General features: G+C 63.6%; 53 protein-coding genes (1 of these 53 cut by a window edge). 27 read left to right on the top strand and 26 right to left on the bottom strand.

Features of this window, described 5'->3' with window-relative positions; genetic code table 11:
• Positions 1 to 1028: the 5' portion of an HlyD family secretion protein gene (locus CQ12_RS38630; RefSeq protein WP_057840460.1), read on the bottom strand. Its footprint begins 136 nt before the window's first position; 1028 of the gene's 1164 nt are visible here — the first part of the coding sequence; its start codon is at positions 1026 to 1028; the stop codon falls past the left edge of the window.
• Positions 1021 to 1500, bottom strand: coding sequence for a MarR family winged helix-turn-helix transcriptional regulator (locus CQ12_RS38625; RefSeq protein ID WP_057840459.1), 480 nt, complete (start codon positions 1498 to 1500; stop codon positions 1021 to 1023). Before CQ12_RS38625 ends, CQ12_RS38630 begins: the two co-directional genes overlap by 8 nt.
• 156 nt (positions 1501 to 1656) lie before the next feature.
• Here CQ12_RS38625 and CQ12_RS38620 point away from each other — a divergent pair, with 156 nt between their 5' ends.
• Entirely contained in the window at positions 1657 to 2142 is a 486-nt protein-coding gene (locus tag CQ12_RS38620; RefSeq protein ID WP_057840458.1) for a Fur family transcriptional regulator, read from the top strand.
• Between the two features lie 172 nt (positions 2143 to 2314).
• The gene (locus tag CQ12_RS38615; RefSeq protein WP_057840457.1) at positions 2315 to 3253 is read left to right on the top strand and encodes a DMT family transporter; all 939 of its coding nucleotides are present in this window, start codon (positions 2315 to 2317) and stop codon (positions 3251 to 3253) included.
• A gap of 106 nt (positions 3254 to 3359) precedes the next feature.
• Here the strand turns inward: CQ12_RS38615 and CQ12_RS38610 are convergent, their stop codons facing one another.
• Positions 3360 to 4235, bottom strand: a complete 876-nt coding sequence (locus CQ12_RS38610) for a sulfurtransferase (RefSeq protein ID WP_057840456.1) — start codon at positions 4233 to 4235, stop codon at positions 3360 to 3362.
• A gap of 265 nt (positions 4236 to 4500) precedes the next feature.
• On the opposite strand from CQ12_RS38610, the gene ispG reads away from it, so the two are divergent.
• From ispG to CQ12_RS38595, 3 genes are all read left to right on the top strand, one after another.
• Positions 4501 to 5787 (top strand): flavodoxin-dependent (E)-4-hydroxy-3-methylbut-2-enyl-diphosphate synthase, encoded by a 1287-nt coding sequence (ispG, locus tag CQ12_RS38605; RefSeq protein WP_057840455.1) that lies wholly within the window; start codon positions 4501 to 4503, stop codon positions 5785 to 5787.
• Positions 5788 to 5915: 128 nt separating this feature from the next.
• The gene (locus CQ12_RS38600; RefSeq protein WP_057840454.1) at positions 5916 to 6809 is read left to right on the top strand and encodes a TauD/TfdA dioxygenase family protein; all 894 of its coding nucleotides are present in this window, start codon (positions 5916 to 5918) and stop codon (positions 6807 to 6809) included.
• Positions 6810 to 6974: 165 nt separating this feature from the next.
• Positions 6975 to 8315, top strand: a complete 1341-nt coding sequence (locus CQ12_RS38595; RefSeq protein ID WP_057840453.1) for a Rieske 2Fe-2S domain-containing protein — start codon at positions 6975 to 6977, stop codon at positions 8313 to 8315.
• A gap of 96 nt (positions 8316 to 8411) precedes the next feature.
• Here the strand turns inward: CQ12_RS38595 and CQ12_RS38590 are convergent, their stop codons facing one another.
• A complete protein-coding gene (locus CQ12_RS38590) occupies positions 8412 to 8786 on the bottom strand; it encodes a nuclear transport factor 2 family protein (RefSeq protein ID WP_057840452.1) in 375 nt (124 codons plus the stop codon).
• A gap of 323 nt (positions 8787 to 9109) precedes the next feature.
• Here CQ12_RS38590 and CQ12_RS38585 point away from each other — a divergent pair, with 323 nt between their 5' ends.
• Positions 9110 to 10858: a caspase family protein gene (locus CQ12_RS38585; protein ID WP_083519667.1), complete on the top strand. Its 1749-nt coding sequence runs from the start codon at positions 9110 to 9112 to the stop codon at positions 10856 to 10858.
• 91 nt (positions 10859 to 10949) lie between these two features.
• On the opposite strand, the gene CQ12_RS38580 is transcribed toward CQ12_RS38585, so the two are convergent.
• Both CQ12_RS38580 and CQ12_RS38575 read right to left on the bottom strand, forming a co-directional pair.
• A complete protein-coding gene (locus CQ12_RS38580) occupies positions 10950 to 11630 on the bottom strand; it encodes a DUF1345 domain-containing protein (protein WP_057840451.1) in 681 nt (226 codons plus the stop codon).
• A gap of 82 nt (positions 11631 to 11712) precedes the next feature.
• Complete coding sequence (locus CQ12_RS38575; protein ID WP_057840483.1) at positions 11713 to 12633, bottom strand: polyprenyl synthetase family protein; 921 nt, start codon at positions 12631 to 12633, stop codon at positions 11713 to 11715.
• Positions 12634 to 12811: 178 nt separating this feature from the next.
• On the opposite strand from CQ12_RS38575, the gene mtgA reads away from it, so the two are divergent.
• From mtgA to CQ12_RS38560, 3 genes are all read left to right on the top strand, one after another.
• Positions 12812 to 13489 (top strand): monofunctional biosynthetic peptidoglycan transglycosylase, encoded by a 678-nt coding sequence (mtgA, locus tag CQ12_RS38570; protein WP_057840482.1) that lies wholly within the window; start codon positions 12812 to 12814, stop codon positions 13487 to 13489.
• Between the two features lie 156 nt (positions 13490 to 13645).
• Positions 13646 to 13828, top strand: a complete 183-nt coding sequence (rpmF, locus tag CQ12_RS38565; protein WP_024509484.1) for a 50S ribosomal protein L32 — start codon at positions 13646 to 13648, stop codon at positions 13826 to 13828.
• 137 nt (positions 13829 to 13965) lie between these two features.
• The gene (locus CQ12_RS38560) at positions 13966 to 14694 is read left to right on the top strand and encodes a hypothetical protein (RefSeq protein WP_057840450.1); all 729 of its coding nucleotides are present in this window, start codon (positions 13966 to 13968) and stop codon (positions 14692 to 14694) included.
• Positions 14695 to 14801: 107 nt separating this feature from the next.
• On the opposite strand, the gene CQ12_RS38555 is transcribed toward CQ12_RS38560, so the two are convergent.
• A complete protein-coding gene (locus tag CQ12_RS38555) occupies positions 14802 to 15089 on the bottom strand; it encodes a hypothetical protein (RefSeq protein WP_057840449.1) in 288 nt (95 codons plus the stop codon).
• A gap of 230 nt (positions 15090 to 15319) precedes the next feature.
• On the opposite strand from CQ12_RS38555, the gene CQ12_RS38550 reads away from it, so the two are divergent.
• Complete coding sequence (locus tag CQ12_RS38550; protein ID WP_057840448.1) at positions 15320 to 17011, top strand: putative bifunctional diguanylate cyclase/phosphodiesterase; 1692 nt, start codon at positions 15320 to 15322, stop codon at positions 17009 to 17011.
• A 174-nt stretch (positions 17012 to 17185) separates the two neighbouring features.
• Entirely contained in the window at positions 17186 to 18160 is a 975-nt protein-coding gene (locus CQ12_RS38545; protein ID WP_198164387.1) for a Bug family tripartite tricarboxylate transporter substrate binding protein, read from the top strand.
• Between the two features lie 63 nt (positions 18161 to 18223).
• Here CQ12_RS38545 and phaR read toward each other — a convergent pair whose 3' ends face one another.
• Positions 18224 to 18823, bottom strand: a complete 600-nt coding sequence (gene phaR, locus CQ12_RS38540) for a polyhydroxyalkanoate synthesis repressor PhaR (protein ID WP_057840446.1) — start codon at positions 18821 to 18823, stop codon at positions 18224 to 18226.
• A 317-nt stretch (positions 18824 to 19140) separates the two neighbouring features.
• Between phaR and CQ12_RS38535 the strand changes: the two genes are divergently transcribed.
• The 3 genes from CQ12_RS38535 (at position 19141) to yddG (ending at position 22317) form a co-directional block, all read left to right on the top strand.
• A complete protein-coding gene (locus tag CQ12_RS38535; protein ID WP_057840445.1) occupies positions 19141 to 20319 on the top strand; it encodes an acetyl-CoA C-acetyltransferase in 1179 nt (392 codons plus the stop codon).
• Positions 20320 to 20523: 204 nt separating this feature from the next.
• Positions 20524 to 21249 carry an acetoacetyl-CoA reductase gene (gene phbB, locus CQ12_RS38530; RefSeq protein ID WP_057840444.1) on the top strand — a complete coding sequence of 242 codons (726 nt, stop codon included), beginning with the start codon at positions 20524 to 20526 and terminating at the stop codon, positions 21247 to 21249.
• 195 nt (positions 21250 to 21444) lie between these two features.
• On the top strand, positions 21445 to 22317 hold the full coding sequence (gene yddG / locus CQ12_RS38525; RefSeq protein WP_057840443.1) for an aromatic amino acid exporter YddG: 873 nt from the start codon (positions 21445 to 21447) through the stop codon (positions 22315 to 22317).
• A 91-nt stretch (positions 22318 to 22408) separates the two neighbouring features.
• Here the strand turns inward: yddG and CQ12_RS38520 are convergent, their stop codons facing one another.
• From CQ12_RS38520 to gloB, 3 genes are all read right to left on the bottom strand, one after another.
• Positions 22409 to 23089: a flavin reductase family protein gene (locus tag CQ12_RS38520; RefSeq protein WP_057840442.1), complete on the bottom strand. Its 681-nt coding sequence runs from the start codon at positions 23087 to 23089 to the stop codon at positions 22409 to 22411.
• 164 nt (positions 23090 to 23253) lie between these two features.
• Positions 23254 to 23688: a cupin domain-containing protein gene (locus tag CQ12_RS38515; protein ID WP_430642305.1), complete on the bottom strand. Its 435-nt coding sequence runs from the start codon at positions 23686 to 23688 to the stop codon at positions 23254 to 23256.
• Entirely contained in the window at positions 23688 to 24455 is a 768-nt protein-coding gene (gloB, locus tag CQ12_RS38510) for a hydroxyacylglutathione hydrolase (protein WP_057840441.1), read from the bottom strand. The genes CQ12_RS38515 and gloB overlap by 1 nt, the downstream gene beginning before the upstream one ends.
• Positions 24456 to 24574: 119 nt before the next feature.
• Between gloB and CQ12_RS38505 the strand changes: the two genes are divergently transcribed.
• On the top strand, positions 24575 to 25330 hold the full coding sequence (locus CQ12_RS38505; RefSeq protein ID WP_157088743.1) for a methyltransferase domain-containing protein: 756 nt from the start codon (positions 24575 to 24577) through the stop codon (positions 25328 to 25330).
• 122 nt (positions 25331 to 25452) lie between these two features.
• Here the strand turns inward: CQ12_RS38505 and CQ12_RS38500 are convergent, their stop codons facing one another.
• The 5 genes from CQ12_RS38500 to CQ12_RS38480 form a co-directional block, all read right to left on the bottom strand.
• The gene (locus tag CQ12_RS38500; RefSeq protein ID WP_057840440.1) at positions 25453 to 26208 is read right to left on the bottom strand and encodes a DUF4167 domain-containing protein; all 756 of its coding nucleotides are present in this window, start codon (positions 26206 to 26208) and stop codon (positions 25453 to 25455) included.
• Between the two features lie 489 nt (positions 26209 to 26697).
• Positions 26698 to 27573, bottom strand: coding sequence for a peptide chain release factor N(5)-glutamine methyltransferase (gene prmC / locus CQ12_RS38495; RefSeq protein WP_057840439.1), 876 nt, complete (start codon positions 27571 to 27573; stop codon positions 26698 to 26700).
• The gene (prfA, locus tag CQ12_RS38490; RefSeq protein ID WP_057840438.1) at positions 27570 to 28649 is read right to left on the bottom strand and encodes a peptide chain release factor 1; all 1080 of its coding nucleotides are present in this window, start codon (positions 28647 to 28649) and stop codon (positions 27570 to 27572) included. The genes prmC and prfA overlap by 4 nt, the downstream gene beginning before the upstream one ends.
• Before the next feature lie 55 nt (positions 28650 to 28704).
• Positions 28705 to 30972 carry a phosphoenolpyruvate--protein phosphotransferase gene (gene ptsP, locus CQ12_RS38485; RefSeq protein WP_057840437.1) on the bottom strand — a complete coding sequence of 756 codons (2268 nt, stop codon included), beginning with the start codon at positions 30970 to 30972 and terminating at the stop codon, positions 28705 to 28707.
• Positions 30973 to 31394: 422 nt separating this feature from the next.
• The gene (locus CQ12_RS38480) at positions 31395 to 32648 is read right to left on the bottom strand and encodes an aspartate kinase (protein WP_057840436.1); all 1254 of its coding nucleotides are present in this window, start codon (positions 32646 to 32648) and stop codon (positions 31395 to 31397) included.
• A 175-nt stretch (positions 32649 to 32823) separates the two neighbouring features.
• On the opposite strand from CQ12_RS38480, the gene CQ12_RS38475 reads away from it, so the two are divergent.
• From CQ12_RS38475 to CQ12_RS38465, 3 genes are all read left to right on the top strand, one after another.
• Positions 32824 to 33303 carry a PH domain-containing protein gene (locus CQ12_RS38475; RefSeq protein WP_057840435.1) on the top strand — a complete coding sequence of 160 codons (480 nt, stop codon included), beginning with the start codon at positions 32824 to 32826 and terminating at the stop codon, positions 33301 to 33303.
• Positions 33304 to 33306: 3 nt separating this feature from the next.
• Positions 33307 to 34074 (top strand): bifunctional 2-polyprenyl-6-hydroxyphenol methylase/3-demethylubiquinol 3-O-methyltransferase UbiG, encoded by a 768-nt coding sequence (gene ubiG, locus CQ12_RS38470; RefSeq protein WP_057840434.1) that lies wholly within the window; start codon positions 33307 to 33309, stop codon positions 34072 to 34074.
• 271 nt (positions 34075 to 34345) lie between these two features.
• Positions 34346 to 35245, top strand: a complete 900-nt coding sequence (locus tag CQ12_RS38465) for a DMT family transporter (protein WP_057840433.1) — start codon at positions 34346 to 34348, stop codon at positions 35243 to 35245.
• A 130-nt stretch (positions 35246 to 35375) separates the two neighbouring features.
• Here CQ12_RS38465 and CQ12_RS38460 read toward each other — a convergent pair whose 3' ends face one another.
• Genes CQ12_RS38460 through CQ12_RS38445 form a run of 4 tightly spaced genes read right to left on the bottom strand, consistent with a single transcriptional unit; the run spans position 35376 to position 37844 of the window.
• Positions 35376 to 35846 (bottom strand): DUF1178 family protein, encoded by a 471-nt coding sequence (locus CQ12_RS38460; RefSeq protein ID WP_057840432.1) that lies wholly within the window; start codon positions 35844 to 35846, stop codon positions 35376 to 35378.
• Positions 35843 to 36721 carry a carbon-nitrogen hydrolase family protein gene (locus CQ12_RS38455; protein WP_057840431.1) on the bottom strand — a complete coding sequence of 293 codons (879 nt, stop codon included), beginning with the start codon at positions 36719 to 36721 and terminating at the stop codon, positions 35843 to 35845. Before CQ12_RS38455 ends, CQ12_RS38460 begins: the two co-directional genes overlap by 4 nt.
• On the bottom strand, positions 36718 to 36990 hold the full coding sequence (grxC, locus tag CQ12_RS38450; protein ID WP_057840430.1) for a glutaredoxin 3: 273 nt from the start codon (positions 36988 to 36990) through the stop codon (positions 36718 to 36720). Before grxC ends, CQ12_RS38455 begins: the two co-directional genes overlap by 4 nt.
• 44 nt (positions 36991 to 37034) lie before the next feature.
• Entirely contained in the window at positions 37035 to 37844 is an 810-nt protein-coding gene (locus CQ12_RS38445; protein ID WP_057840429.1) for a ComF family protein, read from the bottom strand.
• Positions 37845 to 37922: 78 nt separating this feature from the next.
• On the opposite strand from CQ12_RS38445, the gene CQ12_RS38440 reads away from it, so the two are divergent.
• Positions 37923 to 38768 carry a methyltransferase domain-containing protein gene (locus CQ12_RS38440; protein ID WP_057840428.1) on the top strand — a complete coding sequence of 282 codons (846 nt, stop codon included), beginning with the start codon at positions 37923 to 37925 and terminating at the stop codon, positions 38766 to 38768.
• Between the two features lie 121 nt (positions 38769 to 38889).
• Here the strand turns inward: CQ12_RS38440 and CQ12_RS38435 are convergent, their stop codons facing one another.
• The 3 genes from CQ12_RS38435 to CQ12_RS38425 form a co-directional block, all read right to left on the bottom strand.
• A complete protein-coding gene (locus tag CQ12_RS38435) occupies positions 38890 to 39300 on the bottom strand; it encodes a (deoxy)nucleoside triphosphate pyrophosphohydrolase (protein ID WP_057840427.1) in 411 nt (136 codons plus the stop codon).
• Between the two features lie 15 nt (positions 39301 to 39315).
• Entirely contained in the window at positions 39316 to 40557 is a 1242-nt protein-coding gene (gene argJ, locus CQ12_RS38430; protein ID WP_057840426.1) for a bifunctional glutamate N-acetyltransferase/amino-acid acetyltransferase ArgJ, read from the bottom strand.
• A gap of 131 nt (positions 40558 to 40688) precedes the next feature.
• The gene (locus CQ12_RS38425) at positions 40689 to 41609 is read right to left on the bottom strand and encodes a peptidylprolyl isomerase (RefSeq protein ID WP_057840425.1); all 921 of its coding nucleotides are present in this window, start codon (positions 41607 to 41609) and stop codon (positions 40689 to 40691) included.
• A gap of 347 nt (positions 41610 to 41956) precedes the next feature.
• Here CQ12_RS38425 and secA point away from each other — a divergent pair, with 347 nt between their 5' ends.
• Positions 41957 to 44797, top strand: coding sequence for a preprotein translocase subunit SecA (gene secA, locus CQ12_RS38420; protein WP_057840424.1), 2841 nt, complete (start codon positions 41957 to 41959; stop codon positions 44795 to 44797).
• Positions 44798 to 45014: 217 nt separating this feature from the next.
• On the opposite strand, the gene CQ12_RS38415 is transcribed toward secA, so the two are convergent.
• On the bottom strand, positions 45015 to 45350 hold the full coding sequence (locus CQ12_RS38415) for a GYD domain-containing protein (RefSeq protein WP_057840423.1): 336 nt from the start codon (positions 45348 to 45350) through the stop codon (positions 45015 to 45017).
• Positions 45351 to 45668: 318 nt separating this feature from the next.
• Positions 45669 to 46136 carry a MarR family winged helix-turn-helix transcriptional regulator gene (locus CQ12_RS38405; RefSeq protein ID WP_057840479.1) on the bottom strand — a complete coding sequence of 156 codons (468 nt, stop codon included), beginning with the start codon at positions 46134 to 46136 and terminating at the stop codon, positions 45669 to 45671.
• Between the two features lie 153 nt (positions 46137 to 46289).
• Between CQ12_RS38405 and CQ12_RS38400 the strand changes: the two genes are divergently transcribed.
• From CQ12_RS38400 to CQ12_RS38370, 7 genes are all read left to right on the top strand, one after another.
• Positions 46290 to 47474 (top strand): substrate-binding domain-containing protein, encoded by a 1185-nt coding sequence (locus tag CQ12_RS38400; protein ID WP_057840421.1) that lies wholly within the window; start codon positions 46290 to 46292, stop codon positions 47472 to 47474.
• Between the two features lie 148 nt (positions 47475 to 47622).
• On the top strand, positions 47623 to 49137 hold the full coding sequence (locus tag CQ12_RS38395) for an amidase (protein ID WP_057840420.1): 1515 nt from the start codon (positions 47623 to 47625) through the stop codon (positions 49135 to 49137).
• A 36-nt stretch (positions 49138 to 49173) separates the two neighbouring features.
• Entirely contained in the window at positions 49174 to 50031 is an 858-nt protein-coding gene (locus tag CQ12_RS38390) for a branched-chain amino acid ABC transporter permease (RefSeq protein ID WP_057840419.1), read from the top strand.
• A gap of 3 nt (positions 50032 to 50034) precedes the next feature.
• Complete coding sequence (locus CQ12_RS38385) at positions 50035 to 51255, top strand: substrate-binding protein (RefSeq protein WP_057840418.1); 1221 nt, start codon at positions 50035 to 50037, stop codon at positions 51253 to 51255.
• A 64-nt stretch (positions 51256 to 51319) separates the two neighbouring features.
• Entirely contained in the window at positions 51320 to 52360 is a 1041-nt protein-coding gene (locus CQ12_RS38380) for a branched-chain amino acid ABC transporter permease (protein ID WP_157088742.1), read from the top strand.
• Positions 52347 to 53081: an ABC transporter ATP-binding protein gene (locus tag CQ12_RS38375; RefSeq protein ID WP_057840416.1), complete on the top strand. Its 735-nt coding sequence runs from the start codon at positions 52347 to 52349 to the stop codon at positions 53079 to 53081. The genes CQ12_RS38380 and CQ12_RS38375 overlap by 14 nt, the downstream gene beginning before the upstream one ends.
• On the top strand, positions 53074 to 53775 hold the full coding sequence (locus CQ12_RS38370) for a branched-chain amino acid ABC transporter ATP-binding protein (protein WP_057840415.1): 702 nt from the start codon (positions 53074 to 53076) through the stop codon (positions 53773 to 53775). Before CQ12_RS38375 ends, CQ12_RS38370 begins: the two co-directional genes overlap by 8 nt.
• Before the next feature lie 76 nt (positions 53776 to 53851).
• On the opposite strand, the gene CQ12_RS38365 is transcribed toward CQ12_RS38370, so the two are convergent.
• A complete protein-coding gene (locus tag CQ12_RS38365) occupies positions 53852 to 55336 on the bottom strand; it encodes a L,D-transpeptidase family protein (protein WP_057840414.1) in 1485 nt (494 codons plus the stop codon).
• Positions 55337 to 55566 lie beyond the last annotated feature (230 nt).

The raw sequence follows: 55566 nt of genomic DNA, 5'->3' as shown, positions 1-55566 counted from the left end.
AAATAGATCCGCACCGGCACGCGCTGCACCACTTTCACGAAATTGCCTGAGGCGTTCTGCGGCGGCAGGATCGCGAACTGGGCGCCGGTGCCGGGCGAAAGCGAGCCGACGGTGCCCTTGAACGGATGGTTGGGGAAGGCATCGACCTCGAGGGTCACGGACTGGCCGACCGCGACATAGGTGAAATCGGATTCTTTCGGGTTGGCGTCGACCCACGGGTTAGAGGTGTCGATGATGCTGAACACCGGCGTGCCGGCGGTGACGAAGCGACCGAGCTGGATCTGCTCGACCTGGGTGGCGATGCCGGCCATCGGCGCGCGCATCACCGTGTGGTCGAGATTGCGCTGGGCCTGGTCGAGCGCCGCCTTGGCCTGGGCGTAAGGCGGGAATTCGGCGAGCGGCAGCTCCGGGTTGCCGAGCAGTTGCGCCTTGGCGGTCGCGATCTTCTGCTGCAGCAGCTGATACTGCGCGCTCGCGGTGACGAGGGCGGTCGACGCATTGTCGAGGTCGAGCTGCGAGCCGAAATTATTCTTCACCAGCGAAGACTTGCGTTCGACGTCGCGCCGCTTCAGCTCCATGCCCTGTTGCGACAGCTCGCTCATCTGGCCGTAGATCTTGAGGTCCGCGATCAGATTGTCGTAGGTGACGTTGGCTTGCGCGAGACTGGCCTTTGCCTGCGCGACGGCGAGGCGGAACGGCACCGGATCGAACTCGAACAGCACGTCGCCGGGATTGACCTGCTGGCCCTCCTTCACCACCACCTTCTCGATCTTGCCGGAGATGTCGGGGGTGATCAGAACCTTTTGCGCGCCGACATAGGCGTCGTCGGTGGTCACATAGCGGCCGCCATTGAGATAGAACGTCACGCCGGCCACCAGCGCGACCAGCGGCAGCACTACCAATAGCAGGAAGCGGCGATAGCGGCGCAGGCCGGCCAGCAGGCGGCGGCGCGGCTCGGCCGCAAGTTTCGGCCGCGTCGTGGGGGCGCCCTTCTGCTCGGGCGGGAATTTGAGCACGGGATCAGCCATAACGCTGCTCCTTTCGCGGAGGTTCGTTCGCCGGATTCTGGACCGCGTTGCGAACGTTCTCCTTGATCAGGTCGAGTTGGTCGAGCAGGCGATGCGCATCGGCAGGGTTGATGCCATCGAGCGCGGTCGCCGTCAGTTCGGAGCGCAGCCCGGCAAGCTTGCCAAGTAACGGGCGCGCGGCCTTGCGCAGATAGAGGCGGTTGACGCGGCGGTCGTTCTCGTCGCCGCGGCGCTCGATCCAGCCATTGTCGCAGAGCTTGTCGATCAGCCGCGTCAGCGTGATCGGCTGCATCTCCATCTGTTCGGCGAGTTCCGATTGCTTCAGGCCCTCGGTCCGTTCGACCTTGGCCAGAACCGCCCATTGCGCGCGGGTGATGCCGTAGCGCGCCGCCTGCCGGTCGGCATAGGCGCGCATCATCCGCTGCACCTCGCCGAGCGTAAACAGGAAATTCATGTCCACCGAGCCGCGCATCGCCCTACGCCTCCATAAGCTAGCGATATAATAAGCTTGCTTATGAATTTCGCATGCCAAGTAAAAGATGGCCTGATCCGCTTCCAGCACATGGCTGGGAACCAATGGGCTACCGGGCTTTGGGGTTGGCCGCCAGAAGTGCTACAAAAGGCCGAGATGAGCGTGACAAAGCCGACATTTCCTGCACCCGACCACGATCACGGCCGCTGCACTGCGGAAGCGATAGCGCATGCCGAACAGGTTTGTGCGCGCCGGGCGCAGAAATTCACCCCGATCAGGCGCCAGGTCCTGCAGGCGCTGCTGTCCAGCCACCGCCCGCTCGGCGCCTATGAGGTGATCGACGAACTCGCCAAATCGATGCCGCGCCCGGCCCCGATCACGGTGTACCGCGCGCTCGATTTCCTGATGGAGAACGGCCTCGTCCACCGCATCGAGAGCCGCAACGCGTTCCTCGCCTGCGCGCATGACCATGACGAGACCTCGATGGTGGCGTTTTTGATCTGCGAGCTCTGCGGCTCCGTCGGCGAGATTCCCGCAGCCCCCGTGGCGCAAAGCCTCAACGCGGCGGCGCGCGCGTCAGGTTTTGCGCCAAAACTTTCCGTCGTCGAGATCGCCGGCACCTGCGCCCATTGCCAAAAGTAGGACAGGCATATTTAACCCAAAACACTTGCCCCGTCATTGCGAGGAGCGAAGCGACGAAGCAATCCATGCTTCAGCATACGCGGCGCGATGGATTGCTTCGCTTCGCTCGCAATGACGTGGTGAGAGCTGGATCATAATAACAATACGGTATTCAAGCCGGCCACGAGGATCGATGTCTTCCAAAAAAGTAGAACCTTCCGCCGGGCGTGCGCTCACTCCGGGCGCCATCGCCTTGATGCTGATGCTGTGCCTGAGCTGGGGTTTTAACCAGATCGCCGTCAAGCTCGCGCTGCCCGATGTGCCGCCGATGATGCAGGCGCTGATCCGCTCCGCCGGCGCGTTGCCGGTCATGCTGTTTGCCGGATGGCTGCGCGGCGTGAAATTCTTCGAGCGCGACGGTTCGCTGTGGCCCGGCCTTTTGGCCGGCACATTGTTCGGGATCGAATTCGTGCTGATCTTCACCGGGCTGGTGTTCACGTCGGCCTCGCGCGCGGCGGTGTTCCTCTACACCGCGCCGTTCTTTGTCGCGCTCGGCTCCTACCAGTTTCTAGGCGAGCGTTTGAGCATGCTGCAATGGAGTGGCCTCGGCCTCAGCTTTGCCGGCGTAGCACTGGCGATCGGTGTCCCGCAGGCGAACGTCGACGCAACAGTATTGCTGGGCGATTTGCTGGTGGTCGGCGGCGGCGCATTGTGGGGCGCGACCACGCTGATCGCCAAGGGTACAAAACTTCGTAACGCCGCGCCGGAAAAGGCGCTCAGCTATCAGGCCGCGGTGTCGATCCCGATCCTCGGCGGCGCATCGCTGCTGTTCGGCGAGAAGATCACGCACATGCCGAGCGCGTTGTCGATCTCGCTTCTGGCCTATCAGGCGATCTGGGTGGTGGGCTGCACCTTCGTGCTGTGGTTCGCGCTGGTGAAGACCTACTCGGCGAGCAAGCTTTCCTCATTCACCTTTTTCACGCCGCTGTTCGGCGTCGTCGCTGCCTATTTCATCCTGCACGACACGCTGACGATCGCGTTCGGCGTCGCGGCGCTGCTGGTCATCGCGGGGCTTTATCTCGTGAACAAGCCCGATCCGAAGGTGGTGCCGGATCCGAATGTGCCGGCTTAATCCCTGCGTCATTGCGAGCGCAGCGAAGCAATCCATCTATTTCCCTGCGGCGCTATGGATTGCTTCGCTTCGCTCGCAATGACGCGGAGAGAGCGCGAATCTGCGCCTACCCCGTCTCGATCGGCAGCGACGCATCCTTGGCCCACTCGCCCATCGAGCCGTCGTAGAGGGTGAGGTTGTCGTAGCCGAGCCGGTGCAGCAGGAACAGGTCGACCGTCGCCGAGATGCCGCCGCCGCAATAGGCGACGACGCGCTTGTCTTTGGTGATGCCCTGCGCCTTGAATTTCGCTTCGGCTTCCGCAAGCGGCACGAAGGCCTTGGTCTTGGGATCGAGCAGCGTCGCGGCCGAGACGTTGCAGCTGCCGGGCACGCGGCCGGGCCGGCCGTAGCGGCTGGGTTCCAGCCCCCTGTGAAACTGCGGGCCGAGGGCGTTGACGACGACGGTGCCATGCTCGGACGTGGCGGCGAGCGTTTCGTGCTTGTCGACGAAAAATCCGTCCTTCGGTTCTGCGACGAGCGTCGCCGGCGCATATCCCTTCGCAGGCCCCGTATCGAGCGGGCGTCCCTCGAATTTCCATTTGTCGAGGCCGCCGTCGAGCACTGATACGTTCTCGAAGCCCAGCGACTTGAGCATCCACCAGAATCGCGTCGCCCACATCGGGGTGCCGATGCTGTACAGCACCACCCGGCTGTCATTGGATATGCCGTGACGGCCGAACGCAGCCTCGAGCTGCGCCACATCAGGCATCATGAAGCGAAGTTCGGTACTGGCGTCGGAGAACTCAGCCTGCAGATCCAGAAAATCCGCGCCGGGAATATGACCGGCTTCGAAGGTGTGCCGTCCTGCTACGGTGAGATAGGGCTGGCTGGAGCCTTCGGGCGCGGGTTCGAGATAGGTGGTGCAGTCGAACAGGCGCAAATTCGGCCGGTCCAGGATGTCAGCGAGTTCCGCCGTCGAGATGAGCCCGTTATGCCCCGACATTGATGGCCTCCCTTTATTTTAGGCCAATGCTAGTGCCGGCATCGGGCCATGAAAAGGCGGCCGGGAGGGATGCCCGCCCTTTCAATTCGGCGATTCCTGTCCAATATAGCGGTTAACGGAAGACGAGGTCTTTTGCCCTGCTGCCGGCCGCCGCGGTCGACCTAAACCATTGAAGATACAGGACAAAAATCAAAGTGTGACGAGGCGCACAGCGCTTTCGGCACCCACTTGGTGATTGTCACCAAAACCTGATATTCGAGGCCCCATGAACAAGCCCGAAATAATCCCGCAAGACGACGTCGCAGGCCCCAAGGCCCGGCATAAAACCACCCAGGTCATGGTCGGCAATGTTGCCGTCGGCGGGGGTGCGCCGATCGTCGTGCAGTCGATGACCAATACCGACACCGCCGATATCGAAGGCACGATCGCCCAGGTCGCGGCACTGACGCGCGCCGGATCGGAAATGGTGCGCATCACCGTCGACCGCGAGGAGGCGGCCGCCGCCGTTCCGCATATCCGTGACGGCCTGCGCAAGCGCGGCATCACCACGCCCCTGATCGGTGACTTCCACTATATCGGCCACAAGCTGCTCGCCGAATATCCGGCCTGTGCCGAGGCGCTCGACAAGTACCGAATCAATCCCGGCAATGTCGGCTTCAAGAACAAGCGCGACAGCCAGTTCGCCGACATCATCGAGATCGCCAACAAGAATAACAAGGCGGTCCGTATCGGCGCCAACTGGGGTTCGCTCGATCAGGAGCTGCTGACCAAGCTGATGGACGAGAACACGGCGTCGCCAAACCCGCGCGATGCACGCGCGGTGACCCGCGAAGCGATGGTGCAGTCGGCATTGCTTTCCGCGGCGCGGGCGCAAGAGCTCGGCATGCCCAAGAACAAGATGATTCTTTCGGCGAAGGTTTCCGCCGTGCAGGACCTGATCGCGGTCTACCAGACGCTTGCCTCGCGTTCGGACTACGCCATCCATCTCGGCCTCACCGAAGCCGGCATGGGCTCGAAGGGCATCGTCGCTTCGTCCGCCGCGCTCGGCATCCTCCTGCAGGACGGCATCGGCGACACCATCCGCATTTCGCTGACGCCCGAGCCCGGCGGCGATCGTACTCTTGAGGTGCAGGTCGCGCAGGAATTGCTGCAGACCATGGGCTTCCGCACCTTCGTGCCGCTGGTTGCCGCATGCCCGGGCTGCGGCCGCACCACCTCCACCACGTTCCAGGAACTGGCGCGCTCGATCCAGGATTTCATCCGCGACGAGATGCCGAACTGGAAGACGCAATATCCCGGCGTCGAGCAGCTCAACGTCGCGGTCATGGGCTGCATCGTCAACGGCCCCGGCGAGTCCAAGCACGCCAATATCGGCATCTCGCTGCCCGGCACCGGCGAAGCCCCGGCCGCGCCGGTGTTCGTCGACGGCAAGAAGTTCCGCACCCTGCGCGGACCGACGATTGCCGCCGACTTCAAGGCGCTGGTGATCGATTATATTGACCAGCGTTATGGTGCGGGTGCCAAGACGCCGGAAACGACGGCGGCGGAGTGAAGCCGTAGCCCGGGTGGAGCGAAGCGAAACCCGGGATTCTCGCGCAATCTGATGGACTGATCCCGGATTGCGCTTCGCTCCATCCGGGCTACGATGCGTCCCAATCAAGAATGATTGGGAGAACGCCCATGAGCTCGCTGTCCGGCAAGCAAGGTCCTCGTTACAGGCACACCGCCGGCGACAGCGATCCCTACGAGACCATTGCGGTTGAAAAACTGACGCCGATCATCGGCGCGGAAATCTCCGGCGTCGACATCGGCAAGCTCGTCTCCGACGACGCGCGCTCCAATCGGCAGATGGACGAGATCCATCGCGCGCTTGCCGAGAACCTCGTGATCTTCTTCCGCGACCAGCACATCAGCTCCGACCAGCATCTTGCCTTCGGCCGCAAGTTCGGTGAACTGCACGTGCATCCGGCGGCGCCCAATGAGGGCGACCCGGCGCTGATGAAGATCTACGCCGACAAGGATTCGCCGCGCGCCAATGGCGAGGGCTGGCACTCGGACGTGTCCTGCGACCTCGAGCCGCCGATGGGATCGATCCTCTACATCAAGCAATGTCCGCCGCGCGGCGGCGATACGCTGTTCGCCAACATGTATGCGGCTTATGAGGCGCTGTCGGACCGCATGAAGACCTATCTCGACGGGCTCACCGCACTGCACGACGGCGAGCAGACCTATCGCGGGCTCTACGCCAATTACGGCGTCGCCGACCGCCCGGAATATCCGCGCGCCGAACACCCGGTGGTGCGGACACATCCGGTCACGGGCAAGAAGGTGCTCTATGTCAACCGCGGCTTCACCCGCCACATCATAGGCATCCCCCGTGACGAGAGCGATGCGATGCTGGCCTATCTCTACCAGCACGCGGAAAACCCGCTGTTCCAGTGCCGCTTCCGCTGGACCGAAAACGCCATCGCCTTCTGGGACAACCGCTGCGCCCAGCACCGCGCGATGTGGGACTACTGGCCGCATACGCGATCGGGTACGCGGGTGACGGTGAAGGGGGAGCGGCCGGTGTAAATTTCGTAGGGTGGGCAAAGCGCAGCGTGCCCACCATTCACGCCATGACGCGTTGATCGATGGTGGGCACGCTTCGCTTTGCCCACCCTACTGCTGCATTCGCGTTGACGCCTAGCCGCGTCTGCGTCAAGCTCCACCAAAAGCAAAAACATCCGGAGGACGCCCATGCTCCGCGCAGAAGACAACAAATTCCTCACCGAGAGCGGGTCCGGGACGGGGATGGGTGAATTGCTGCGGCGGTTCTGGCTTCCGGTGCTGCTATCGGCGGAATTGCCTGAAGCAGACGGCACGCCGAAGAAGATCGTCGTCATGGGCGAGGAGCTGCTCGCCTTCCGCGACACGCGCGGTGTGGTCGGCGTCATCGATCAATATTGCCCGCATCGCGGCGCCAATCTCTGGCTCGGCCGCAACGAGGAATGCGGCATCCGCTGCGTTTATCACGGCTGGAAGTTCGATACCGACGGCCGCTGCGTCGACATGCCGACCTCCTATCCCGATCTCAACGCAAAAGACCTGATCCGCATCAAGTCCTATCCGGTACGCGAATGGGGCGACATGATCTGGGCCTATATGGGCCCGGCGGACCAGGTGCCTGAATTGCCCGATCTGGAGATGGCGCTGGTGCCGCCGTCGCACCGCTACGTCACCAAGAAATGGCAGGACTGCAACTGGGTGCAGGCGCTGGAAGGCTCGATCGACACCGCGCATTTCACTTTCGCGCATCTCTCCTTCGAGAAGGAAGAGAACGAGATCCTCGACATCAAGAAGCACTTTGTGAATCCGCTCACGCGGGTGGCGACCGACCACATGCGCTGGATCGCCGAAGATCCGCGCCCCGTGATCAAGATCAATCCGCACGAGGCCGGCCTGACGGTCGCGGGCGGGCGGATGACCGGATCAGACAACATCTACTGGCGCATCGCCCAGTTCCTGATGCCGGTGCACGCCTATGCGCCGAGCTCGATGCCCGGCGAGAACATCTTCGGTCAGAGCTTCGTGCCGGTAACGGATACAAATTGCTGGATCTACACCTATGCGTGGAATCCGGAACGTCCGCTGACGCAGGCCGAACGCGACGGTTACGATCGCGGCAATGGCGTCATGGCCGTGGTCGACGAGAATTATGTGCCGCTGCGCAACAAGTCGAACGACTATCTGATCGACCGCAAGCTGCAGAAGACCTCCAGCTACACCGGCATCAAGGGCGTGTCCGAACAGGACGCCGCCGTGCAGGACAGCCAGGGCCCGATCGCCGATCGCACCCGCGAACATCTCGGCCCGACCGATCTCGGCATCATGCATTTCCGCAAGCTGGTCATGGATGCCGCCCGCGCGGTGCAGAAGGGCGAAGCGCCGCCGCACCTGAAGCATCAGGACCGCTATGCCGTGCGCTCCGGCGCCTGCGTCACCAGCAAGGCCAAGGATCTCACCGCGGTCATGATCGAACGCTTCGGCGATGCGGCGGGCTTCGTCGGCGGTCCCGGCAGGAACGCGGCGGCGGAGTAGGGACCTTCACTAACGCCATGCCCGTTGCACCTCATTCCGGCGTCTGGCCCGACGGCCGCGCGGAGGCTGGCCGGCGGGCGGGAAGGCGTGAACGGATTACTCGCGCAGATCGTAGCGGTAGGATTTCGAGACGATCTTCCAGCCGTCGCGCAGTTTCATTGCCACCAGATAGTCGGTGAAATAGCGCGGCGGCAATTGGCAGCGCACCTTGATGAAGGCGGTCTGCTCATCCGAGCGGTCGATGGTGACGATGAAGTCCTCGCGCGGCTTGCCTTCGGCCCTGGCAGAGGGGCGCTTGCGCACGCGATCGAGCCAGTCAGGCACGGTCAAAACCTGCAGCTCGCCTTTTTCCAGCCAGCGCAGATCGGCGGTGGCGTCGAAGATCGCGCCGAGCTTTTCGGCGTCGCCCTCATAGAGGCCATCGAAATAATTCTGCACCACGGCTTCGACGGTCGATCGGTCAGGATTCACGGATTTCCTCCCGGAATAACAGAAATTGTTCGGGGTGAATTAAGCCATGAACCGGCAGATTGCGCTATTGAGAAAAGGCGAACGCTCGCATCGCTGCGGCAGAAGGGATTTGTCCCGTGGGGCCGGGTGCCGCCCGATCCGGGAACCCCCGGCGCAAATGGCGCGGCAGTGGCCGAACCTTGCGGCCCGGTCGTCTGACTAAGGAAATAACGAGAGGCACGTTTCACGTTGGCGTGGTTCGTGACTTAACTCACAAAGCCGGGCCGCGGCTTCTGGTAGGCAGGCCGGTGTGGTAAAAAGAGCGTAGCTCCGGAACAAGTGTCATGAAGAAATCTGGATCGCTGAAACTGCTTCAATGGGCCGCTGCAGCGGCCGCTCTCCTGTTCGTGAGCGGACCGGCCCTAGCCGAGAAGCGCGTGGCTCTGGTACTGGGCAATTCCAACTACCAGAATGTCGCACCGCTCGCCAATCCCGTTAACGACAGCAGCAGGATGACGGCGACGCTGAAGGACGCCGGCTTCGATGTCGTCGATTCCCGCCGCGACCTGGCGGCGGCCGAGACGCGCCGCGCGCTGCGCGATTTCGCCGACCGGGCGCGCGATGCCGATATCGCCGTGGTCTATTATGCCGGCCACGGCATCGAGGTGGACGGCGCGAACTATTTGATTCCGGTCGATGCACGGCTGGAACGCGACACCGACGTTTACGACGAGGCTTTCTCGCTCGATCGCATCCTGATCGCGATCGAGCCGGCCAAGAAGCTGCGGCTCGTGATTCTCGACGCCTGCCGCGACAACCCGTTCTCCCGGACCATGAAGCGCACTGTCGCGTCGCGCGCGATCGGGCAGGGCCTGGCCAAGGTCGAGCCGACCAGCCCGAACGTCCTGATCGCCTATTCGGCCAAGGCTGGCTCCACCGCGGCCGACGGCGACGGCAACAACAGCCCGTTCACCGCGGCGCTGTCGCATCATCTAACCAAGCCCGGCCTCGACGTGCGTCGCGCGTTCGGTTTCGTCCGCGATGAGGTGCTCAAGACCACCAACAACCGGCAGGAACCGTTTGTGTATGGTTCGCTCGGCGGTGAAGACGTGCCGCTGGTGCCGGCTCGCCCGGCGCCTGCCGCGGCGGCCCCTGCGCCAGCACTGAGCGCGCAGGCCGAGGCCCGCCGCGATTACGAACTGGCGCTGCAGGTCGGCAACAAGAGCGCGCTCAACGCCTTCCTTGCGCAGTATCCCGACGGCTTCTATTCGAGCCTCGCCAAGCTTCAGCTCGACAAGATCGCCGCCGAAGAGACGCGCGTCGCGGCAACCGAAAAGGCCCGGCTGGCCGAACAGGAGCGGGCGCGGCTCGCTGCCGAAGGCGCCCAGAAGTCGCAACAGGCCAGGGCCGAGGCGGAAGCCAAGGCCGCGGAGCAGGCGCGTATCGCGGCTGAAAAGGCCAAGCAGGTGGCGCAGGATCAGGCCGCCGCCGCCGAACAGAAGCGCGTCGCTGCCGAAAGCGCCGCTGCGGACAAGGACAAGCCGGTAAACATGGCCGCGCTTACGCCGGCCACGCAGCAGCCGGACGTTACCAAGTCGGTGCAGGCCGAGCTGCGCCGCGTCGGCTGCCTCTCTGGCAACGCCGATGGCAATTGGAACAACGCCTCGCAGCGGTCGCTGACGCAGTTCAACCGCTACGCTGGAACCAAGCTCGACACCAAGGTCGCCAGCGTCGATACGCTCGATACGATCAAGCTGAAGTCATCGCGGGTGTGTCCGCTGGTCTGCGAGCACGGCTTCAAGGCCGAGGGTGAGCGCTGCACCAAGATCGTCTGTGCCGAGGGCTCGTACCTCAACGACGACAATGAATGCGAGAAGCGCCGCGCCAAGAAGCCGGTCGCGAGCCGGGACAGGCCGGAACCGCGGCGGGCCCCGGAGGCACGGCAAGGTCGGGAGCCGCGGCAAGTGATCGTAACGCGTTCCAACAACCCCAATGCCCCAGGGATGTCCCAGCAAGGCCGTCCGCTGACGGGCCTCGAACGCCAGCAGGGTTGCAATAGCTACCAGGCCATAATGTCGGGCGTGTGCCCGTAGCCTGAAGCCGGCGTGCCATCGAACACGCCGGCGCCTCGGCCCATCCCTGCCGTGACGGCAGGGGGTGCTTCAAGTCCATCACATCGGAAGATCAGATCGCGCTCGCCGCGATATTCACCATCAAGGCCAGCAAGGCCGTGTTGAACACGAACGAGATGATGCCGTGCACTGTCGCGGTGCGGCGGATCACCCGGTCGGTGATGCCGACGTCGGAAACCTGCGCGGTCATGCCGATCACGAACGAGAAGTAGACGAAGTCCCAATAGTCGGCCTCGACAGGCTTCTCGCCGCTCGGAAACTGCAGGCCGCCGGGCTTGCTGCCGCGGTAGAATTCGTGCGCGTAGTGCAGCGAGAAGGCGGTATGAACGATCGCCCATGACAGCGCGATCGTCACAATGGCCAGGATCAGCCCGGGCGTGCTGCCCTTCGAGGCGCCGAGCTCGAACACGATCGCGGCGAGGCTCGCGAAGGCGCCGAGCGCGGTCAGCAGCAGCAGCAGGAAGCGCCCGTCGTCCTGCAACACCGCGCTGCGCCTGATATGGCCGGTGTCACAGCGCAGCATCATGATGTAGGCGAGCACGAGGTAGAGCGCGGCAAACACGTCCCAGCCGACGACGAGCCGTGTTGGCAGCCGCAGCGTGCCGGGCAGCAGGAAGAATGCGATGACGCCGATCGCCAGCGCGATGAAGGTGCGTGGCCTGCCATAGATCACGCGGATCGGCAGCGGCAGGTTTCGGAACCGAACAAGGTGCTCTTCGAATTCCCTGCTCATCCGCTGCCTTTAACATAGCGTTTTCGAGCGAAGTGGATCCCGGTTCGCGTAAAGAAAACGCGTCAAACAAAAGAGCCGGGCGCTAGTTCTTGCGCTCCGCGACGAAGCGCGCCGCTGCCCGCAACACGTCGCCCTTGGCGCCGAACACCGACAGCGCGGAATCCGCCCGCGCCAGCAGATCGTGCACGCGCTGCTTGGCGCCTTCGATGCCGAGCTGGGTGACGAAAGTGGTCTTGCCGAGCGCGGCATCGGCGCCGGCCGGCTTGCCGAGTGCTGCGGCATCGCCCTCGACGTCGAGCAGGTCGTCGGCGATCTGGAAGGCCTCGCCGAGCGCGCGGCCGTAGTCGTCGAGCGCCTGATATTCCTTTTGCGAGGACTGGCCGAGGATCGCGCCGGCGATGCAGCCGTAGCGCAACAGCGCGCCGGTCTTCATCTGCTGCAGCCGCGCAACGTCGACCGGTTCCCGATCGCCGAAGCGGCCTTCGCCGGCGAGGTCGAGAATCTGGCCGCCGACCATTCCGCCGATGCCGGAGGCGCGCGCCAGCGCCCGCGTCAAAAGCAGGCGCACCGTGGCATCCTTATGGATCTCGTCGCGGGTGACGATGTCGAAGGCCAGTGTCAGCAGGCCGTCTCCGGCGAGGATTGCGGTGGCGTCGTCGGTCTTCTTGTGCAGCGTCGGCCGGCCGCGGCGCAAATCGCTGTTATCCATCGCCGGCAGATCGTCATGGATCAGGGAATAGCAGTGGATGCATTCCAAGGCAGCGCCGACCAAAAGGCCCGCCTCGCGCGGGACGCCGAACACGGCCGAGCTTTCGACCACCAGAAAGGGCCGCAGCCGTTTGCCGCCGCCGAGGCTGGAATAGCGCATCGCGTCCATCAGCCGCTTCGGCCGGGCGATCTCGTCGGGCAACAGCGTATCGGACAACAGCTTCGCCAGCAGCGCTTCGGTGTCCTCCGCGGTCTGGTCCAGTCGTTTGGCAAAATCGGCAGTGGCGGTGGTCATTAAGAATAGCTCCAGATCAAATTTGGCCCGGACAATCGTTGATGCCAAAGGCTTCGTCAATTCCATGGCGAAGGTCACAAAAGCGCTGGAAAACTCCCGCAATATCATGGAGATGTCACTTGGGTGGGGCCTATTCTTCGCCCCGGGGCCGGCTTGGGCCGAACCAGAAGCGTCCGATTTGCGCATTGTCCGAATTTTAATACTGATCCTGCTGGCGGTGCTGTTGCTGCCCTATGTGGTGACGCCGTTCTACCGAACCGGGCATCCGGTCTCGATGCTGATGGCTTGGCGCTGGCTCAAGGGCGCGCCGGTGACGCGGCAATGGATCGATTTCAACGCAATGTCGCCCTACCTGCCGCGCTCGGTGGTGGGTTCCGAGGACGCCAAATTCTGCAGCCATCGCGGGGTCGATTGGGGCGCGTTACAGGACGCGATCGACGATGCCGAGGATGGCGAGCCTGCCCGTGGCGGCTCGACCATCACCCAGCAGGTCGCCAAGAACCTGTTCCTGTGGCCGGGCCGCAGCGTGGTCCGCAAAGCCCTGGAACTGCCGCTCGCGATGTGGATCGATCTGGTGCTGCCGAAGCAGCGGATCCTGGAAATCTACCTCAACATCGCCGAACTCGGCCCGTCCGGGCAGTTCGGCGTCGAGGCCGGCTCGATGTACGCGTTCGGCCGTTCGGCGGCGACGCTTTCGGCGCGCGAGGCCGCCTTGCTGGCGGCAATCCTGCCCAATCCGGTCAGGCGCAGCGCCCGCAATCCCGGCCCCGGCGTGCGCCGCCTGGCCGGGACCTACATGGCACGCGCCAATGCTGTGGCACTACAGCGCTGCTGGAGCGAAAATCGTGGTTTCTGAGCCAATTTTCGGCCGCTTTTACCGTATGCTGGCCTAGCTTTACGTCGTCCGTTCCTCTATAAGCGCGGCCTTATCGGCATCGCAGCCCTTGCGCGAAGCGCTGGGCCCCCGTCTGGTTTCGGACGATGCCTCCGACAACACCCCTAGAGGACCGTTATGGCCGTTCCGAGAAGAAAAACATCGCCCTCGCGGCGTGGCATGCGCCGCTCGGCGGACGCGCTGAAGAAGCCGACCTATGTCGAGGACAAGGATTCCGGCGAACTGCGCCGTCCGCACCATCTCGACCTGAAGACCGGCATGTACAAGGGCCGGCAGGTGCTGAAGAAGAAGGAATCCTGACCGGATAGGGGATAAGGCGCCGCTTTCGGCGGCGTCTGCCCGAATTTGGCCAACGAGTGGGCCAACGGTTCCCGAGGGGCGAAGCGGGGTGCTTTGCCCGGGGACAATCCGGTTTTTCCTAGCAAGGCGCGATACCCATGGTCGGTTTTCCGCTGCTTCTGATTCCGCTCGCGATCTACAACATCATCGTCTTCCTGATGCCGGAAGTGTCGTTCACCGACCCGCTGGTGAAGGTGACATTGATGTCGGGTGCGGAGTGGGCGGTGTCGTTGAGCGACGTGCTGCTCACGCTCGGCATTTTGCTGCTGCTCGCCGAAGTCATCAAAGGCGCGCGCCCCGGCGCGAAATATGTGACCGACCACCTGCTGTCGCTGATCGTGTTCGGCGCAGCGGCGGCCGAATTCGTGCTGTGGCCGAAGTTTGGCACGTCGACCTATTTCCTTATGACCGCGCTCTCGCTGGTGGATTTCCTCTCTGGCCTCGCACTGCGGACACGGCGCCGTGCCGTTGCCGTGGCGCCGGCGCCTGCACCGAAGAGCGCCGAAAAGGTCGAGCCTCCCGCCGCCGAGCCCAAGATCGAGCCGGCACCCGCAGCACCGCCTGCGCGCGTTGCACCAGCGGCGCCGGCGGCAGCCTCCGTTGCCGAATCCGTGTTGAAGGACCACCCCGAACCGAAACCGGTGCCGCCCGCGCCGACCGTCGCGCCCGAGGCGACCTCGGTCGTCCCCGACCCGGCGCCGCCAAAAACGCCTTCACCGGAAATCACGCCGCCGGAAGCCACGTCGCCCGAAGTCCCGTCGCCGGGGCTGCAGCCGGGCCCGGGCTTCCCGCCGTCGCCGGATAAGCCGGACTCTCCTCAACGCTGATTCATGGCGTTTTCGAGCGAAGCGGACACCGGTTCGCGTGAAGAAAACGCGTCAAAACAAGAATCTTGAGCATTGTCGGTTCTGATCCGATCAGAATCGATCGTGCTCTAGATGGTTTGCCGTGTCCGGAAGCCGGCGCCGCAACGCCGGATCTGGCTGGCGCCATAAGCGGTCTGCGCATCCGCCAGCGAGGCTCGGCGCAGGCTGCGGGTTTGCGGCGCCTGGTCGGCGGTGGCGATCAATTGCGCAAGGAAGGTCGGATCGGGCCGCGGCAGCGCCCGTCTTGGCGACCATTGCACCGACTGGGTCACAGGCACCAGCTCGACGCAGGGCGGCTCGTCGAGATTGACGAACTCGCCGTCCAGGATTTCCTCTGGTCGATCGGCATCCAGCATCGCACACCGTAACCGGCTAAAACTGTCACGTTTTGGGACGTTACGCCCCACTGCGATAGGACCTCGCAAGGCCTATGCCGTTCTCTCTCGATTCGTTCCCGGCTGGCTCGGCAAGTCTGTGAAACATGGTTTCCGGATTATTTATGATCTTCACGTAGCCTCTGCTTCGGAACAGCCACTATCCTTGCCATTGGGAATCACCCGGCGGTGTCCCGAATCGAGGCGACCTGATGCTTCCCGTCCCGCAAGCTTCCAGCATCCTTGCCTCGCTAGGCCAGGCCGCCTTCCTCTGGGACCTGATAGCCGACGCCATCACCTGGAGCGACAATGCCGGGGCGGTTTTCACCGACATTCCACCGCAAGCGCTGGCCAGTGGCGCCGGCTTCGCCCGGCTGATCGAGCCCTCCCGCTCGGTCCGGACGGACGTGCTCGCGCAATCGGCGCCCGCGCGGGGCGGCGAAGGCGTCGCCTACCGGATCGAGTATGGGGTGCGGGCCTCGACATCGGCGCCCGTGATCTGGATCGAGGAGACCGGTTGCTGGTTTGCAGGTGCCGACGGCAAGCCGGTGCGCGCGCAAGGCATCGTCCGTGTCAACAACGAGCGCCACGCCCGCGACGAACAGCTCATGCGGCTGTCGCGGCACGATCCGCTGACCGGCGAGCTCAATCGCACCCATCTCGTCGCCGCGCTGGCGGAATCGATCGAGGAAGCCATGCGTTTCCGATCGACCTGCGCCTTCATGCTGATCGGCATCGATCATCTGGCGCGCGTCAACGACGCCTTCGGCTTCGACGTCGCGGACGCCGTGATTGCCGAAGTCGGAAAACGCATCCGCGCCAAGCTGCGCGGCGGCGACATGCTCGGGCGGTTCTCCGGCAACAAGTTCGGGCTGATTTTGCGGAACTGCACCGTCGACGACACCAATATCGCGGCCGAGCGCTTCCTCGCCGGGATCCGCGCCGAGGTGATCCCGACCAAATCCGGCCCGGTCTCGGTGACCGCCTCGATCGGCGCCATCACCACCCCGCGCTATGCCCGCAATGCCGATGAGGCCGTCAACCGCGCCCAGGAAACGCTCGATGCCGCCAAGCGCCGCCGGGCCGGATCGTTCGCGCTGTGGAAGCCGAACGTTGAGCGCGACGCCCAGCGACGCGTCAACATCCGCGTTACCGACGAGATCGTCACCGCACTGAACGAGCGGCGGATCGTCACCGCCTTCGAGCCGGTGGTCGAAGCGCGCTCGCGGCAGCCGGCATTCTACGAATGCCTGGTGCGGATGGAGCAGGAGGACGGGCAGGCGCTGCTGGCGCCCGATATCGTTCCGGTTGCCGAGCGCCTGGGCCTGATCCGGCTGGTCGATCACCGCGTGCTCGAACTCGCGGTCGCCGAGCTGGCGGCTTCGCCGAACGTGCGGCTCAGCCTCAACATCTCGCCCGACACCACCATGGACCCGGATTGGTGGACGGGTATCGAATCGCTGATGCAAGCCTGTCCCGGCGCCGGCGAGCGGCTGATCGTCGAGATCACCGAAACGGTTGCGATCCAGGATATCGACGATATCAGGGACTTCATCACGCGACTGAAGAACTTCGGCAGCCAGATCGCGATCGACGATTTCGGCGCCGGCTACACCTCGTTCCGCAACCTGCGCAAGCTCGGCGTCGATATCGTGAAGATCGACGGCGCCTTCGTGCAGAACATCGCGCGCTCCGCAGACGATCGCGCTTTCGTGCAGACGCTGATCGATCTTGCGCGGCGGCTCGGTATCAAGACTGTTGCCGAATGGGTGCAGGACGAGGAAGCCGCCGTGATACTGCGCGAATGGGGCTGCGACTACATCCAGGGCCGCCTAATCGGCCTTGCCTCGCCGCAGCGGCCGTGGGCCGCATCGCCCGACAAGACGCTGCCGGCCGCAGGCTAGTCTCGAGCCGAACTTTCTTCTCCGCACTGTTTCGTGTCGCGCTGCGGAAATTCCGCTGAGCGGACATCGTGTGCCGAAATGTCACCACGTCGGACATCGCCTGAATGGCGTCGTCATGATAGCGCTTGCTCAAGCAAAAAAATATCAACGCGCACCAAGGGCAGGAAAATGACGATGCTGACGCGGCGAACGTTCGTGACTGGATCGGCGGCCCTGATGTGCGCTCCCGCCGTGATCGCGCAGGCCCAGACGGCGTGGCCGGCCAAAACGGTTCGCATCGTCGTGCCGTATCCGGCCGGCGGCCAGACCGACGGCATCGCGCGCGCCTTCGGTGACTATCTGGCGCGGCAGATCAACAAGACCGTCATCGTCGAGAACAAGGCGGGCGCCGGCGGCACCATCGGTGTGACGGAAGCGAAACGCGCCGATCCCGATGGCACCACGATCCTGTGCACGATCTCCTCGTCGCTGATCCAGAACCGCGTGACGGTGAAGGATCTGCCCTACGATCCCGAAAAGGATTTCATCTATCTGACCATGGTCAGCGGCGCCGGTGGTCCTGTTGTCGCGGCCAAGAAAACCGGCGCGACGAATCTCAAGGAGTTCGTCGAATACGCAAAGAAGGCCGGCAGCATCAATTGGGGCTCGTACGGCATCGGTTCGACGCCGCACGTCCTGATCGAGACGATCGCCAAGCAGTACGGCATCAAGTTCCAGGTCATCCAGTATCGCGGAGAGGCGCCGATGTGGAATGACATCGCGGGTCAGACGCTCGATGGCGCCGCGGGAAGCTACGCCGCTGCAGCCCCCGTCGTGCAGGCCGGAACGGGCAATCTGATCGGCGTGGTCGGTGCCCGCCTGCCGCCCTATCCGGACACGCCGACGATGACCGAGCAGGGCGCCGTCGGCGACTTCTACGATCTGCGGGCCTTCACCGCCTTCGCGGTGCCCTCGGCGACGCCGAAGGATATCGTCGACAAGATTTCGGCGCTGCTGATCCAGGGTGGGACCGATCCCACGGTCCAGAAGATGCTGACCAACTTCATCTTGTCGTCGCCGGCCGATCTCCAAACGACGAACCGGATATTCAAGCGCGACAGCGAGGTGATGCTCCGCATCCTGCGCGATCTCGGGGTGAAGCCGGAGTAATCGCCCAAACGAAAATGGCCGGGACGAGCCCGGCCATCACAAATTCAGTTTGCGCGAAAAGAACTACTCTTCCTTCTTCGGCTCTTTCGACATGCGCTCGAGGCGGTCCTGCATGTCCTTCATCTGGCGGCGAAGATCGTCGATATTGTCCTCGTCGGGCGCCGGCTCGGGTGTCTTGTCCGGTTCGGACGAGTTCGACCCGCCGCGCGGCGGCACGAACGGCTTGAACATCGAGAAGGTCTGCTGAAACAATTCCATGTTGCGGCGGACATGCTCTTCGAGCGGCGCGAACGGCGTGCCGCTGAACGTGTTGGTGAGCTGCTGGCGGAATTTTTCCTGCTCGCGCGTCAGCGTGTCGATCGACTGTTCCAGATATTTCGGCACCACCATCTGCATGCTGTCGCCGTAGAAGCGGATCAACTGGCGCAGGAAAGTCGTCGGCAACAGATTTTGTCCGGCCTTGTTTTCCTGTTCGAAAATAATCTGCGCCAGCACCTGGCGGGTAATGTCGTCACCGGTCTTGGCGTCATAGACGAGAAAATCCTCGCCTTCCTTCACCATCGCCGCGAGATCCTCGAGCGTTACATAGGTGCTGGTGCCGGTATTATAGAGCCGCCGGTTGGCGTACTTCTTGATCGTCGTAGGTTGGTCTGACTTTGCCATAAGCTCACACATCGACACCGAGAGCGGGGAACCCGGCAGCTTCGCCGACGGGCAGACGAGCAACGCAAACGCAGCAAAGTAAGCATTTTCAATGCGGCTCGGCTACCGTTTTGTGCGGCACGGTTAATTCCAAGGCATGGACGCTGCTACGGAAACCCCGACCGGGATCATTTTGAATGCGCCGCGACAGGAATTTAGGCCTCGGCCGATTGACATGGGTCAACGGGGTTAACAGGATAAGGTGAGAGACAGGCTCGCCAGCCGGCCCGCCCGCCGTCCAAGAAACCTCAAGCCCAAAAACCCATAAGGAGATGTCCATGTCAGACGATGTCGTCATCGTCAGCGCCGCCCGCACCCCGGTCGGCAGCTTCAACGGCGCATTCGCCACCATGCCGGCCCACGACCTCGGCGCCGTCGCCATCAAGGCCGCGCTGGAGCGGGCCGGCATCGAGCCGGGCCGCGTCTCCGAAGTCATCATGGGCCAGATTCTGACCGCCGCCCAAGGCCAGAACCCGGCCCGCCAGGCCTCGATATCAGCCGGTATTCCGGTGGAGAGCCCGGCCTGGGGCGTCAACCAGCTCTGCGGGAGCGGCCTGCGCACGGTGGCGCTCGGCTATCAGGCGCTGCTCAACGGCGATTCCGAAATCGTGGTCGCCGGCGGCCAGGAATCCATGAGCATGGCCCCGCACGCGCAATATCTGCGCGGTGGGGTGAAGATGGGCGGCCTGGAGCTGGTCGACACCATGATCAAGGACGGCCTGTGGGACGCCTTCAACGGCTACCACATGGGTAACACCGCCGAGAACGTTGCCCGGCAGTGGCAGATCACCCGCGCGCAACAGGACGAGTTCGCGGTCAAGTCGCAGAACAAGGCCGAGGCCGCGCAGAAGGCCGGCAAGTTCAAGGACGAGATCGTCCCCGTCACCATCAAGACCCGCAAGGGCGATATCATCGTCAGCGACGACGAATATCCGCGCCATGGCGCAACGCTGGATGCGATGGCGAAGCTGAAGCCCGCCTTCGAGAAGGAGGGCACCGTCACTGCCGGCAGCGCGTCGGGCATCAATGACGGGGCCGCCGCCGTGGTGCTGATGACCGCCAAGCAGGCGGCCAAGGAAGGCAAGAAGCCGCTGGCCCGCATCGTGTCCTGGGCCCAGGCCGGCGTCGATCCCAAGATCATGGGCTCAGGCCCGATCCCGGCGTCCCGCGCCGCGCTGAAGAAGGCCGGCTGGAACATCGGCGACCTCGATCTGATCGAGGCCAATGAGGCGTTCGCGGCGCAAGCCTGTGCGGTTAACAAGGACCTCGGCTGGGATACCGGCAAGGTCAACGTCAATGGCGGGGCTATCGCGATCGGTCACCCCGTGGGCGCCTCCGGCGCGCGCGTGCTGGTGACGCTGCTGCATGAAATGCAGAAGCGCGACGCCAAGAAGGGCCTCGCCACTTTGTGCATCGGCGGCGGCATGGGCATCGCGATGTGCGTCGCGCGCGACTGAACTAAAGGCAGAGTGAACGGTTGAATGATGAAAAGATCATCTCGTAACCGCGGCTCGAATTGATAAGGATGAAATGCCCGGTCTCGCGCCGGGCATTTTCATCTCTGAAGCGTTCAACAGCGCTTTTAGGAACGGAAGACCGACATTCGTCAAAAGACCGGGACAATTCCGGCGTACTATGAGTTTACCAAGGAGGACTACGACATGGCACGTGTTGCACTGGTTACGGGAGGTACGCGAGGCATCGGCGCTGCGATCAGCAAGGCGCTGAAGGCCGCAGGTTACAAGGTTGCGGCAAGCTATGCCGGCAACGACGCTGCCGCCGAGAAATTCAAATCCGAGACCGGTATCCCCGTCTACAAATGGGACGTCTCTTCGTTCGACGCCTGCGCCGAGGGCATCAAGAAGGTCGAGGCCGATGTCGGTCCGGTCGACGTGCTCGTCAACAATGCCGGCATCACCAAGGACGGCGCCTTCCACAAGATGACGCTCGATCAGTGGAACGCCGTCATCAACACCAATCTCGGCTCGCTGTTCAACATGACGCGCCCGGTGATCGAGGGCATGCGCGCCCGCAAGTTCGGCCGCATCATCAACATCTCCTCGATCAACGGCCAGAAGGGACAGTTCGGCCAGGTCAACTATTCCGCGGCCAAGGCCGGCGATATCGGTTTCACCAAGGCCCTGGCGCTCGAGAACGCCAAGGGCGGCGTCACCGTGAACGCGATCTGCCCCGGCTATATCAACACCGAGATGGTGCAGGCGGTGCCAAAGGATGTGCTGGAGAAGAGCATCCTGCCGCTGATCCCGGTCAATCGTCTCGGCGAGCCCGAGGAAATCGCCCGCGCGGTGGTGTTCCTCGCCGCCGATGAGGCGAGCGGCATCACCGGTTCGACGATGACGATCAACGGCGGGCAGTACATGACCTGATCGTTGTTCCGTGATTGCACCGCCATTGCGATTTGCAATGGCCATGAAAAGTCGTCATGCCCGGGCTTGTCCCGGGCATCCACGTCTTTAAAACCTTCGTCGACAAGAAAGACGTGGATGGCCGGGACATAGGCGAGCGCAAGCGACGCCGTCCTTCGGACGGCTATGCCCGGCCACGACGAAAGAATTCTGCCCATGACTCCACGTGCCGCCACCCTGATCGGATTGACCGCGATCCTGATGTGGTCGCTGCTGTCGGTGCTGACGGTGGCGACCGGAAAAATTCCCGCGTTCCAACTCGCCGCGATGACGTTCGCGATCGGCGCGCTGGTAGCGTTCGCGAGTTTCCTGTTCCGGCCGGCCGCCTTCAATGCGCTCAGGCAGCCCGTGGTCGCCTGGGTCGTCGGCGTCGGTGGCCTGTTCGGCTATCACGCGCTTTACTTCCTGGCGCTGCGCTTCGCGCCGCCGGCGGAAGCCGGGCTGTTGAATTATCTCTGGCCGCTGTTGATCGTGCTGTTCTCCTCGCTGCTGCCGGGCGAGCGGCTGGCGCCGCATCACATCATCGGTGCGCTGCTCGGGCTCGCCGGCACCGTGCTGCTGTTCGCCGGCAATGGCGCGAGTTTTGCGCCCGGCCAGATACCGGGACTTGCCGCAGCCTTCGTCGCCGCCTTTGTATGGGCGGCGTATTCGGTGATGTCGCGCAAGCTCAAGGCAGTGCCGACAGACGCGGTGGCCGGCTTTTGTCTCGCCACCGCGCTGCTTGCCGCGCTCGTTCACGGCATGGTCGAGACTACGGTATGGCCGGAAACGATCGGGCAGTGGCTGGCGATCATCGCGCTCGGCGTGGGCCCGGTGGGGGCGGCGTTCTTTGTCTGGGACATCGGCATGAAGCGCGGCGACATCCGCGTGCTCGGCGCCGCCTCCTATGCGACGCCATTGCTGTCGACCGCATTCCTGATTCTTGCCGGCTTCGCGCAAGCCACCGCCACGATCGCCATCGCCGCGATCCTGATCGCCGGCGGCGGCCTGATCGCGGCAAAGGACATGGTGTTGAGAAAAAGCTTGTAGGATGGGTAGAACGAAGCGAAACCCATCATGCTTCGGCATGCCGCGGTTGATGGGGATCGCTTCGCTCCACCCATACTGCGAAAACGGGTTCCTAGTCCGCCGGCTTCCAGCTCGGCGGCTTGTACATAACTTCCGGAATCTGTCCGAGCTCGGAGCGGTGCAGTTTTTGCGACGTCAGCCCGTAGAATTGCTGAAAACTCATGATCAGCGGCCGCCACTTGTCGGGATCGATGCGGTTGGGCTGTCCCTCCATCATGATTGCCGGATGCGCATGCACGCGGGTGATGCGCACTTCGATCGCCGTGATGTTGCCGCGCCAGACCGCATCCTCTTCCGCCATGGCATGAACCTGCGCAACCTTGGCTTCGATCTGCACCGGACATTCCAGCGCGCGGGGCGCCGCCACCGTTTCGCCAGCCGCCGGCGTCAGGCCGCACAGGCCGAACTTGTCACGCGCATGTCGATAGCCGCGCATGATCTTGCCTGAAGGCACCGGGTCAGAACCAGTGGTGCGCGCCAGCCGGTCGACTGCGTCGACCAGTGCGGCCGACGGCAGGTTGAGCACGCATTCGCCGGAGCGGATCATGTTCTCCGTGGTCTTCGAATGGGTTGCCAATCCCAGCATGCAGCGCCATCCGACCCACCACGCCGACGACATCGGCGCGAGGTTGAATGAATCGTCCTCATTGGTCGAGCCGATCAGAACCACCGGCGTGCCGAAATAGAAAATCGCCGGCTCGATCTCTTGTGACACGCTGAATGTCCCGTGCATCTTCCGCTCCTCTGTTTGCGAGGCCGGAAACTATGTGCGTGTGTATGTGAAGCCCACCCGATTTCCGATGCGTTCAAAGAAAGTAGGGTAGGCAAAGCGAAGCGTGCCCACCATTTGGTGACGCGGGTGAGGATAGATGGTGGGCACGCTGCGCTTTGCCCACCCTACGATGTCGGCTCCCAGCCTTTCGGCGCCAACTCGAATTTCGCAAACTCGAATCCGGGCGCCACGGTGCAGCCGACCAGCGTCCAGTCACCGGTGCTCTCGGCTGCCTGCCACGCATGTGCGGGCACGATCGCTTGCGGCATTTCGCCGGAGGCGAGGTCAGCGCCGAGCTTGATGCTGCGCTCGCTGCGCTCTTCCGCGATCCGTAGTGTCAGCGCGGCGCCGGCGTAATAGTGCCAGGTCTCGACCGCATCGATTCGATGCCAGTGCGAGCGTTCGCCGCGCGCCAGCAGGAAGTAGATCGCCGTCGATCGCGAGCGCCCGTCGGCATCGACGCTTTCGTCGCGAAACGTCTCGCGATAGTGGCCGCCCTCGGGATGCGGCTTGAGGTCGAGCCGCGCGATGATGTCGGCGGCTTCTTTCGGCAGCGCCATCAGGATTTGTTCTTGCGTTCGCGAAGTTCGCCGAACACTTCGACGGCGCTGGCGCCCTTCATGTGCAGCCTGGCGGCCACCGACGGCTCGTCGGCACGCAGGAATACGTTGGTCTTCTTCTCCTCGCCCAGCAGCACCGGGATCGTCGGCTTGTTCTCGGCGCGCAGCCGCGTCACTTCCTCGGCGCGCGCCTGCAGCGCGGGATTGTCGCCGTCGACGGTCAGCGCGAACTTGACGTTGGAAGCGGTATATTCATGGCCGCAATAGAGTTTGAAATCATCCGGCAGCGCACGCAGCTTCAACAGCGAATCCCACATCATGGGGTAGGTGCCCTCGAACACCCGGCCGCAGCCGATCGAGAACAGCGTGTCGGCGGCAAACACCGCCTTCTCGCCGTCGAATACATAGGAAATGTGGTCGAGCGTATGGCCGGGCGTTTCCAGCACCCGCACCAGCAGGCTGCCGACCTTGAGGACGTCGCCATGGGCCGTGCGCAGATCGACATTGGCGATCTTGGTGGACTTGTCGTGTGGTGCGACGACGCGGCAGTTGTATTTTTGCTTCAGCTCGGCGACGCCGCCGACATGGTCGTGATGGTGATGGGTGATCAGAATATCCGTCAGCGCCCAACCTTCGCGCTCCAGCGCCTTGATGATCGGACCGGCTTCCGGCGCGTCGATCGATGCGGTGGCCTTGGTCGCGGGATCGTGGATCAAATAGCCGAAATTGTCGCTTAGACAGGTGAAGGTGCGAATTTCCGCGGCCATGATCGCTCCGTGTTATGCCTTTCAGCCCCATTAATCCCAAAGAAATATGGCGTTAACGCTTGCGCGGCAATGCCAATTTCGGTGCGCCGCAATCTAACACGGTGTGGTAGATTGCGCGCATGACCATCGACGTCATCGATCTCCGCGATTTCTATTCGCAGCGCCTCGGCATCGTGGCACGGCAGTTGATCAACCGCGGTATCCGGGCGCGCTGGCCCGATGCGGCCGGGCAGCGCGTACTCGGGCTCGGCTACCCTACGCCCTATCTCGGCCTGTTTCGCGAGGATTCCGAACGCTGCATCGCGTTCATGCCGGCGGCGCAGGGCGTGTTGAAATGGCCGACGGCGCGCCCCGCCCTGGCGACCCTGATCGATGAATTTTCAATGCCGCTGCCGGACGCCGCAGTGGACCGCATCCTGCTGGTTCATGCGCTGGAAATGTCCGACGATCCGGAGCGTTTGCTGCGCGAGGTGTGGCGGGTGCTGGCGCCGTCCGGCCGCCTGATCGCGGTCATCCCGAACCGGCGCGGCGTGTGGACGCGCACCGACACTACGCCGTTCGGCCACGGCCGGCCCTATTCGCGCGCTCAGATCACGCAATTGCTGCGACAGACCTGGTTCACGCCGGCTTCGTGGGGCGAAGCGCTGTTTCTGCCGCCGGTCGGCAATGGCTGGTTTCTGCGCTCGGCGATGGCGTGGGAGCGCGTCGGCGCCGCGCTGTCGCTGCCGTTCGCCGGCGTGCATATCGTGGAAGCGACCAAGCAGGTCTATCGCGCGATCCCCGCGGGCCGCGAACGCACGCGGCTGATTCCCTCGCTGGAGCCGGTATTGGTGCCGTCCTCGACGGCGACGCGAGACAAGCTGAAGGGGTCGTAGAAATCGTAGGGTGGGCAAAGGCGCGTTTGCGCCGTGCCCACCATTTTATCAGCGGTTTTGTCGAGAGGAGTGGTGGGCACGCTTGCGCATTGCCCACCCTACGAAACGACGAAGACGAATGCCTACTCGTTCCCCGGATTGAAATCTTCGCTCGGCGCGGCAGGGGCGGCCATGCTGTCGGGACGCGGGCCATGCGGCCGGCGGCGACGGCGCGGGAAACGCTCGCCGCGGCCCTCTTCATACCCGCCGGGCGTGCCATTCACCTGCGGCTGCGGGCCGGTGATGAAGGAGGGCAGGCGATCGACGCCGCCGGCATCGGCAACCACCGGCTGCGGCTGCGGCTGTTGCGGCTGATATTGCGGCTGCTGACGATGGTCGCGGTCGCGGTCCCGCTCGCCACGGTGTTCGCGCGGCTGCTGCTGGTCGCGCTGATAGGGCTGGTTGTCGCCGCGCTCACGCTGGTTGTTGTCGCGCATGAAAGGCTGCGGCTGCTGCGGCACGAAGCCCGGCTCCTGGCCGAAATGCGAGAAGCCCTCGCCCTCGTCGTCGCCGTCTTCGGTCGGCTGCGTCTCGGCGTCGATGCGCGGCTGCGGCTGGTTCTGCCGGAACTGCTCCTGGGCGGCGGCAATCAGGCGGAAGTAGTGTTCGGCGTGCTGGTAGTAGTTCTCGGCTGCGACCGGGTCGCCGGACGAGCGCGCGTCGCGCGCCAGCTGGACGTATTTTTCGGCGACGTGCGAGGCGGTGCCGCGGATCTTGATATCGGGTCCGTTCGATTCGAACACCCGGGTCATCGGGTTTTGACCGCGCCGGTTATTATTATTGTTGTTATTGTTGTTATTCCGGTTACGCATCCGCTTGTTGTTCTGACCGTTTCTCATGTGTCGCCTTTATTCCAGCCCTGAAGTTATGCAGTTGCCGTCGTAGCCTTGATCCGATCCGGCGCGCGCTTATGCGCACCGAATCACGATGCCGTTCAGTTTCATGTCGTCGATTTCGCCAACCATCGCGTTCAGCAAAGACGCGTTCCCCAACCGGCGGCTGACATTCGCCCGCCGGACCAAATCATTCAGCCTGCCAAAACCAGCCTAATCGTCTTGCGTGACGGCTTCGCGTGAGTGGCTGTTGCGTAAGTCTTCAAGCGCAATATCAGGCTTTCGTTCGCTTTACGGTCGAGAGCAGCACAGCTCCAGCTATTGCGCTCGATTCGACCTGCGTTTGGAACCTTTCACCCGGCGGGCTCTCGTTTCGAGAACTCTGGCCTCACCCGTATGAACTACGGGGCCAGCGACCCTGGTCCGATGTTGTGGCCGGAACGTAGTCGCTCCCGGGGAATATTCCAAGGGGTTTTTTTGCGTTTCAAGGGGACTTTATCGGGCCATTTTGTGGCCCGCGACCGCCCGCGGAATGCCCGCCAGATCGGCCTTGGGTGCAGTTGTGCACATTAACCCTGCAGCCGCCATCAGCGCCTGGATTGGGCCGCTTTGGCCCTCTCCGGCCTCCACAATCAGGGCGCCACCCGGGGCCAGCAACCCGGCTGCCTGGGGAATCAGCGCGCGGTAGGCGTCCAGCCCGTCGCGGCCGCCATCGAGCGCGGCCAGGGGATCGTGCTTCCTGACCTCCTGGTCCAGATCGGCGATGTCAGCCGAGCGGATATAGGGCGGATTCGAAACGATCAGATCGAACGGGCCGGATAATCCGCTCGCATAGTCGCAGGCGACGAATGTCGCGCGATTCGAAAGTTCGGTGCGCGCCGCGTTGGCGGCGGCGGTCTGCAGGGCGGCCTCGGAAATGTCGGTGCCGAATCCTTGCGCCGCCGGCAATTCGGACAACAGCGCCAGCAGGATCGCACCGGAGCCGGTGCCGAGATCGGCGATACGCAACGGACGATGGAGGTTCCCGCCGGCGCGCAGCAGTTCCAGCGCCAGTTCGACCACGGTCTCGGTATCGGGCCGCGGCACCAGCGTCGCGGCCGAAAGGTGCAGCGGCAGCCCCCAGAACTCTCTCTGGCCAATAATGCGGGCGACTGGCTCGCCTGCGAGACGGCGGCGGGCGAAGCCTTCGAGGCGCGCCGATTCGTCCACCGTGAGCTGGCGCTGCGCAGACGTGATGATGCCGGTCAGGTCGAGGCCGAGCGCGTGGCCGGTCAAGAGCCGCGCGTCGAGTTCGGCTGAGTCGATGGCGGCGGATTTGAGTTGTGCTGCGAGCGCGCGCCGCGCGGTTTCGACGGTGAGTTTGCTGCTCACGCCGCCGCGCCTTGCGCCGCGAGCTGTGCGGCCTGGTGCTCGGTGGTGAGCGCATCGATCAGGTCGCCGAGCGATTCGCCTGCAATGACCTGCGGCAGCTTGTAGAGCGTCAGGTTGATGCGATGGTCGGTGACGCGGCCCTGCGGGAAATTATAGGTGCGGATGCGCTCGCTGCGGTCGCCGGAGCCGACCTTCTCCTTGCGATCGGCGGAGCGCGCCGCATCGACGCGCTGGCGCTCGGCGTCATAGATGCGCGAGCGCAGGATGTTCATCGCGGAAGCGCGGTTCTTATGCTGCGAGCGGCTGTCCTGCATCATCACCACGATGCCGGTCGGAATATGGGTGATGCGGATCGCCGATTCGGTCTTGTTGACGTGCTGGCCGCCGGCGCCTTGCGCGCGCATGGTCTCGATCCGCAGATCCTCGTTCTTGATGTCGACATCGACATCCTCGACTTCGGGCAGCACGGCCACGGTGGCGGCGGAGGTGTGGATGCGCCCCTGCGTTTCGGTATCGGGCACGCGCTGCACGCGGTGCACGCCGGATTCGAATTTCAGTTTTGCAAATGCGCCGCGGCCCTGCACCTCGGCGATGATTTCCTTGAAACCGCCGACGGTGCCTTCCGAGGCCGAGATCACCTCGACCTTCCAGCCCTGCAAGGCCGCAAACCGCTCATACATCCGGAACAGGTCACCGGCGAACAGCGAGGCCTCGTCGCCGCCGGTGCCGGCGCGGATTTCCAGCATCACGTTGCGGTCGTCCATGGCGTCCTTGGGCAGCAGCGCCACGCGGATCTTCTGCTCGAGGTCAGCGACACGCGCCTGCAGCGTCTCCAGTTCGGCTTCGGCCATGCTGCGCATTTCGGGATCGGTGGCGGCATCAGCCAGCAGCGATTCTGCGCCGGCAATCTCGGCCCGCGCCGTGCGATAGGTCTTTACGGCGTCGATCAGCGGATTGAGCTCGGCGAGCTCGCGCGTGATCTGGACGTATTTTTCGGAGTTCAACTGGCCCAGCAGCTCGGCCTCGAGCGAGGCGTGGTGGGCGAGCAGGATATCGAGTTTGGCTTCGGGTAGCATGGCGTTGTTCTCAAGGACCGGAAAGGGAAAGCGGCGTTGTCGGGCCAGAGCCTCGCTACAACGACAGCCCCTCGGCTTCCGCGAATTCCATCAGCTTCTGCCGAATCGAGACACTGCCGGCCGGCGCGTCGAGCAGCGGCATCATGACCGCCTCGGCCTTCTTGGCGTCGAGGTCGAGAATCATCGCCTTCACCGGGCCATGGCCGGTAGCCGACAGCGACAGCGAGCGGTAACCCAGCGCAATCAGCGCCAGCGCGCCGAGCGGCTTCGAGGCCATCTCGCCGCACAGCGACGCCATCTTCTTCGCCGCCTGCGCCTTGCGCACGATGTCGCGCAGCGCGCGCAGGATCGGCGCCGACATGGTGTCGAACCGATCGGATACCTTGGCGTTGCCGCGGTCGACCGCGAACATGAACTGGAACAGGTCGTTCGACCCGACCGAAACGAAGTCGACCTTCTTGAGGAGTTCGTCGAGCTGATAGAGCAGCGCCGGCACCTCCACCATGGTGCCGACGTCGATGCGTTCCGGCAGCGCGTGGCCATGCTGGCGCAGATAGGTCAATTCGCGCTCGACGATGGCCTTGGCCTGGTCAAACTCGGCGACATCGGAAATCATCGGAAACATGATCTTCAGCGCGCGGCCGCCGCCGGCCCGCAGCAGCGCGCGAATCTGGCCGCGCAGCAATCCCGGCCGGTCGAGGCCGAGCCGGATCGCGCGCCAGCCGAGCGCGGGATTTTCCTCGATCACGGCCTCCATATAGGGCAGCGCCTTGTCGCCGCCGATATCGAGGGTGCGGAACGTCACCGGCTTGGTGCCGGCGGCATCCAGCACGGTGCGATAAAGCGCGAGCTGGTCGGACGAGCGCGGCAGGCTCTGGCCGACCATGAATTGCAACTCGGTGCGGAACAGGCCGATGCCGGCGCTGCCGGTGTCGTCGATATGCGGCAGGTCGATGACGAGACCCGCGTTGATCATCAGCTCGACCGCCTGGCCGTCCTTGGTCACGCAGGGCATGTCGCGCAGCGCGGCATATTGTGCCTGGCGGCGGGCGCGGAACCGCACCCGCTCGGCGTAGGCCGATTCGATCTCGGCCGAGGGGCGGACATAGATCGAGCCCGAGGTGCCGTCGACGATGATGGCGTCGCCGGGATCGGCGATGCCGGGCGCGTTCGGCACTTCGCCGACGGCGGGAATACCGAGTGCGCGCGCCACGATCGAGACATGGGAGTTGGCGGTGCCTTCCTCCAGCACCAGGCCGCGCAGTCGCTTGCGGTCGTAGTCGAGCAGCGCCGCCGGGCCCATCGCACGCGCGATCAGGATGGCGTTTTCGGGAAGTTGTTCGCGCGAGGGCGCGTGGTCCTGCCCGACCAGTTGCCGCATCAGGCGGTGGCCGAGGTCTTCCAGGTCGTGCAGCCGATCGCGCAGATAAGGGTCGGTCGAGCGCAGCATGCGGGCGCGGGTATCGGACTGCACGCGTTCGACGGCGGCTTCGGCGGTGAGGCCGGTGGCGACCGCCTCGTGCAGCTTGTGCGACCATCCGTGGTCGTTGGCGAACATGCGGTAGGCTTCCAGCACCTCGCGGTGCTCGCCGCCCTCGGCGACGTCGCCGCGCTCCAGCATGCGGTCGAGATCGGCGCGCAGCTTGGCCAGCGCCGCGTCGAGCTTCTTGATTTCCTTCGGCAGGTCCTCGGCGATGTAGTTGGTGATGACGACCCGCGGCTCGTGCAGCACGACATGGCCGAGCGCGATGCCGTCGGAGAGGATTGCACCCGTCTTGTGCAGCGAATGCCGCGCCGCCGGTTCCGCGCCGGGCTGCGCCAGCGCCGCCAGCTCGCCGGAGGCGATCATTTCCGCCAGCACCATGGCGGTGGTCTGCAGCGCCTCGACCTCTTCCTCGACATAGGTGCGCTTGGCGCGGTTCTGCACCACCAGCACGCCGAGCGTGTTGCCGGCTCGCAGGATCGGCACGCCGAGGAACGAGTGGTAGATTTCTTCGCCGGTTTCCGGGCGGAACGAGAACGCCGGATGGCTCTGCGCATCGGAGAGGTTGAGCGGGCTCGCCTCGCTGGAAACCAGGCCGACGAGGCCCTCATGCGCGTTCAGCACGGTGCGGTGCACTGCGTCGCGGTTCAGACCCTCGGTAGCGTAAAGTTCGAGCGTGTTATCGATGCGCAGCACGTAGCAGGAGCAGACCTCGGCCACCATGTTGGCCGCGATCAGCACCACGATCTTGTCCAGGCGCTCCTGGGCCGAGACCTTCTCCGCCATGGTTTCGCGGAGCCGTCTCAGCAAGACGCGGGGACCTCCCGACGTGCTCCGCATGTGCTGGTATCCTCCCCCGCGAGGCCAGCCCGCCGGGTGGCCGGTAGCTGGCGTGAAACCTACGAAATACTACAATTTTATTCATTCGGCGCTGCCGCAGGCACGTGATCCACCGAATCGGGATCGCCAAAACCTTGGTGCAGTTTGCGGCAACCCACCTCACAGGCCGTATAGCCAATCGAGGCTTGCTTTGCCAAGCAAAACGCCTGCCAGAAACAATAACGTCTGTGTCAGGGCCGATGCTGCGCCGCGAAGCGGAGATCCGCCAAGCCAAACCGGATTGGCGATCAAACCATGCGCAAAATTTGAGAGAAAATCGTTCTAGAGCATGATCCGGAAAAGTGGGCACCGGTTTTCCGAAAAGATCATGCTCAAACAAAAAGATAAAGCGGGATGACGATTCGAAGAAAAGTCATCACGCTTTAGGTCTGGTCCAGCCCGTAGAGCGTGTGCAGCGTGCGCACCGCGAGCTCGGTGTAGGCGGCATCGATCAGCACCGAAAACTTGATCTCCGAGGTGGTGATGGCGCGGATGTTGATGTTGCGCTCGGACAGGGCCTTGAACGCCTTCGCCGCGACGCCGGCATGGCTGCGCATGCCGCTGCCGATCACCGAGACCTTCGACACGTCGGTGGCGCTGTCGAGCCTGATATAGCCGATCTTGCTCTTGGCGGCGGTGATGGTGTCGCGGGCGCGGTTATAGTCGGAGGCCGGAACGGTGAAGGTGAGGTCGGTAGTCTTGCCGTCCTCAGACACGTTCTGCACGATCATGTCGACGTTGATGTTGGCGTCCGCCAGCGGGCCGAAGATCGCGGCGGCGACGCCCGGCTTGTCCTCGATCTGGCGGAGCGAAATCTGGGCTTCGTCCTTGGAGAAGGCGATGCCGGTGACGACGTGGCTTTCCATGATTTCCTCCTCGCTGCAGATCAGCGTGCCCGGCGGCGTGCCGTGCGGGTCGATATCCTCGGGCTTGTCGAAGCTGGAACGGACGAACACCGGCATGTTGTGCACCATGCCGAGTTCCACCGAACGCACCTGCAGCACCTTGGCGCCCAGCGAGGCCAGTTCCAGCATGTCTTCGAACGCGATCTTGTCGAGCCGCCGCGCCTTGGGAACCACCCGCGGATCGGTGGTGTAGACGCCATCGACGTCGGTATAGATGTCGCAGCGGTCGGCCCGGATGGCGGCGGCAATCGCCACTGCCGAGGTATCCGAACCGCCGCGCCCCAGCGTGGTGATTCGGTTGGTCTGCGGATTGATGCCCTGGAAGCCGGCGATGACGGCGACTTCCTTGCGATCTCCGAAGCGGTTGATGATCTCCGTGCCGTCGATCTCGAGAATGCGCGCCGAGGCGTGGGCGTCGGAAGTCTTGATCGCGATCTGCCAGCCCTGCCAGGAGCGGGCCTGGATGCCCATGCCCTGCAGCACGATCGCGAGCAGGCCCGAGGTCACCTGTTCGCCGGATGCCACCACGGCGTCATATTCGCGCGCATCATGCATCGGCGAGGCGTCGCGGCACCACTCGACCAGCTCGTTGGTCTTGCCGGCCATGGCCGAGACGACGACGGCGACATCATGTCCGGCGTCGACTTCGCGCTTGACGTGACGCGCGACGTTGCGGATTCGGTCGATATTCGCGACGGACGTGCCGCCGAATTTCATCACGAGGCGGCCCATGACGACGCGTGCATTCCCTGTGAGGATAAGTTAGGTGACCCGCACGGAAAGTGGAGCGCCCGGGTCGAAAGCGGCGTATACATAGCGGCGCGGTCCGGGGCAAGCACCCCCGGTTCCGTTTTCGACCCAAAATAGCGCAAATTGCTGTGGTAGCGGGTTAATTCAGGGCGAGCGTATGGGCCGATATATCGATGAGATCCTGCAGCCCGGGGAAAAGGTGCTGTATTCAACCAACGCGCACTGGATCTTTTTCCTGCCGGCGATCATCGGCTGGATTGTGGCGGGCGTATTCCTGGTGCTCTCGGGCCTGGTGTCAGCGGGACCACCCGTATTGATCTGTCTGTCGCTGGCGGCGATCTCAGCCGTCGCTGCATTGTACAAGACGGCAACCGCCTGGTTCCATCGCTGGACCACCGAGACCGACGTCACCAATTTCCGCGTCGTTCACAAGACCGGCTTTGTAAAGCGGCAGACGTTCGAGATGAGTGTGGACAAGGTTGAGAGCGTTGACGTCAACCAGAGCATCCTCGGTCGCCTCCTCAACTACGGCGACGTGACGGTCCTGGGGGTCGGCGAGGGTGGCAAGACCCTCGATATGATCGCGTCGCCATTGTCGTTCCGCAATGCCATCACCGCACGACCGGCCGGCACCTGAACCATGGCCATGCAGCAGAATTCTTCCGCCGGTTTCTCCGCCACCGGCTCGACCGTTGACCCGGCCGAGGTCGCGAAATTCTCCAAACTGTCCGACGAGTGGTGGGACCCCAAGGGCAAGATGGCCCCGCTGCACAAGATCAATCCGCTGCGGCTCGGCTACATCAGAGACGCCGCATGCCGCAAGTTCGAGCGCAATGCCCGGAGTCTGAGCTGCCTGTCGGGACTGCGGATCCTCGATATCGGCTGTGGCGCGGGCCTGCTGTGCGAGCCTTTGACGCGTCTCGGCGCGCAGGTGATCGGAGTCGATCCCTCGGCAACCAACATCGCCGCCGCCAGACTGCATGCCGACAAGGGTCATCTGTCGATCGACTATCGCTGCACCACCGTCGAGCAGATGGACCACCGCGAGCGCTTCGACATCGTGCTGGCGATGGAAGTGATCGAGCATGTCACCGATGTCGGCGCATTCCTCACCCGCTGTGCGGCCATGGTCAAGCCGGGCGGGCTGATGGTGGTCTCGACGCTGAACCGCAACTGGAAGAGCTTTGCGCTCGCGATCGTCGGCGCGGAATACGTCCTGCGCTGGCTGCCGCGCGGCACCCATCAGTGGGACAAGTTCGTCACGCCGGATGAGCTTGCCCAGCATCTCGCCAACAACCGCCTCACCATCACCGAGCAGGCCGGTGTGGTCTATAACCCGCTCGCCGACCGGTGGAGCATCTCCTCCGACATGGACGTGAACTACATGGTGGTGGCGGAGGGCGTGTAGTCGATCCCGGCACCTTAGCCACATAACCGGTGTCGTCCCTGCCTAGTGCGCAATTGCGCACGGGCGCAGGGACCCATAACCATATGTGTTCATTGTTGCGCGAAAGTCGTCGACCAGCGGAATAAGATTGAGAAGCCGCGGCGTATGGGTCCCTGCGTTCGCAGGGACAACATCACCTTTGCGGTTGGACGCAATCCTGTCATGACGCCGCTTCGGTTGACCTGACCCATCCCGCCCGGCACGGTGCGGCAGCTTCCCGCCGGTATTCCCCATGCTGTCCCTCGCGACCCTCTGGATTCCCTTCACTCTCATTGCTGCGTTCGGCCAGGTCGCGCGCAACGCGATGCAGCGCTCGTTAACGGGCCCGCTCGGGACCTGGGGCGCGACCAATATCCGCTTCCTGTTCGGCTTTCCGTTCTCGGTTATTTTCTTTGCGCTCGCGATTGCCGTCACCGGCGATCCCGTGCCTTGGCCGACGGCGGTGTTCTGGCCGTGGCTGCTGCTCGGCGCGCTCAGCCAGATCGTCGCCACCGGCTTGATGCTGCTGGCAATGAACGACCGCTCCTTTGTCGTGACGACGGCCTACCTGAAGACCGAGGCTATCCAGACCGCGATCTTCGGATTCATCTTCCTCAGCGACCATTTGACGGTGCTGAAGGTGATCGCGATCCTGATCGCGACCGTCGGCGTGGTCATCACTGCGCTGCGGCCGGGCGGCGAGAAGGGCTTTGCCGAGCTCAAGCCGACGATCATCGGTCTCGTTGCCGCCGGTTGCTTTGCGCTGTCGGCCATCGGTTTCCGCGGCGCGATCATCACGGTGCCCGGCGTCTCCTTCGTCACCGCGGCGTCCTACACACTAGTATTCGGCCTGTTCGTGCAGACGCTGGTGCTGACGGTCTATCTGCTCGCCCGCGCGCCCGATGTGCTGATGAAGATTTTCGGCCTGTGGCGGCCTTCGATGCTGGCGGGTTTCATGGGCGCGTTCGCCTCGCAATTCTGGTTTCTGGCTTTCGCGCTGACGGCGGCGGCCAACGTGCGCACGCTGGCGCTGGTCGAGGTGCTGTTTGCGCAGGCGGTTGCGTATTACTCGTTCAAGCAGCCCATTTCGGCGCGCGAACTTTTGGGCATCGTGCTGATCGTGGCTGGCGTGGCGCTATTGGTGGCGGCGTAGCCAGAAGCCGTAGATCCGGGATTCGTAGGGTGGGCAAAGGCGCGCTTGCGCCGTGCCCACCATTCTCAATTCGCGAAAGGTGATGGTGGGCACGCTGCGCTTTGCCCACCCTACGGAATCGCGCTTCGCGCTAATTCCGATCGTCCGGCAGCACCGGCAACGGAGAAACCTCAACGCCTTCGTCGATCAGCGCACGGGCCTCGTCGGGTGAAGCCTCGCCATAGATCGGACGATGCTCGATGTCGCCGTAATGCATCTTGCGCGCTTCGTTGGGGAAGCGCTCGCCGACATTGTCGGCATTTTTCACGATATGATCGCGCAATTCCTTCAGCTTCGTGCGCAATTCGCGTTCCTGCGCCATCAATAGCGGCGTCGATTCCGATCCGGTTGCTTCCGCAGGCGCGGCTGGCGCGGGCGCGGCTTGCTCGCGGCCCTTCTTGCTGACGATCTGCGGGGCCATGATGGCGCGCTCGACCTTCACCGAGCCGCAAGCAGGGCAGCTCACCAGCCTGCGCTTTTCCTGGCTTTCATAGGCCGCGGAGCTTTGAAACCAGCTCTCGAACGCATGGCCCTTCTCGCAGCGAAGGTTGTAGCGGATCATGCCGAGCCCCGGACGAGATGCAGGTGCTCCGGGCCGGCCTTGGGGTCGGCGATGCCGAAGCGCCTGCCGTGCTGCAGCGACGGCACGGCTTTCCGCGCCGTCTCCACCCTGGATGTGTCGATCTTGGCGAGGAACACGCCGGGCTCGACGCCGCCTTCGGCGAGAATTTCGCCCCAGGGCGCGATGATCAGCGAGTGGCCGTAGGTCTCGCGCTTGTTCTCGTGCATGCCGGCCTGCGCCGCGGCGAACACGAAGCAGCCGTTCTCGATGGCGCGGGCGCGGAGCAGCGTGTGCCAATGCGCCTCGCCGGTCTTCTTCGTGAACGCGGAAGGGACGGTGAGGAACGATGCGCCGGCTTCGGCCAGCGCCCGGTAGAGCGCCGGAAAGCGCACGTCGTAGCAGATCGTCAGGCCGATGCGGCCCCACGGCAGATCGGAGATCACGGCGGTTTCGCCCGGCTGGTAGTTGGCGGACTCGCGATAGCTCTCGCCGCCGGGCAGGTCGATATCGAACATATGGATCTTGTCGTAGCTGGCGAGCAGATTGCCGTCGGGCCCGATCAGGAACGAACGGTTGACGGCGCGGTCCGGCGAGAAGCGCAGCGCCAGCGAACCGATATGGAGATGGATCTTCAATTCCGCCGCCAGCGCGCGATAGGCTTTCAGCGAGAGATCGTCTTCTTCCGGGGCGAGATGCTCGAACAGCGCCTTGCGGTTCAGCTGCATCATGTTGCTCACTTCGGGCGTGAGCACGTAGTCGGCCCCCTGGGCCACGGCCTCGCGGATCAGTGTGACACCCTGATCGAGGCTCGGCTCAGGCAGCAGCCCGGTGCGCATCTGCACCATGGCGGCGGTGAAGGTGGAACCAGCGCTCATGAGGAGGCCTTTTCTCCGGCCAGCAAGGCGTCGAGCTTGCCGGCGCGGTCCAGCGCGTAAAGCTCGTCGCAGCCGCCGACGTGGGTTGTGCCGATGAAGATCTGCGGAAAGGTCGAACCGTGGCCGGCACGGTCGTACATCTGATCGCGATAGGCCGGGTCGGTCGCCACGTTCAATTCCGTGAACGCGGCATTCTTGCGCGTCAGCAGCGATTTGGCGGCGGTGCAGTAGCCGCAGCCCGGACGGGTATAGATTTCAATGGCAGTCATGGCGCGCCCTGATTTGGCGAGTCTTTGAATTACAAGTCGTTGAATTATATGGGAGCCCGGTGGCTGTCCACAACCCGCGCGAATACCAGCACGTCGACCTGCGCCGCCTTGGCGCGCAACAGCGCACGGGCGCAGGCGTCGGTGGTGGCGCCTGATGTTAGCACGTCATCGATCAGGATGACGCGGCGGCCCTGAATGTCGGCCATGCGATCGGCGGCGACCTTGAAGGCGCCCTGCACATTGCTGGCGCGCTGCGGCCGCGACAGGCCGATCTGCTGCTCGGTCGCGCGAATGCGGCGAAGCGCCTCAGCGGCCAGTTTGACGCCACTTTGCTGCGAAATCGCCCGCGCCAGCGCGCCGGACTGGTTGTAGCGGCGGCTCCAACCGCGTCGCCAGTGCAGGGGTACCGGCACCAGCACGTCGGCGTCGTCGAGTAATTCCTTCCCCGCCCGGGCCATCCAGCGGCCCATCGCGGGCGCGAGATCGGTGCGGTCCTGGTACTTCAGCGCATGAACAAGCGTGCGGGCGACGTCGTCATAGCGCACCGCGGCGCGGGCGCGCTGATAGGCCGGCGGATTGGCGATCGCCTCCATCGACAGCAATTCGGGGCCGGGATCATAGACAAAGGGAATGCCGAGCCGCGGGCAGAACGGCGGCGCAATGAACGACAGTTTGGCCCAGCATGCCGCGCAGACGCCCTCACCATCCACCGCCTCGCGGCATGAAACGCACTGCGTCGGCAGCGCGATGTCGAGCAAGAGCCGCGGGATGTGTGTGAACATGTCGCGGCAGGCGCCGAGCGCGCCGCGAAGATGGCTTGCGATGGAGCGTGATGGTGATGCCTCGGCGTCCATGGAGGGAGGCTAGCGCCGTGCTGCGGGCGGCTCAAGCGCGGCATTGCCAGAGATGGGCAGCCAGCGTACCAACCGCGCATGGCTTCGAACCCGACCAGTGCGCCCCTCCTGTTCGACCGCGCATTGCTGCGTGCACGAATGGACCGCGCGCGGCGTGGCGGGCCCGTGACGTTTCTGCTTGATCGCGTCAGAGAGGATTTTGAAGAGCGGCTGCAGGCGGTGATGCGGAATTTTGCCGACGTGGCGGATATCTGGACGCCGGATGAACTGCTGCAGAAGTCATTGACCGATCGTTTCCGGTCGATCGTGCGCCTCGATGTCGATCGATCGGAAGTTCTTTCGCTGCAACCGGAATCCCTCGATCTCGTCGTCTCCGCGCTCGCATTCCAGTTCGTCAATGATCTCCCCGGCGTGCTGGCGCAGATCCGCCGCGCGCTGAAGCCGGATGGATTGTTGCTGGCGGCGATGCTCGGCGGCGACACGCTGACCGAGCTCCGGCAAAGCTTTGCTGCGGCGGAAGCCGAATGCGAGGGCGGGGTGTCGCCGCGGGTTGTGCCGTTCGCCGATCTGCGCGACGTCGGCGCGCTGCTGCAGCGGGCGGGCTTCGCGCTGCCGGTGACCGACGTCGATCGCGTCGTGGTGCGCTACGACAGCGCGTTTGCGCTGATGGCCGATCTCAGGCGGATGGGGGCGACCAATATCCTGGTCGAGCGGCGGCACACGCCGACCCGTCGCGCGACCATGTTGCGGATGGCGCAGATTTACGGCGAGCGGTTTGCCGACGCGGATGGCCGCATCCGCGCGACGTTCGATATTGTCTGGCTGTCCGGGTGGGCGCCGCATGAAAGCCAGCAGAGGCCGCTGCGGCCGGGATCGGCGAAGGCGAGTCTGGAAGAAGCGGTGAAGCAGGTGAAGCGCGATTGACGCGCAATTCCCTTCGGCGGAAGCCGCGAACAGGGCCCCATTCTACTTTGCATGGGGTTGTTTTCGCGATTTTGTGACGCCAGCCCATCATTGTCCACCGGGGGGACGCCGACCTCCCGCTTCACATCAGCAAATCAATCAGATGCGGGATCAGTGGAATGTCCGCGGGCGGCATCGGGTAGTCGCGCAGCTTGTTGGCGCGGACCCAGGCCAGTTGCTGGCCCTCGCGGGCGATTACCGTGCCTTCCCAGCGCCGGCAGATGTAGAGCGGCATCAGCAAATGAAAGCTGTCATAGGCGTAGCTGGCAAAGGTCAGCGGCGCCAGGCAGGGCTCGCTGACATCGATGCCGATCTCCTCGTGCAGCTCGCGGATCAGGGTCTGCTCCGGCCGCTCGCCGGGCTCGACCTTGCCTCCGGGAAATTCCCAGAGGCCCGCGAGCGCCTTGCCTTGCGGGCGCTGCGCGATCAGCACGCGCTTGTCGGTATCGACGAGGGCGCAGGCGACCACGAGGGTGAGCTTGATGTCTGCCATGCGCCGCTGTCTCGCTTAGGATCGGTAGTCGCCGTTGATCGCGACATATTCCTTGGTGAGATCGCAGGTCAGCACGCGGTCGCGGCCCTTGCCGAGGCCGAGGGCGACCTTGATCTGGATCTTCGGGTTCTTCATCACCTCGGAAACCTCAGCCTCGTTGTAGGACGGATCGCGCGCGCCGCTCCTGGCGACGCGGATGCCGTTGAACGAGATCGAAAGCTTGTCGCGGTTGGCGGGCTCGCCGGCCTTGCCGACCGCCATCACCACGCGGCCCCAATTGGCGTCCTCGCCGGCGATCGCGGTCTTCACCAGCGGCGAGTTCGCAATCGACATCGCGATCTTGCGCGCCGAGGTCTTGGTGGTCGCGCCTTCGACGATCACCTCGACCAGCTTGCGCGCACCTTCGCCGTCGCGGGCGACCTGTTCGGCAAGGTCCGCCAGCACCTCGTGGAAGGCCTTGGCGAAAGCCTTCAGTCGGGGATCGCTGGCGCGGCTGATCTTCGGCGCGCCATTGGCCGCGGCCGTGCCGGTTGCGAAGGCCAGCAGCGTATCCGACGTGGATGTGTCGCTGTCGATGGTGATGGCGTTGAACGTGTCCTCGACGCCGCTCTTGAGCAGCGACTGCAGCACGGCGGATGACAGCGGCGCGTCGGTGAATACGAACGACAGCATGGTGGCCATGTCGGGCGCGATCATGCCGGCGCCCTTGGCCATGCCGTTGATGGTGACCTTGGTCTTGCCGAGCTTCACCGTCGCGGTTGCGACCTTCGGGAAGGTATCGGTGGTCATGATCGCCTTGGCGGCGTCCATCCAGTGGTCGGGCGTGGCAGCTTCAGCCAGTGTTCCCAGCACGCCGTCGAACTTGGTGCCATCAAGCGGTTCGCCGATGACGCCGGTGGAGGCGAGGAATACGTCTGATGTCGAGCAGCCGACCGCCTTCGCAGCGATCTGCGCGGTCAGCGCCGTCGACTGCTTGCCGGTCTTGCCGGTGAATGCATTGGCATTGCCGGAATTCACCACCAGCGCACGGGCCTGTCCCCGGCCAAGCTTGGCACGGCACCACTCTACCGGCGCGGACGGGCATTTCGATTTGGTGAAGACGCCGGCGACCGTGGTTCCCTTGTCCATGACCGCGAGCAGTACGTCGGTACGGTTCTTGTAACGGATGCCGGCGGCAGCGGTCCCGAGCTTCACGCCCGAAATCGCGGGCATATCGGGGACATCGGTCGGGGCGAGGGGGGAGACGGTAGTGGACATGCGAGCACCTTCTTCGACCAGATCAACCGCAGCCGGGGCCGCCAACTCGTCCCCAGACATGGAACGGCCGGGCGCTTCGGCCCGGCCATGAATGGTAGATACTATCGGTCTCGAAGAAGTGACAGCGTTTTTTACTTCTTTGCCGGCGCCATCTTGGAGTCCGCGGGCTTGGCGGCATCCGGCTTGGCGTCGGTCTTGGCGGCTTCGGCCGGCTTGTCCATGCGCTCGACCTTGGCGGCTTCGCGCAGCTTGGCGACGTATTCGGCCTGTGCCTTGCGCGTTACATAGGTCTCGATCTGCGCCTTGACCTGCTCGAAGTCGGGCGCCTTGCGGGCGCGCTTTTCCTCGACCTTGATGAGGTGCCAGCCGAATTGCGACTTCACGGGATCGGAGATCTTGCCGGGTTCGAGCGTGAAGGCGACGGCGGAGAATTCCGGCACCATCTGGTCCTTGGTGAAGAAGCCGAGATCGCCGCCATCGGAGGCGCCGGGGTCCTTGGACTTCTTCTTCGCCAGTTCGGCGAAGTCGGCGCCCTTCTTCAGCTCTTCCGCGATCGCCTTGGCCTCGTCCTCGGTCTCGACCAGGATGTGCCGGGCGTGGACTTCCATTTCGCCGGTGATCTGCTTGGAGGCCTCCTCATAGACCTTCTTCATGGCCTCTTCGGTGGTCGCGGCCTTGCCCTCGGATGCGAGCAGGCTGTCCATCAAAAGGCGGCTGCGGGTGAAGGCCAGGCGCTTCTTGAAGTCCTCGGAATTCTCGACCTTTTTGTCCTCGGCGGCCTTGGCGACGATTTTCAGGTCGATCAGGAAGGCCAGCACGTTGTCCTTTTTGGTCGCGGGGTCCATTTGCGCGAGGCTGGGGCCCAGTTCCTCCTCCGCGAGCGCAACGTCGCTCTGGCGGATCTCGACGCCGTTAACCTTGGCGAGAACGGGGTTGTCCTGGGCACGAACCGGCAGGCTGGCAGCCAGAATCGCAGCCAGGCAGGCCGTTGCGGCCAGGGTGGCCGCGCCGAAGCGCAGGCCGGTTTTCGTTTCCGGGAACGAGGTGGTCATGGAAAATCCTTGTCTTGAAGAGGGGGCGGCAAAGGCGGCGGGACACTCGCCCAATCATGCCGGCTTGGCAACGCGAAAAGTCTGTCAAAATGATGAATTCCTTGACAGATGGACCCACGTTGACAAGGCCCCGACCCAGCCATATCTGTGCCGGAACCTCCAGCGGCGATAGCGCTTATTTTGCTGCGTTTTTTGCCGTTGAACCTTGGATTGCTTAATTCCCACTCATTAGGCGGATGATGCCCCGGAACGGGTATTTGCCGCGATGCGTCACGGTGAGTTGATAGGCAACTTGGTGGTCCACGTCACGGCTCGCAACGCAAGTAACGGCAAAGGCAGGAATTGGCATGATCGGCGCGCTCGCCCGCAAGTTTTTCGGCTCCGCCAACGACCGGCGGGTGAAGGGGTATCAGTCCCGAGTCAACGCCATCAACGCGCTTGAGCCCGAGGTCTCGAAACTATCGGACGAGGCGCTGAAGGCCCGCACCGCCGAATTCCGCCAGCAGCTCGCCGACGGCAAGACGCTCGACGACATCCTGGTGCCGGCCTTCGCCACCGTCCGCGAGGCCGCCAAGCGCACCCTCGGCCAGCGGCATTTCGACGTCCAGCTGATCGGCGGCATGGTGCTGCACGAGGGCGACATCGCCGAGATGAAGACCGGCGAAGGCAAGACGCTGGTGGCAACCCTGGCGGTCTATCTCAACGCACTGGCCAGCCGCGGCGTCCACGTCGTCACCGTCAACGATTACCTCGCCCGTCGCGACTCGGAATGGATGGGCCAGATCTACAATTTCCTCGGGCTCACCGTCGGCGTGATCGTGCACGGCCTCGATGACGCCGAGCGCAAGGAAGCCTATTCGCGCGACATCACCTACGGCACCAACAACGAATACGGTTTCGACTATCTGCGCGACAACATGAAATACCGGCTGGAGGACATGGTCCAGCGCGGCCACTTCTACGCCATCGTCGACGAAGTCGACTCGATCCTGATCGACGAGGCGCGCACGCCGCTGATCATCTCCGGTCCGCTCGACGACCGTTCGGACTTCTACAACACCATCGATACCTTCATGCCGAAGCTGGAGAAGAAGACCGACTACGAGGTCGACGAGAAGCAGCGCACGGTGACGCTGACCGAAGGCGGTATGGAGAAGATCGAGACGCTGCTGCGCGATGCCGGCCAGCTCAAGGGCGATTCGCTCTACGACGTCGAGAACGTCTCGGTCGTGCACCACGTCAACCAGGCGCTGCGCGCCCACTCGCTGTTCACCCGCGACAAGGACTACATCGTTCGCGATGGCGAGGTCGTCATCATCGACGAATTCACCGGCCGCATGATGCCGGGGCGGCGCTATTCCGAAGGCCTGCACCAGGCGCTGGAAGCCAAGGAGCATGTCCAGGTCCAGCCGGAAAACCAGACGCTGGCCTCGATCACCTTCCAGAACTATTTCCGTATGTACGAAAAGCTGTCGGGCATGACCGGCACGGCCGCGACCGAAGCCGACGAACTGTTCGACATCTACAAGCTCGAGGTCGTGGAAATCCCGACCAACGTGCCGGTGGCGCGTCTCGACGAGGACGACGAAGTCTACCGCACCCAGAACGAGAAATACGCCGCGATCCTGACGGAGATCGAGCGCGCCAATGCGCGGATGCAGCCGGTGCTGGTCGGCACCGCCTCGATCGAAAAGTCGGAAGTGCTGGCCGATTATCTGAAGAAGCACGGCTACAAGCAGATCGATTTCGGCAGCGAAGCCGGCATGGAGAAGCTCTATGCCGCCGCGCGCGCCGGCAAGCCGGCAAAACTGTTCGCGGTCCTGAACGCGCGCTTCCACGAACAGGAAGCCTATATCGTCGCCGAGGCCGGCGTCCCCGGCGCGATCACGATCGCGACCAACATGGCGGGCCGCGGTACCGACATCAAGCTCGGCGGCTCGCTCGATATGCGGATCCAGCAGGAGACCGCCAACATCACCGACGAGGCCGAGAAGGCCAAAAAGATCGAGCAGATCAAGGCCGACATCGAGCGCTTCCGCGAGATCGTGCTGAAGGCCGAGGAAGTGGTCGAGATCGAGCCGGCCAAGGGCTCAAAGCCGGCCAAGACGGTGACCAAGCCGGGCGGGCTCTACATCATGGGCTCGGAGCGGCACGAATCCCGCCGCATCGACAACCAGCTCCGCGGTCGTTCCGGCCGTCAGGGCGACCCCGGACGTTCGAAATTCTTCCTGTCGCTGGAAGACGATCTGATGCGGATCTTCGGCTCCGATCGGCTCGACACCATGCTGCAGCGGCTCGGCCTCAAGGAGGGCGAGGCCATCATCCATCCCTGGATCAACAAGGCGCTGGAGAAGGCGCAGCAGAAGGTCGAGGCCCGCAACTTCGACATCCGCAAGAACCTGCTCAAATTCGACAACGTCCAGAACGATCAGCGCAAGGTGATCTTCGATCAGCGCGTCGACCTGATGAAGGACGACAGCGTCGCCGAGACGGTTGCCGACATGCGCCACGCCTTTGTCGACGACGTCGTCGCCAAGCACGTGCCCGAGCATGCCTATGCCGAGCAGTGGGACGTTGCCGGCCTCAAGGACGAATTGAAGCGCGTGCTCGACGTCGACCTTCCCGTCGACGAATGGGCCAAGGAAGAGGGCATCGCCGACGAGGAATTGCTGGCGCGCATCGAGAAGCATGTCGACGAGCACATGGCGGCCAAGGTCGCACAATGGGGCCCCGACGTGATGCGTTACGTCGAGAAGACCATCCTGCTGCAGACGCTAGATCACCTCTGGCGCGAGCATCTGATCATGCTCGACCATCTGCGGCAGGTGATCGGCCTGCGCGGCTACGGCCAGCGCGATCCGCTGCAGGAATACAAGTCGGAAGCCTTCAGCCTGTTCGAGGCGATGATCGCGCATCTGCGCGAGGCGGTGACGGCGCAATTGATGCGCGTCGAGATCGTACCGCCGGAAGAGCAGCAGCCGGTGCTGCCGGCGATGGAGGCGCACAAGTTCGATCCGAACACCGGCGAAGACGAGATGGCGTTCGCCAACGCCTCGCTGGTGCCCCAGGTCGCCGCCGCCGATCGCGATCCGAAAAACCCCACCAGCTGGGGCAAGGTCGGCCGCAACGAGGATTGCCCCTGCGGCAGCGGCAAGAAGTACAAGCACTGCCACGGCAAGTACGGTTAGGCTCGCGCTGAATCAGCAGGGTGGGCAAAGGCGCTCTTGCGCCGTGCCCACCAGAAGCGGCACACGATATGCTTGATGGTGGGCACGCTTACGCTTTGCCCACCCTACGGCCTAGGCGCTGATTTCAGAGGACGACAATGGTGGCAGGTCATCGCCTGCCACCATTTTTTATGACCGTGCTCGACAGTGTGCAGGCAAGTAGCCTGTTATCGATCACTTAGCCGCCGGGCGGCGTGTATGAGCCTTTAATCTGCGCTGCCTTCTGGCGAACCGCCGTAATTTCATCCGGCGTCCACAGACGAGTGAGGGTTACATTGTGAACGGCGCCGCTCGCAATCACAACGCCTGACATCGCCGATGCTGAGTTGGGATCGGGCACATCAAAGATCACGAGAACGCCGGGCCCGTTGGCAGCAGTGCTGTACATCGAAATCAACTTGCCGCCGGCGGCTTCGACCATCTTCTTGGCCGCTTCGTAACGACTGGTCTTGGGGTTTTCCAGAATCGCGTTGAGAGATTTTGGCGTGTATTGTGCGGTCATACAAAAATGCATGATGTCCTCCTGTTGGGGCGTGTTTGATCGATGAGGCGCTGGCCTCTCGTCCGGCTCAAATGAAAAGCGAGCCGGCCCAAAACCTGGAGATGAAGGACTTTAGCCCCGCCGTGGGCATGATGCCGCTGATACTCTGGCGGGTCTTCGGCACTACCCGCTGGCGGCCTGTCGTCAGGCTATATCAACTTCATACCGCGCGGAAGAGCGCGCTGGTTTGGCCAGCGATCGCCTGAGGCGATCACTCCCTTACCGTTGCCTGCAGTTATGGCCGTGGCGGGTCTCGCCTGCGAAACGACACGCTTTAGTACGTGCGAACGCTCAGTTCGAGCTGTCGATCAGGCTTTCCAGCAACCGTTTGAGCTCGTTGGTCGACTTGTCGCCATAGCTTTCCACGATGTGCTCTTCCTGGCTCACCGCCAGCGAATTCAGCCGCTTGCTCAGCGCCTTGCCGCGGTCGGATACGAACATCAGGACCTTGCGGCGGTCCTTGGGATCCTGAACACGGTAGACCAGCGCGTCCGACACCATGCGGTCGACCATCTTGGTCAACGTCGGATGGTTGAGGAGCACAGCGTCCGCAAGCTCGCCCATCGAATGGCCGTTGCCATCGGACAGGACTTTAAGGATGCGCCACTGCTCGACGGGCACGCCTTCCTTGCTCAGCCGCATCTCCAACTGCCGGTTGATCTCCCGGTTGGCCTGCGCGAGCAGATAGGCGAGATGTTCAGTGATCGGAGAGTTGTCTTTCGGCGGTCTGGCCACGGCTGAGACTTTGTCTTGACCCATTTTGAATGAATGTCCGGCAATCGGTGCCATTTCTATATGCACTTCAATTGTTGAATATTCAATATTTTCAAATAGGATATTTCCCCAACTAAGGGCGGATGCCGCGGCCGCCCGCTGGATGCGTTGCACTACTGCTGCCAGACAGGAGTTGGCGTGCTTTCGACCGTACATTTTCCGGCCCAAGGCAGTCTCGCGATGCCGCCATCGCTGCTGTTTCGAAACCTCTCGTCGGCGGCGGACAATCTTGACCTGTCCACGATCAAGCCGGGCTCGTCACGGCGCCGCGGCGCGCACAGCAAGCTGCGGATCGGCAACTTCCTCACCTTTTCCGGTTCGCCCGGAATCTGGGGACCCACGTCCACCAACAGCGTCGTGCTGGCGATCGATGAAATCAACCGGCGCGGCGGCATCCTGGGGCGCGAACTCGAGCTGTCGGTCTATGAATCCGGCGGACCGCTCGAGGACATCGTGCGCCGCGCCGAGCAGGCAATCGCCTTCGATGAAGTCGATCTCATCATGGGGTCGCATATCAGCGCGGTCCGCGTGGCGCTGCGCAAGGTCACCCGCAACCGCATTCCCTACATCTATACCCCCGTCTATGAGGGCGGTGAGCAGACGCCGGGTGTCATGGCGATCGGCGAGACGCCGCGCTGGCAAAGCCGGCCGGCGATCCATTGGCTGGCGGATGTCAAGAAGGCTTCGCGCTGGTATCTGATCGGCAGCGACTATGTCTGGCCCTGGCAGTCGCATCGCGCGGTGAAGAAATACATTGCCGAGGCCGGTGGCCGCGTCGTTGGCGAGGAGTTCGTTCCCGTTGGCGAAGACAATCACGAGGCACATCTGGCGCGCATCAAGGCGGCGCGGCCGGACGTCGTGCTGATTTCCCTGATCGGCACCGATAGCATCACCTTCAATCGTGCGTTCGGCGAATGTGGTCTCGCCGCCACCACGCTGCGGCTTGCCGGTGCGATGGACGAAACCGTCCTGCTCGGCATCGGCGCCGACAACACCGACCACCTTTATTGCGCCTCCGGCTACTTCAATTGCGTCGGCTCGCGCGCCAATGACGATTTCCTGATCCGCTATCGCGCGATGTTCGGCCCACACGCCCCGCCAATCGGCTCGGTCGGCCAATCCAATTACGAGGGATTGCGGTTCCTCGAAGCGGCAGCCAACCAGGCCGGCTCGTTGTCGATGAGGCCGCTGCTCTCGGCGGCGCGCAACGTGGTGTACGCAGGCGCCCGCGGCCCCATCACCATCCGCAATGGCCGTGCCGAGATGCCGATGTATCTCGCCGAGGCCGATGGTCTCGACTTCAGGGTGATCAAGACGATCTAGAAACGCCGCGACGATCTTCGTCAGCCGAAATCCGAAATAATACTTGAAAAGGAAAATATTTCCGTTTTCAATACCGACGTGAAGCCGACGGCCGGCATCAAGCGGTCGGGGCGGCGCGCCCAGGGACTCGAAGCTTCAGGAGAACGTCGTGTCAGTCGTCTTACCAACCCCAACGCAACTTCGTGCGGTCGCCGAACAGTGCGGCCTTTCGCTGACCGAGGAAGACGTCGCCTCGTTCCGCGGCCTGATGCAAGGCTCGATCGACGCCTACAATCTCGTCGCGGCAATGCCGGACGAGGTACCCGCGGTGAAGTATCCGCGCACGCCCGGCTATCGCCCGTCGCCGGAAGAGAACCCGCGCAACGCCTGGTACCGCAAGTCGACGGTGAAAGGCGCCGCGTCCGGCAAACTCAAGGGCAAGACGGTCGCGCTCAAGGACAACATCATGCTGGCCGGCGTGCCGATGATGAATGGATCGGCGACGCTGGAGGGCTATGTGCCCGATTTCGACGCTACCATCGTCACGCGCATGCTGGACGCCGGCGCCGAGATTGCCGGCAAGGTTCACTGCGAATCCTTCTGCATGTCCGGCGGCAGCCATACCGGCGCGGTGGGGCCAGTGCACAATCCGCACAAGATGGGCTATTCGGCCGGCGGCTCGTCGTCGGGTTCAGGCGTTGTCGTCGCCCTCGGCGAGGTCGACATGGCGATCGGCGGTGACCAGGGTGGTTCGATCCGCATGCCGTCCTCATTCTGCGGCACGTACGGCATGAAGCCGACCTGGGGGCTGGTTCCCTATACCGGCATCATGCCGATCGAAATCTTCGTCGATCACACCGGGCCGATGACGGCGACAGTTGCCGACAACGCATTGCTGCTGGAGGTGATTGCCGGCGACGACGGCTATGATCCGCGCATCAAGGCCCCGAAGGTCGAGGAATACACCAAGGCGCTCGGCGCCGGCGCCAAGGGAATGAAGATCGGCATCCTGAAGGAAGGCTTTGAGCAGCCGACCGCGGAAGCCGCAGTCAATGAGAGCGTGCGCGAAGCGGCGATGCGCTTCAAGGACCTCGGCGCCTCGGTCGAGCAAGTCTCGATCCCGATGCATCTGACCGGCCCCGCGATCTGGACGCCGATCGGCACCGAAGGCATGACGCAGACCATGATGTATGGCGACGGCTATGGCCTGAGCCGTGCCGACCTCTATTCGACCTCCCTGATGGATTTCCATCGTGGCTGGCGGCGGCAGGCCGATTCGCTGTCGGAGACCACCAAGCTGTTCCTGCTGCTCGGCACCTACATCAACAACAATTTCGGCCCGCGCTACTACGGCAAGGCGCTCAACATCTCGCGGCGGCTGACCGCGGCCTATGACAAGGCGTTCAAGGACTACGATCTCCTGCTGCTGCCGACGACGCCGATGAAGGCGACGCCGCTGCCGCCGGCCAATGCCAGTCGCGAAGACTATGTCGCCCGTGCGCTGGAGATGATCTCCAACACCGCGCCGTTCGACATCACGCATCACCCGGCGATGTCGCTGCCCTGCGGCATGGTTGACGGCCTGCCTGTCGGCCTGATGCTGGTCGGCCGCATGTTCGAGGAATCCACGATCTACCGCGCCGCGCACGCCTTCGAGCAGATCGGCGACTGGAAGAAGATGTGAGCAACGCTTTGTTGCAGGCGGGTTGGATCGCAAGGCATGGCTAGCACCTTCGTGGCGGCGTTCGAGATCCTGAGTTTCGGCGCGATCATCGTTCTGGTCGTGCTGGGACTCGGAATCATCGCCAGCATGATGGGGATCTTCAACTTTGCGCAGGGCGAATTCGTCCTGCTTGGCGCCTACGTTACCTATCTGGCGTTCAGCCGCGGCGCTCCCATCTGGGCCGGCATGCTCGCGGCGCCCTTCATCGTCGGCGCGTTCGGCTTCGTGCTGGAGGCGCTTATCATCCGCCGCTTCTACGCCGCACCTATCGTGGCGATGCTCGGCACCTATGCGCTCGGCCTGATCATCCGCGAGAGCGTACGCGGCCTGATCGGCGGCTTCTATCTGACTGTGCCGGAGCCGATCGGCGGCTCGATCGATATCGGCACCATGCACATTTCGGCGTGGCGCTTCACCATCATCATAATCACCCTGCTGGTCATGGGCGGTTGCTATCTCCTGCTGTCGCGTACCAGTTTCGGCCTTCGCGTGCGTGCGACGCTGGAAAATCCTGCACTGGCGCGGGCGTCGGGAATTTCGACGCCCTTGATCTACGGCGCCACCTTTGCCTTCGGGGCCGCGCTGGCGGGGCTTGCCGGCGCGCTGATCGTACCCGTGTTCAGCCTGTTCGCCGATCTCGGCATCCGCTTCCTGATCCAGGGCTTTGTCGCGGTCATGGTCGGCGGCGTCGGATCCTTCATCGGGCCGGTTGCCGGAGCGGGCCTGATCGGAACGCTCAGCGCCGCACTGCCCTGGATCATGGCGCCCGTCGTCGCTGATGTACTCGTCTTCGTGCTTGCCATCGTCTTCATCAAATTCCGGCCGCAGGGCCTCATATCGGGGAAAGGGGTTTAGCCAATGTCCATCGATCGAATGAATCTCACGCGTCGCCGCTTCATGAGCAATTTTGCCTTCGCAACCGGTGCGCTTGCCACCGGGGTCGGCAGCTGGGTTGTCCGGCCCGACTGGGCCAATGCCGCCGAAGGCCCGATCAAGGTTGGCATCGCGACCGACCTGACCGGTCCGATGGCTTATGCCGGCAATGCCGACGCCAACGTCGCCAAGATGGTGATCAAGGAGATCAACAATGCCGGCGGCCTGCTCCGCCGGCCACTCGAGCTCTACATCGAGGACACCGCCTCCAACGAATCGGTCGCCGTCGGCAACGTCCGCAAGCTGGTGCAGCGCGACAAGGTCGACATGGTGCTCGGCGGCATCACCTCTTCGATGCGCAACGCGATCAAGGATCCGATCGTGGCGCGCGGCAAGACGCTGTACATCTATCCGCAGCTTTACGAGGGCAAGGAATGCACGCCCAATCTGTTCTGCACCGGGCCGACCCCGGCGCAGCAATGCGACGAGTTCATTCCCTGGCTGATCAAGAACGGCGGCAAGAAGTTCGCGCTGCCGAGCGCCAACTACGTCTGGCCGCACACGCTCAACGTCTATGCCCGCAAGGTGATCGAATCCAACGGCGGCGAGGTCGTGTTCGAGGAATACTACCCGCTCGACCAGGTCGATTTCTCAGCCACGGTGAGCCGCGTCATCTCCAACAAGGTCGACGTCGTCTTCAACACCGTGATCCCGCCCGGCGTCGGGCCGTTCTTCAAGCAGCTCTATGAGGCAGGCTTCCTCAAGAATGGCGGACGGCTCGCCTGCGTCTACTATGACGAGAACACGCTCAACATCAATCAGGCCAACGAGATCGAAGGTCTCGCGAGCTGTCTCGACTACTTCAAGGCGCTGACCAAGGAAGATCCGGTCAGCGCGAAGATCCAGGCCGCCTACGAGAAGGATTTTCCCGGCAACTTCCTGTTCGCAGCCGGCAGCGCCGCGACCGGCACCTATCGCGGGCTGAAGCTGTGGGAAGCGGCAGTCAAGGAAGCCGGCAAGATCGACCGCGACGCGGTGGCAGCAGCCCTCGATCACGCCAAGATTGCGGAAGGTCCGGGCGGACCGGCCGAGATGGTGCCTGGCAAGCGGCATTGCAAGATGAAGATGTACACGGCCGTTGCCAAAGGCGGGAACTATGAGATCGTGGGACGCAGCAACGGCCTCGTCGATCCCAAGGAATGCTGAGTGATCCATGGGCGCAGCAAAGCAGGCCCTCCGCGCAACGCTGAGCGAAGGGCCGGAAGTTTCAATGGCTGACAACGGACCGGACCAAGCATCGCCGGTGCGGCAGGCCGCGGCAGGACTGAAAGTCCTGCCGATCGTGGAAGGATTGGTGCTGATCGTCGCGCTGATCCTGCCGCTGTTCCTGCAGGACTATCTCACGGTGTTCGCCACCCGGGTCATTATCCTCGCGCTGTTCGCGCTTTCGTTCGATCTGGTGTGGGGTTATGCCGGCATCATGAGCTTCGGCCAGGCCCTGTTCTTCGGCTCGGCCGGCTATGGGGTCGCATTGTTGGCGCGCGACCTCAACATCACCTCGATCCTCCTGGTGCTGCCGGCGGGAACGCTGATCGGGCTCACCACCTCGCTCCTGCTCGGTGGCTTTCTGCTGCTCGGCCGGCATCCCTCCAGCGTAATCTTCGTCGCGCTCGGTACGCTTACCGGGTCCTACGCCGCCGACCGCCTGGCGCGCGGCTGGTACTATCTCGGCGGACAGAACGGCATTCCCTCGATCCCGCCGATGTCGCTCGGCAGCTACGACCTCACCGAGGGACCGGTCTACTATTACTTTGCGCTCGGCATTCTCGCGATCGTCTATCTGCTGTGCCGTTTCCTGGTGCGGTCGCAGTTCGGCCTGGCGCTCGCCGGACTTCGCGAGAACGAGCAGCGCATCGCCTTCTTCGGCTACAAGGTCCAGCACCTCAAGGCGATTGTGTTCGCCGTCGGCGGCACCATCGCGGGCCTTGCCGGCAGCCTCTACGCGTTTCACGAGGGCTTCGTCTGGCCCAACATGCTGGGCGTGGTGATCTCGACCCAGGTCGTGCTTTACGTTTTGTTCGGCGGATCGGGCACGTTGATCGGTGCGGTCATCGGCGCCGTCATCATCGAGGGCGTCAGCTTCTGGCTCTCGGACAATTATCGCGAGATCTGGCCGATCATTCTCGGCGTGCTGCTGCTGCTGGTGATCCTGTTCCGCCCGCTCGGGCTGATCAGTTTCGTGCTCGGCGAACGCGAGCGCGTCGGCAGTTTCGGGGCGGCACGCAAGGAGAAGCGCAATGCCGCTCCTTGAAGCCACCGACATCGGCAAGGTGTTTGGCAAGCTCACCGCGCTGGACGGCGCGGCCCTGACGGTGGGCGATAACGAATTTCACGGCCTGATCGGGCCGAACGGCTCGGGAAAAAGCACGCTGATGAAGTGCGTCGCCGGGGCGGAGATGCCGACCCGGGGCAAGGTCAGCTTCGTGAACCGCGACATCACCGCGCTGTCGCCGACCGAGCGCGCCCGCGCCGGCATGAGCCTCAAATTCCAGATCACCAGCGTGCTGCCGACGTTGACGCTGTATGACAACATCCTGCTGGCGCTGCAGGCGCAGTCGTCGCTGTTCGATCTGGTGTTCTCGCGCACGCGCGGCGTGCTGCACGACCATGTAATGATGATGTTGAGCCAGTTTCGTCTCGCCGACCGCGCACATGACGCTGCCGCAGCGCTGTCGCACGGGCAGCAGCAATGGCTGGAAATCGCCATGGCGCTTGCCGGCAAGCCGCGGCTGTTGCTGCTGGACGAGCCGACCGGCGGCATGAGCCTGGAGGAGCGTCGAGTCACGGGCGAGTTGCTGCAGCCGATCAAGCAGCATTGCTCGCTTGTGATTGTCGAGCACGACCTGGATTTCATCCGCGATATCTGCGACCGCCTTACCGTGCTCGACCAGGGCCGCGTGCTCGCTTCCGGAACGGTCGCCGAGATCCAGGCCAACAGAAACGTCCAGGAGATTTATCTGCGCCGTGCCTGAACAGACATTTCTCGATATCAGGCATCTCGATGCCGGTTATGGTCGCAGCCAGGTGCTGTTCGATGTCAACATCGACATCCCCTGGCGCGGCGGTGTCGCTGTGCTCGGCCGCAACGGCGCGGGCAAAACCACGCTGATGAAGACGATCGTCGGCGAGCTTGCGAGTTCGAAGGGGGAATTGTTCTTCGACGGTCACGACATCACCCGGCGCCGCACCGAGGAGCGGGTCCGCTCGGGCATCGGCTATGTGCCGCAGGAACATTCGGTGTTCGCGCGCCTCTCGGTGCGCGACAATCTCGCAGTCGGCTCGTTGTTCAATTACGATCCGGCAGCGGTCGATCGGGTCCTTGCCATTTTCCCGAAGCTCGGGCAGCGGCTCGACCAGCCGGCCGGCACGCTGTCGGGTGGCGAGCGCAAGATGCTGGCGATCGGGCGTGCGATGTTGGGGAATCCCAAATTGCTGTTGCTGGACGAGCCGACCGAAGGCGTCTGGGTCGGCGTGATCGAGGAGATTACCGAGCGACTGATTGAATTGGCCAAGCAGATCGCGGTCGTCGTCGTTGAGCAGCATCTCGACCTCGCGCTGCGCGTCGCCGATTACGCCTATGTGCTCGATCGCGGTCGGGTGGCGCTGCAGGGAGCGGCAGGCGAGGTGCGGAGTGATCCGGAACTGTTGCGGTATCTAGCGCCATAGCACGCGCGCCTGCGAAGGCGCCTGCATCGACGGCTGATCGGGCCGGGAAAAGTCCGTCCGGGAAAGTCTGTGGCGCTTACTTCACCGCCCCGAAGCGGCTGTCGAACGAGTTCGTCGACACGATCGGCGCAGAGCCCGAGACCTGATTGTCCTTGGCGGCCGGAGTATCCGACAGCGACGGCTTCAGCGGCGGGCGGCTTGCGGCAGCGTGCTTGGTGTCGGGCTTTGGTGCCGTGGTCTTGGGTGCGGACGCTTCAGGACGCGGCGGCTGCTTGGTCTCGGCCGCCTTCGGTTTTGACGGCGGCGTGCTGGCGGTGGCGTCGGCCGCACCGCCACCGAACCCGACCTTGCGAGCGAGATTGGAGAACCACCCATCATTCTGGCTTGTGGCTGCCGGCGCGGCATTGGCGACCCGCGTCGGGGCAGGGGCTGCTGCCGGAGCCGGCGCGGCGACCAGCTTCGGCTGTTCGGGCGCACCCATCAGCAAATTCTCGGAAGGCGCCCGGTCGGCGGGTGCTTTCGGCGGATTGACGTGGGAGGGCACGGTGCCGGGCGCCCGTGCCATCAGCGACAGGGAGCCGTCGCCGGGCTCGGAAAGACCGGTGTTGCCCTCCGGTACGCGGGCGGCGAACACCCGGTGCATACCGCCGTCGATGCCGGTATTGGTCCGTGCCACCGGCGTCCCCTTGGCGATCAGCCGCGCGGTTTCGGCGAGGTCGGTGGCCTGCTTGTCGCGGACGGCGTCGGCGATTTCGTCCGACATCGCATAGGCGGGGCACTTGGAGGAGGCTTCGAACACCGGATCCCTGGTGGAGCCCGGCGGCTTGATCGCATCGAACACGTATTTCTTGTCGCAGAAATCGACCTTCGGCTCCTGCTTCGTCACCTCGAAATGATCATTGCCTTCCTTGATCATTTTCCAGAACGGCATGTTCGGGTTGTTGCGATGCTTCGCCATGTTCGTTGGCGTCATCTTGAACGGATAGGCCTGCAACTGGAACGACTTCTGGCCGCCGAAGAAGGATTCGCGGCCCAGCGAATAGATTTCCGCGATCTGCTCGTCGGTCATCGCGTAGCAGCCGCGCGAGGAGCAGTCGCCATGCACCATCAACTGCGAGCCGGTCCGGCCAAGCGCCTTGTCGAACGCGTTGGGATAGCCGGTGTTGAAGGAGAGGTAGTAGGCCGACTGCGGATTCATCTGCGCCGGCGAGATCGAATAGAAGCCTTCCGGCGCCTGGCGGTCGCCTTCCTTGATCTTGGGGCCGAGATCGCCCGACCAGCGGCAGATCGGATAGGTCTTCAGGAGCGCGAAGCGACCGGAGCGGTCCTGCTTCCAGATTTCCAGTTCGGCTTCCTGCTTGAACAGGCGGACCAGGATCGGCGACTGCAGATCCATGTCCTTTGCGGTCATGTCGGCGACCAGCTTTGGCGGGACCGGCTGGTTGGCCTTGGCGTTATTGGCGAGCGACATGTCCTCGCCGTTACAGCCGGCCAGCAATGCGCCCGTACCTGCGAGGGCAGCCGACGTGACGAGCGCGCGAACCAGCGACCGGTTAATCAAAGGCTAAGCTCCACACCCACCGGGCATTTTCGCACCCCAAATCATGGCGAACATGCCCTGAAGCCATTGCATAAAATAGTACCCTTTGACCTCCTGCGCCGCAACCCGAACGAGACCGTCCAGCGGCTGCGGCGGCAGCCATGGTCAACAGAATTTAAAGACCGGCGCCGCGGCCTAATTGCGGCCGAATCAAGAGCGCTGGCGAAAATAATGGCCGTTTAGAGGTTGTT

Source organism: Bradyrhizobium jicamae (assembly GCF_001440395.1).
Taxonomy (GTDB): Bacteria; Pseudomonadota; Alphaproteobacteria; order Rhizobiales; family Xanthobacteraceae; genus Bradyrhizobium; species Bradyrhizobium jicamae.
The sequence above is the reverse complement of the archived record's forward strand: the minus strand, read 5'-3'. Positions and strand labels throughout refer to the sequence as shown.

Excerpts from the sequence above, each read along its gene's own strand:
- gloB (WP_057840441.1), bottom strand. The coding sequence starts at position 24,455 with ATGGCCGCGGAAATTCGCACCTTCACCTGTCTAAGCGACAATTTCGGC.
- CQ12_RS38535 (WP_057840445.1), top strand. The coding sequence starts at position 19,141 with ATGTCAGACGATGTCGTCATCGTCAGCGCCGCCCGCACCCCGGTCGGC.
- CQ12_RS38620 (WP_057840458.1), top strand. The coding sequence starts at position 1,657 with ATGAGCGTGACAAAGCCGACATTTCCTGCACCCGACCACGATCACGGC.
- CQ12_RS38555 (WP_057840449.1), bottom strand. The coding sequence starts at position 15,089 with ATGCTGGATGCCGATCGACCAGAGGAAATCCTGGACGGCGAGTTCGTC.
- CQ12_RS38375 (WP_057840416.1), top strand. The coding sequence starts at position 52,347 with ATGCCGCTCCTTGAAGCCACCGACATCGGCAAGGTGTTTGGCAAGCTC.
- CQ12_RS38575 (WP_057840483.1), bottom strand. The coding sequence starts at position 12,633 with ATGACCACCGCCACTGCCGATTTTGCCAAACGACTGGACCAGACCGCG.
- CQ12_RS38545 (WP_198164387.1), top strand. The coding sequence starts at position 17,186 with ATGCTGACGCGGCGAACGTTCGTGACTGGATCGGCGGCCCTGATGTGC.
- prfA (WP_057840438.1), bottom strand. The coding sequence starts at position 28,649 with ATGCTACCCGAAGCCAAACTCGATATCCTGCTCGCCCACCACGCCTCG.
- CQ12_RS38460 (WP_057840432.1), bottom strand. The coding sequence starts at position 35,846 with ATGATCCGCTACAACCTTCGCTGCGAGAAGGGCCATGCGTTCGAGAGC.
- CQ12_RS38560 (WP_057840450.1), top strand. The coding sequence starts at position 13,966 with ATGGTCGGTTTTCCGCTGCTTCTGATTCCGCTCGCGATCTACAACATC.
- argJ (WP_057840426.1), bottom strand. The coding sequence starts at position 40,557 with ATGTCCACTACCGTCTCCCCCCTCGCCCCGACCGATGTCCCCGATATG.
- CQ12_RS38515 (WP_430642305.1), bottom strand. The coding sequence starts at position 23,688 with ATGGCGCTGCCGAAAGAAGCCGCCGACATCATCGCGCGGCTCGACCTC.
- rpmF (WP_024509484.1), top strand. The coding sequence starts at position 13,646 with ATGGCCGTTCCGAGAAGAAAAACATCGCCCTCGCGGCGTGGCATGCGC.
- CQ12_RS38435 (WP_057840427.1), bottom strand. The coding sequence starts at position 39,300 with ATGGCAGACATCAAGCTCACCCTCGTGGTCGCCTGCGCCCTCGTCGAT.
- ptsP (WP_057840437.1), bottom strand. The coding sequence starts at position 30,972 with ATGCGGAGCACGTCGGGAGGTCCCCGCGTCTTGCTGAGACGGCTCCGC.
- CQ12_RS38440 (WP_057840428.1), top strand. The coding sequence starts at position 37,923 with ATGGCTTCGAACCCGACCAGTGCGCCCCTCCTGTTCGACCGCGCATTG.
- CQ12_RS38615 (WP_057840457.1), top strand. The coding sequence starts at position 2,315 with ATGTCTTCCAAAAAAGTAGAACCTTCCGCCGGGCGTGCGCTCACTCCG.
- CQ12_RS38550 (WP_057840448.1), top strand. The coding sequence starts at position 15,320 with ATGCTTCCCGTCCCGCAAGCTTCCAGCATCCTTGCCTCGCTAGGCCAG.
- CQ12_RS38500 (WP_057840440.1), bottom strand. The coding sequence starts at position 26,208 with ATGAGAAACGGTCAGAACAACAAGCGGATGCGTAACCGGAATAACAAC.
- CQ12_RS38405 (WP_057840479.1), bottom strand. The coding sequence starts at position 46,136 with ATGGGTCAAGACAAAGTCTCAGCCGTGGCCAGACCGCCGAAAGACAAC.
- ispG (WP_057840455.1), top strand. The coding sequence starts at position 4,501 with ATGAACAAGCCCGAAATAATCCCGCAAGACGACGTCGCAGGCCCCAAG.
- grxC (WP_057840430.1), bottom strand. The coding sequence starts at position 36,990 with ATGACTGCCATTGAAATCTATACCCGTCCGGGCTGCGGCTACTGCACC.
- CQ12_RS38415 (WP_057840423.1), bottom strand. The coding sequence starts at position 45,350 with ATGCATTTTTGTATGACCGCACAATACACGCCAAAATCTCTCAACGCG.
- CQ12_RS38600 (WP_057840454.1), top strand. The coding sequence starts at position 5,916 with ATGAGCTCGCTGTCCGGCAAGCAAGGTCCTCGTTACAGGCACACCGCC.
- CQ12_RS38480 (WP_057840436.1), bottom strand. The coding sequence starts at position 32,648 with ATGGGCCGCCTCGTGATGAAATTCGGCGGCACGTCCGTCGCGAATATC.
- yddG (WP_057840443.1), top strand. The coding sequence starts at position 21,445 with ATGACTCCACGTGCCGCCACCCTGATCGGATTGACCGCGATCCTGATG.
- CQ12_RS38505 (WP_157088743.1), top strand. The coding sequence starts at position 24,575 with ATGACCATCGACGTCATCGATCTCCGCGATTTCTATTCGCAGCGCCTC.
- phbB (WP_057840444.1), top strand. The coding sequence starts at position 20,524 with ATGGCACGTGTTGCACTGGTTACGGGAGGTACGCGAGGCATCGGCGCT.
- CQ12_RS38585 (WP_083519667.1), top strand. The coding sequence starts at position 9,110 with ATGAAGAAATCTGGATCGCTGAAACTGCTTCAATGGGCCGCTGCAGCG.
- CQ12_RS38425 (WP_057840425.1), bottom strand. The coding sequence starts at position 41,609 with ATGACCACCTCGTTCCCGGAAACGAAAACCGGCCTGCGCTTCGGCGCG.
- CQ12_RS38445 (WP_057840429.1), bottom strand. The coding sequence starts at position 37,844 with ATGGACGCCGAGGCATCACCATCACGCTCCATCGCAAGCCATCTTCGC.
- phaR (WP_057840446.1), bottom strand. The coding sequence starts at position 18,823 with ATGGCAAAGTCAGACCAACCTACGACGATCAAGAAGTACGCCAACCGG.
- CQ12_RS38455 (WP_057840431.1), bottom strand. The coding sequence starts at position 36,721 with ATGAGCGCTGGTTCCACCTTCACCGCCGCCATGGTGCAGATGCGCACC.
- CQ12_RS38610 (WP_057840456.1), bottom strand. The coding sequence starts at position 4,235 with ATGTCGGGGCATAACGGGCTCATCTCGACGGCGGAACTCGCTGACATC.
- CQ12_RS38380 (WP_157088742.1), top strand. The coding sequence starts at position 51,320 with ATGGCTGACAACGGACCGGACCAAGCATCGCCGGTGCGGCAGGCCGCG.
- CQ12_RS38465 (WP_057840433.1), top strand. The coding sequence starts at position 34,346 with ATGCTGTCCCTCGCGACCCTCTGGATTCCCTTCACTCTCATTGCTGCG.
- CQ12_RS38625 (WP_057840459.1), bottom strand. The coding sequence starts at position 1,500 with ATGCGCGGCTCGGTGGACATGAATTTCCTGTTTACGCTCGGCGAGGTG.
- ubiG (WP_057840434.1), top strand. The coding sequence starts at position 33,307 with ATGGCCATGCAGCAGAATTCTTCCGCCGGTTTCTCCGCCACCGGCTCG.
- CQ12_RS38385 (WP_057840418.1), top strand. The coding sequence starts at position 50,035 with ATGTCCATCGATCGAATGAATCTCACGCGTCGCCGCTTCATGAGCAAT.
- CQ12_RS38580 (WP_057840451.1), bottom strand. The coding sequence starts at position 11,630 with ATGAGCAGGGAATTCGAAGAGCACCTTGTTCGGTTCCGAAACCTGCCG.
- secA (WP_057840424.1), top strand. The coding sequence starts at position 41,957 with ATGATCGGCGCGCTCGCCCGCAAGTTTTTCGGCTCCGCCAACGACCGG.
- CQ12_RS38390 (WP_057840419.1), top strand. The coding sequence starts at position 49,174 with ATGGCTAGCACCTTCGTGGCGGCGTTCGAGATCCTGAGTTTCGGCGCG.
- CQ12_RS38520 (WP_057840442.1), bottom strand. The coding sequence starts at position 23,089 with ATGCACGGGACATTCAGCGTGTCACAAGAGATCGAGCCGGCGATTTTC.
- CQ12_RS38595 (WP_057840453.1), top strand. The coding sequence starts at position 6,975 with ATGCTCCGCGCAGAAGACAACAAATTCCTCACCGAGAGCGGGTCCGGG.
- CQ12_RS38475 (WP_057840435.1), top strand. The coding sequence starts at position 32,824 with ATGGGCCGATATATCGATGAGATCCTGCAGCCCGGGGAAAAGGTGCTG.